50 protein-coding genes and 1 riboswitch (2 of these 51 running past the window's edge) are annotated in these 57,196 nt (G+C 72.0%); of the genes, 16 read left to right on the forward strand and 34 right to left on the reverse strand.

Annotated elements, in window-relative coordinates; translation table 11 throughout:
- The 8 genes from ACIB24_RS01090 to ACIB24_RS01125 all read right to left on the reverse strand — a co-directional run.
- Positions 1–246 carry the 5' end (the start) of a hypothetical protein gene (locus ACIB24_RS01090; protein ID WP_398273904.1) on the reverse strand. 633 nt of this gene lie to the left of the window's left edge, so only the first 246 of its 879 coding nucleotides appear in the window; it begins with the start codon at positions 244–246; its stop codon lies beyond the left edge, outside the window.
- Between the two features lie 91 nt (positions 247–337).
- Positions 338–1,525, reverse strand: a complete 1,188-nt coding sequence (locus ACIB24_RS01095; protein WP_398273907.1) for a cytidylyltransferase domain-containing protein — start codon at positions 1,523–1,525, stop codon at positions 338–340.
- Positions 1,522–2,526, reverse strand: coding sequence for a hypothetical protein (locus ACIB24_RS01100; protein WP_398273910.1), 1,005 nt, complete (start codon positions 2,524–2,526; stop codon positions 1,522–1,524). Before ACIB24_RS01100 ends, ACIB24_RS01095 begins: the two co-directional genes overlap by 4 nt.
- Positions 2,527–2,539: 13 nt before the next feature.
- The gene (locus tag ACIB24_RS01105; RefSeq protein WP_398273913.1) at positions 2,540–3,412 is read right to left on the reverse strand and encodes an N-acetylneuraminate synthase family protein; all 873 of its coding nucleotides are present in this window, start codon (positions 3,410–3,412) and stop codon (positions 2,540–2,542) included.
- A 141-nt stretch (positions 3,413–3,553) separates the two neighbouring features.
- Entirely contained in the window at positions 3,554–4,789 is a 1,236-nt protein-coding gene (locus ACIB24_RS01110; protein WP_398273916.1) for a DUF6716 putative glycosyltransferase, read from the reverse strand.
- Positions 4,786–6,933, reverse strand: a complete 2,148-nt coding sequence (locus ACIB24_RS01115; RefSeq protein WP_398273919.1) for an acyltransferase family protein — start codon at positions 6,931–6,933, stop codon at positions 4,786–4,788. The genes ACIB24_RS01110 and ACIB24_RS01115 overlap by 4 nt, the downstream gene beginning before the upstream one ends.
- Entirely contained in the window at positions 6,930–8,924 is a 1,995-nt protein-coding gene (locus ACIB24_RS01120; RefSeq protein ID WP_398273922.1) for a glycosyltransferase, read from the reverse strand. The genes ACIB24_RS01115 and ACIB24_RS01120 overlap by 4 nt, the downstream gene beginning before the upstream one ends.
- On the reverse strand, positions 8,921–10,195 hold the full coding sequence (locus tag ACIB24_RS01125) for a DUF6716 putative glycosyltransferase (protein ID WP_398273924.1): 1,275 nt from the start codon (positions 10,193–10,195) through the stop codon (positions 8,921–8,923). The genes ACIB24_RS01120 and ACIB24_RS01125 overlap by 4 nt, the downstream gene beginning before the upstream one ends.
- Positions 10,196–10,308: 113 nt before the next feature.
- Here ACIB24_RS01125 and ACIB24_RS01130 point away from each other — a divergent pair, with 113 nt between their 5' ends.
- A complete protein-coding gene (locus ACIB24_RS01130; protein WP_398273927.1) occupies positions 10,309–12,834 on the forward strand; it encodes a DEAD/DEAH box helicase in 2,526 nt (841 codons plus the stop codon).
- 81 nt (positions 12,835–12,915) lie between these two features.
- Here the strand turns inward: ACIB24_RS01130 and ACIB24_RS01135 are convergent, their stop codons facing one another.
- The 3 genes from ACIB24_RS01135 to ACIB24_RS01145 all read right to left on the reverse strand — a co-directional run bounded on the left by ACIB24_RS01135 (position 12,916) and on the right by ACIB24_RS01145 (position 15,169).
- Entirely contained in the window at positions 12,916–13,653 is a 738-nt protein-coding gene (locus ACIB24_RS01135; RefSeq protein WP_398273929.1) for a hypothetical protein, read from the reverse strand.
- 9 nt (positions 13,654–13,662) lie between these two features.
- Entirely contained in the window at positions 13,663–14,166 is a 504-nt protein-coding gene (locus tag ACIB24_RS01140; protein WP_398273932.1) for a 1-acyl-sn-glycerol-3-phosphate acyltransferase, read from the reverse strand.
- Positions 14,167–14,284: 118 nt separating this feature from the next.
- On the reverse strand, positions 14,285–15,169 hold the full coding sequence (locus ACIB24_RS01145; RefSeq protein WP_398273934.1) for a sulfurtransferase: 885 nt from the start codon (positions 15,167–15,169) through the stop codon (positions 14,285–14,287).
- Between the two features lie 203 nt (positions 15,170–15,372).
- Positions 15,373–15,486: riboswitch (SAM riboswitch) on the forward strand.
- Between the two features lie 44 nt (positions 15,487–15,530).
- Here ACIB24_RS01145 and ACIB24_RS01150 point away from each other — a divergent pair.
- Complete coding sequence (locus tag ACIB24_RS01150) at positions 15,531–16,208, forward strand: hypothetical protein (protein ID WP_398273936.1); 678 nt, start codon at positions 15,531–15,533, stop codon at positions 16,206–16,208.
- 46 nt (positions 16,209–16,254) lie between these two features.
- On the opposite strand, the gene ACIB24_RS01155 is transcribed toward ACIB24_RS01150, so the two are convergent.
- The 3 genes from ACIB24_RS01155 to ACIB24_RS01165 all read right to left on the reverse strand — a co-directional run bounded on the left by ACIB24_RS01155 (position 16,255) and on the right by ACIB24_RS01165 (position 20,618).
- Positions 16,255–17,151 carry a transglutaminase family protein gene (locus tag ACIB24_RS01155; RefSeq protein WP_398273938.1) on the reverse strand — a complete coding sequence of 299 codons (897 nt, stop codon included), beginning with the start codon at positions 17,149–17,151 and terminating at the stop codon, positions 16,255–16,257.
- Entirely contained in the window at positions 17,148–19,766 is a 2,619-nt protein-coding gene (locus ACIB24_RS01160; RefSeq protein WP_398273941.1) for a circularly permuted type 2 ATP-grasp protein, read from the reverse strand. The genes ACIB24_RS01155 and ACIB24_RS01160 overlap by 4 nt, the downstream gene beginning before the upstream one ends.
- Before the next feature lie 87 nt (positions 19,767–19,853).
- Positions 19,854–20,618, reverse strand: a complete 765-nt coding sequence (locus ACIB24_RS01165; RefSeq protein ID WP_398273944.1) for an alpha/beta hydrolase — start codon at positions 20,616–20,618, stop codon at positions 19,854–19,856.
- An 89-nt stretch (positions 20,619–20,707) separates the two neighbouring features.
- Between ACIB24_RS01165 and ACIB24_RS01170 the strand changes: the two genes are divergently transcribed.
- The 4 genes from ACIB24_RS01170 to ACIB24_RS01185 are packed head-to-tail and all read left to right on the forward strand — an operon-like array spanning position 20,708 to position 25,345.
- On the forward strand, positions 20,708–22,366 hold the full coding sequence (locus tag ACIB24_RS01170) for an FAD-dependent oxidoreductase (protein WP_398273947.1): 1,659 nt from the start codon (positions 20,708–20,710) through the stop codon (positions 22,364–22,366).
- A gap of 34 nt (positions 22,367–22,400) precedes the next feature.
- Complete coding sequence (locus tag ACIB24_RS01175) at positions 22,401–23,855, forward strand: ATP-binding protein (protein ID WP_398273950.1); 1,455 nt, start codon at positions 22,401–22,403, stop codon at positions 23,853–23,855.
- A gap of 57 nt (positions 23,856–23,912) precedes the next feature.
- Positions 23,913–24,491 carry a PadR family transcriptional regulator gene (locus ACIB24_RS01180; protein ID WP_398273953.1) on the forward strand — a complete coding sequence of 193 codons (579 nt, stop codon included), beginning with the start codon at positions 23,913–23,915 and terminating at the stop codon, positions 24,489–24,491.
- Positions 24,488–25,345, forward strand: a complete 858-nt coding sequence (locus ACIB24_RS01185; RefSeq protein WP_398273956.1) for an alpha/beta fold hydrolase — start codon at positions 24,488–24,490, stop codon at positions 25,343–25,345. Before ACIB24_RS01180 ends, ACIB24_RS01185 begins: the two co-directional genes overlap by 4 nt.
- Here the strand turns inward: ACIB24_RS01185 and ACIB24_RS01190 are convergent.
- The 4 genes from ACIB24_RS01190 to ACIB24_RS01205 all read right to left on the reverse strand — a co-directional run bounded on the left by ACIB24_RS01190 (position 25,325) and on the right by ACIB24_RS01205 (position 30,475).
- Entirely contained in the window at positions 25,325–25,570 is a 246-nt protein-coding gene (locus ACIB24_RS01190) for a DUF6191 domain-containing protein (protein WP_398273959.1), read from the reverse strand. The genes ACIB24_RS01185 and ACIB24_RS01190 overlap by 21 nt on opposite strands.
- 60 nt (positions 25,571–25,630) lie before the next feature.
- Positions 25,631–25,888, reverse strand: coding sequence for a hypothetical protein (locus ACIB24_RS01195; protein ID WP_398273962.1), 258 nt, complete (start codon positions 25,886–25,888; stop codon positions 25,631–25,633).
- Positions 25,889–26,088: 200 nt separating this feature from the next.
- Complete coding sequence (locus tag ACIB24_RS01200) at positions 26,089–29,139, reverse strand: BTAD domain-containing putative transcriptional regulator (RefSeq protein ID WP_398273965.1); 3,051 nt, start codon at positions 29,137–29,139, stop codon at positions 26,089–26,091.
- A 238-nt stretch (positions 29,140–29,377) separates the two neighbouring features.
- Positions 29,378–30,475 (reverse strand): mechanosensitive ion channel family protein, encoded by a 1,098-nt coding sequence (locus tag ACIB24_RS01205; protein ID WP_398273968.1) that lies wholly within the window; start codon positions 30,473–30,475, stop codon positions 29,378–29,380.
- A 270-nt stretch (positions 30,476–30,745) separates the two neighbouring features.
- On the opposite strand from ACIB24_RS01205, the gene ACIB24_RS01210 reads away from it, so the two are divergent.
- Positions 30,746–32,698, forward strand: coding sequence for a hypothetical protein (locus tag ACIB24_RS01210; RefSeq protein WP_398273970.1), 1,953 nt, complete (start codon positions 30,746–30,748; stop codon positions 32,696–32,698).
- Here the strand turns inward: ACIB24_RS01210 and ACIB24_RS01215 are convergent.
- Complete coding sequence (locus ACIB24_RS01215) at positions 32,688–34,163, reverse strand: glycerophosphodiester phosphodiesterase (RefSeq protein ID WP_398273973.1); 1,476 nt, start codon at positions 34,161–34,163, stop codon at positions 32,688–32,690. The two genes, ACIB24_RS01210 and ACIB24_RS01215, sit on opposite strands and share 11 nt — an antisense overlap.
- Positions 34,164–34,250: 87 nt before the next feature.
- On the opposite strand from ACIB24_RS01215, the gene ACIB24_RS01220 reads away from it, so the two are divergent.
- From ACIB24_RS01220 to ACIB24_RS01240, 5 genes are read left to right on the forward strand one after another with little or no spacing between them, the layout of a single operon-like run.
- Positions 34,251–35,219, forward strand: a complete 969-nt coding sequence (locus tag ACIB24_RS01220; RefSeq protein ID WP_398273976.1) for an NADPH:quinone oxidoreductase family protein — start codon at positions 34,251–34,253, stop codon at positions 35,217–35,219.
- Between the two features lie 31 nt (positions 35,220–35,250).
- On the forward strand, positions 35,251–35,739 hold the full coding sequence (locus ACIB24_RS01225) for a sigma-70 family RNA polymerase sigma factor (protein ID WP_398273979.1): 489 nt from the start codon (positions 35,251–35,253) through the stop codon (positions 35,737–35,739).
- The gene (locus ACIB24_RS01230) at positions 35,736–36,758 is read left to right on the forward strand and encodes a hypothetical protein (RefSeq protein WP_398273982.1); all 1,023 of its coding nucleotides are present in this window, start codon (positions 35,736–35,738) and stop codon (positions 36,756–36,758) included. The genes ACIB24_RS01225 and ACIB24_RS01230 overlap by 4 nt, the downstream gene beginning before the upstream one ends.
- Positions 36,759–36,797: 39 nt before the next feature.
- A complete protein-coding gene (locus ACIB24_RS01235) occupies positions 36,798–37,013 on the forward strand; it encodes a hypothetical protein (protein WP_398273984.1) in 216 nt (71 codons plus the stop codon).
- On the forward strand, positions 37,006–37,344 hold the full coding sequence (locus tag ACIB24_RS01240; protein WP_398273986.1) for a type II toxin-antitoxin system PemK/MazF family toxin: 339 nt from the start codon (positions 37,006–37,008) through the stop codon (positions 37,342–37,344). The genes ACIB24_RS01235 and ACIB24_RS01240 overlap by 8 nt, the downstream gene beginning before the upstream one ends.
- 7 nt (positions 37,345–37,351) lie before the next feature.
- Here the strand turns inward: ACIB24_RS01240 and ACIB24_RS01245 are convergent, their stop codons facing one another.
- Genes ACIB24_RS01245 through ACIB24_RS01265 form a run of 5 tightly spaced genes read right to left on the reverse strand, consistent with a single transcriptional unit; the run spans position 37,352 to position 41,946 of the window.
- Positions 37,352–38,017, reverse strand: a complete 666-nt coding sequence (locus tag ACIB24_RS01245; protein WP_398273989.1) for a histidine phosphatase family protein — start codon at positions 38,015–38,017, stop codon at positions 37,352–37,354.
- Positions 38,017–39,090: a phosphotransferase family protein gene (locus tag ACIB24_RS01250; RefSeq protein WP_398273992.1), complete on the reverse strand. Its 1,074-nt coding sequence runs from the start codon at positions 39,088–39,090 to the stop codon at positions 38,017–38,019. Before ACIB24_RS01250 ends, ACIB24_RS01245 begins: the two co-directional genes overlap by 1 nt.
- Before the next feature lie 11 nt (positions 39,091–39,101).
- Positions 39,102–39,872 carry an SDR family oxidoreductase gene (locus tag ACIB24_RS01255; RefSeq protein WP_398273995.1) on the reverse strand — a complete coding sequence of 257 codons (771 nt, stop codon included), beginning with the start codon at positions 39,870–39,872 and terminating at the stop codon, positions 39,102–39,104.
- Positions 39,869–40,720, reverse strand: coding sequence for an SDR family oxidoreductase (locus tag ACIB24_RS01260; protein WP_398273999.1), 852 nt, complete (start codon positions 40,718–40,720; stop codon positions 39,869–39,871). Before ACIB24_RS01260 ends, ACIB24_RS01255 begins: the two co-directional genes overlap by 4 nt.
- Positions 40,717–41,946: an acyl-CoA dehydrogenase family protein gene (locus ACIB24_RS01265; protein WP_398274001.1), complete on the reverse strand. Its 1,230-nt coding sequence runs from the start codon at positions 41,944–41,946 to the stop codon at positions 40,717–40,719. Before ACIB24_RS01265 ends, ACIB24_RS01260 begins: the two co-directional genes overlap by 4 nt.
- Before the next feature lie 57 nt (positions 41,947–42,003).
- Here ACIB24_RS01265 and ACIB24_RS01270 point away from each other — a divergent pair, with 57 nt between their 5' ends.
- A complete protein-coding gene (locus ACIB24_RS01270; RefSeq protein ID WP_398274004.1) occupies positions 42,004–42,582 on the forward strand; it encodes a TetR/AcrR family transcriptional regulator in 579 nt (192 codons plus the stop codon).
- Here the strand turns inward: ACIB24_RS01270 and serA are convergent.
- The gene (serA, locus tag ACIB24_RS01275; protein WP_398274007.1) at positions 42,579–43,805 is read right to left on the reverse strand and encodes a phosphoglycerate dehydrogenase; all 1,227 of its coding nucleotides are present in this window, start codon (positions 43,803–43,805) and stop codon (positions 42,579–42,581) included. The genes ACIB24_RS01270 and serA overlap by 4 nt on opposite strands.
- A complete protein-coding gene (locus tag ACIB24_RS01280) occupies positions 43,802–44,332 on the reverse strand; it encodes a YbhB/YbcL family Raf kinase inhibitor-like protein (protein ID WP_398274010.1) in 531 nt (176 codons plus the stop codon). The genes serA and ACIB24_RS01280 overlap by 4 nt, the downstream gene beginning before the upstream one ends.
- Positions 44,333–44,514: 182 nt before the next feature.
- On the opposite strand from ACIB24_RS01280, the gene ACIB24_RS01285 reads away from it, so the two are divergent.
- Complete coding sequence (locus tag ACIB24_RS01285) at positions 44,515–45,081, forward strand: hypothetical protein (RefSeq protein WP_398274013.1); 567 nt, start codon at positions 44,515–44,517, stop codon at positions 45,079–45,081.
- 4 nt (positions 45,082–45,085) lie between these two features.
- Here ACIB24_RS01285 and ACIB24_RS01290 read toward each other — a convergent pair whose 3' ends face one another.
- The 5 genes from ACIB24_RS01290 to ACIB24_RS01310 are packed head-to-tail and all read right to left on the reverse strand — an operon-like array spanning position 45,086 to position 49,814.
- A complete protein-coding gene (locus ACIB24_RS01290; protein WP_398274016.1) occupies positions 45,086–45,535 on the reverse strand; it encodes a hypothetical protein in 450 nt (149 codons plus the stop codon).
- 23 nt (positions 45,536–45,558) lie between these two features.
- The gene (locus ACIB24_RS01295) at positions 45,559–46,167 is read right to left on the reverse strand and encodes a hypothetical protein (protein WP_398274019.1); all 609 of its coding nucleotides are present in this window, start codon (positions 46,165–46,167) and stop codon (positions 45,559–45,561) included.
- A 31-nt stretch (positions 46,168–46,198) separates the two neighbouring features.
- Positions 46,199–47,494 carry an ABC transporter permease gene (locus ACIB24_RS01300; RefSeq protein ID WP_398274022.1) on the reverse strand — a complete coding sequence of 432 codons (1,296 nt, stop codon included), beginning with the start codon at positions 47,492–47,494 and terminating at the stop codon, positions 46,199–46,201.
- A complete protein-coding gene (locus ACIB24_RS01305; RefSeq protein WP_398274024.1) occupies positions 47,491–48,300 on the reverse strand; it encodes an ABC transporter ATP-binding protein in 810 nt (269 codons plus the stop codon). The genes ACIB24_RS01300 and ACIB24_RS01305 overlap by 4 nt, the downstream gene beginning before the upstream one ends.
- Positions 48,297–49,814 carry an efflux RND transporter periplasmic adaptor subunit gene (locus tag ACIB24_RS01310; RefSeq protein ID WP_398274027.1) on the reverse strand — a complete coding sequence of 506 codons (1,518 nt, stop codon included), beginning with the start codon at positions 49,812–49,814 and terminating at the stop codon, positions 48,297–48,299. Before ACIB24_RS01310 ends, ACIB24_RS01305 begins: the two co-directional genes overlap by 4 nt.
- Positions 49,815–50,017: 203 nt before the next feature.
- Here ACIB24_RS01310 and ACIB24_RS01315 point away from each other — a divergent pair, with 203 nt between their 5' ends.
- Positions 50,018–50,737 carry a response regulator transcription factor gene (locus ACIB24_RS01315; RefSeq protein WP_398274030.1) on the forward strand — a complete coding sequence of 240 codons (720 nt, stop codon included), beginning with the start codon at positions 50,018–50,020 and terminating at the stop codon, positions 50,735–50,737.
- Positions 50,738–50,799: 62 nt separating this feature from the next.
- On the forward strand, positions 50,800–52,287 hold the full coding sequence (locus tag ACIB24_RS01320) for a sensor histidine kinase (RefSeq protein ID WP_449619053.1): 1,488 nt from the start codon (positions 50,800–50,802) through the stop codon (positions 52,285–52,287).
- Here ACIB24_RS01320 and ACIB24_RS01325 read toward each other — a convergent pair.
- The 3 genes from ACIB24_RS01325 to ACIB24_RS01335 form a co-directional block, all read right to left on the reverse strand.
- Positions 52,271–53,290, reverse strand: coding sequence for an SMP-30/gluconolactonase/LRE family protein (locus ACIB24_RS01325; protein ID WP_398274036.1), 1,020 nt, complete (start codon positions 53,288–53,290; stop codon positions 52,271–52,273). The genes ACIB24_RS01320 and ACIB24_RS01325 overlap by 17 nt on opposite strands.
- 4 nt (positions 53,291–53,294) lie before the next feature.
- Positions 53,295–55,214 (reverse strand): histidine kinase N-terminal 7TM domain-containing protein, encoded by a 1,920-nt coding sequence (locus tag ACIB24_RS01330; protein WP_398274039.1) that lies wholly within the window; start codon positions 55,212–55,214, stop codon positions 53,295–53,297.
- 96 nt (positions 55,215–55,310) lie between these two features.
- On the reverse strand, positions 55,311–57,196 hold the 3' portion of the coding sequence (locus ACIB24_RS01335; protein ID WP_398274042.1) for a putative bifunctional diguanylate cyclase/phosphodiesterase. The gene runs 1,144 nt beyond the window's last position; 1,886 of the gene's 3,030 nt are visible here — the last part of the coding sequence; its start codon lies off the right edge, out of view; its stop codon occupies positions 55,311–55,313.

Consider the following 57,196-nt stretch of genomic DNA (forward strand, 5'->3'; position numbering starts at 1 on the left):
CGCGCCGGGCGTCAGCGTCGCCACGGGTTCCAGGTGGACGCCGTCCGCGGACCGGGCGATCACGTTCCGGTCCGTGACGGTCCCGTCGGGCGCGCGCTCCCGCTCGCGGTAGGCGATGACGAGCGAGCCGTCGTCGTCCGGGTGGACGGCGGGTGCCCCCGCCCAGTTCTGCGGCCCGGGCTGCGGGGCGGGGACGACGGTCACGGCGTCGACGCCGCGCGGGAGGGGGAACGGCTTCGTCACCACGCGCCCAGCCTCGCGGTTTTTCATGATCACCGCCAGGGTGCGGCAATCATCGGTTCCAGTCGCAGTCGGCGCACTGTCGCGGTGATCTTGATCAGGCCTCGCGGCGCCCGGCGCCCGTCACGGCCAGGTCGCACAGCTCGCGGACCGCGCCGTCCCCACCACGGCGCGACAGGACGAGCCGCGCGACACCCAGCACCTTCGGGTGGGCGTCGGCGACCGCGACCGGCCAGCCGACCAGGTCCAGGCAGCCGAGGTCGTTCACGTCGTTGCCCACGTAGGCGACCCGCGCGGGGTCGAGGTTCTCGGCGGCCAGCCACTCCTTGAGCGCCTGCGCCTTGTCGGCGATGCCCTGCAGCACCGGCACTTTCAGCTTGGTCGCCCGCGCCGCCACGACCGGGTTCTCCTCGGTGGAGAGGATCAGCAGCCGCAGACCGGCCTCCCGGGCCAGCTTGACGCCCATCCCGTCGGACCGGGAGACCCGCACGGTCTCGGTGCCGGTCTGGTCGACGTAGGCGCTGTCGTCGGTGTGCACGCCGTCGAAGTCGGTGACCACGGCGTCGACGTCGAGCGCCGCGGGCCGGTCGATCACCGAGGCCAGCGCCCGCGCGACGGCCAGGTCGGCGGGGGTGTCGATCTCCAGGGCGTGCAGCTCGGGCACCAGCTGCGCGTGCAGGCGGCCGACGAACCGGCGGCCGTGCGCGCGCAGGTTGGCCACCCGCATCACGTAGAAGGCGCCCGTCTCGCGGAACTCGGGGTCGCGGTCCTGCCGCCGCTGCCGAGCGGCCGACGAGTCGTGGTTGACGCCGACGACGCTCTGCGTCCCGTCGGGGCGCCACAGGAAGGCGTGGTTGTCGATCGCCGAGAAGGCGGTGTCGGCGCGGCCCGAGGCCACGGTCGCGATCGCCTCGTCGAGGGCCGCGGAGTCGATGAACGGGCTGGTGCACTGCACCAGGACGACGATCTCGGGGGCCAGCGCGGGTGGGAGCTGGTCGATGGCGTGCAGCACCGCCGACTCCGAGGTGGCCTGCGAGCCGGACAGTTCCGCGGGCCGCTCCAGCGGGCGGGCCCCGGCGCGACGCCCGGCCTCGAGGATACGGGGATGGTCGGAGCTGACCACGACGTCGTCGATCCGGGCCGTGGCCAGGCAGGCCTCGACGGCCCGGGCGACCAGCGACCGGCCGCCGACCGGTTCGAGGTTCTTCAGGGGCACGCCGACCGACCCACCGCGGGCCGGGACCACCGCGAGCACGCGACCCGAGCTGAACGCCTGGGCGGTCACGAGGCCACCGCACTCAGACGCCCTAGACGCCGCCAGGGAGCGGCGGGACCCGACGAGACCTCGGGCACCAGGCGCTGCCTCGTGACGTCGGAAACGCCCGCCTGCCACCAGGTCTCGGGCACCGCGTACTCGCTGACCCGGGCCTGCGGGGCGAGCATCCGCAACGTGCTGGCCGCGGTGGTCGGCAGGGTGACGACCTGCTGGCCGAGGGCCATCCCCCGGAGGCTGACCTCGACCGGCACCGCACCGGACCGGACGTCGACGCCGGCGGCCCGCAGCGGCCGCAGCGTCCGCTCGTCCTCACGGCGGTGCGCCCGGTAGGTGACGGGGCCGGTCGGGGAGTTCGCGGCGATCGAGCGCACCCACTCCAGGTACGGCTCGGCGTGGATCAGGCCGTTGGCGACCATTGAGCTGCCCAGCACCACGGGCCCCGGACCGGCGGCCGGGACGTCGGAGGGCTGCGAGCGCAGCCAGCCGAACGAGTGCCGGTGCACCTGCACCCCGACCCGGCGGGCGGCGTCCACCAGCTCCGGTGGCACGTCCAACGCGGTCACCACGTCGAGCCGGCCGGCCCGGGCCAGGTGCTTCAACCGGGCCAGGGTCACCCGGGCCAGGGCCGAACGCAGGGCCGAGGCCGGGGCGTGGGGCCGGACCAGCGGGACGTCCCGGCGCGAAAGGGCCTGCAGCATGCGCAGTGTGGCACGACCGTCGTCCAGCAGCACCACCCGGTGCGGCGGGCGACCGGCCAGCAGCTGCTGCACGCGGCCCGAGAAGACGTCGCCGACGGCGAGCGTGCGCGCCCCCCGGGCGGGCGCCGCGACCGCGGGCCGCACGGTGCTCCCGGCGGGCAGGCCGAGCCGGGTCAGTTCGGCGACCGTGACCGCCAACGGCTCCAGCCCGGCCCGCGGCACGACGTCGAGGGACTCGCCCAGCAGCCCCTCGGCGTGCGCCTCGAGGGCACCGAGGAGCTGGAACGGCGACTCGACCCAGGCCTCAACCATTCTCAACCGACTCTCAGCCGACCCGGCGCAGGCGGGCCCGCGGCGCGAGCTCACCCTCGAAGACGCGCTTCACGCCGTCGCCCATCGCGGTCTGCAGGATGCGGATGTCGCGCACCAGGTGACGGAAGCCCTCGGGCTCCAGCGACGCGGCGTGGTCCGAACCCCACATCGTGCGGTCGAGCGTCACGTGGCGCTCGACCGCGACGGCCCCGAGAGCCACTGCGGCCAGGCTGATCTGGAGACCGCGCTCGTGACCCGAGTAGCCGACCGGCACGCCGTACCGCTCGCTCAGCGTCTCGATCGTGCGCAGGTTCGCCTCCTCCGGGGGCAGCGGGTACGTCGACGTGGCGTGCAGGACGACCAGCTTGTCGGTGCCGAGGATCTCGACGGCCGCGTCGATCTCCTCCAGGGTCGACATACCCGTGGAGAGGATGACCGGCTTCCCGGTCTCGCGCAGGGCCCGCAGCAGCTCGACGTCGGTGACGCTGGCCGACGCGACCTTGTGCGTGACGACGTCGAACTTCTCGAGGAACTCGACCGACGGCACGTCCCACGGGGACGCGAACCACTGGACGCCGTGCTTGGCGCAGTGCAGGTCGATCTCGGCGTACTGCTCGTCCTCGAACTCGACCTTGTACTTGTAGTCGAGGTAGGTCATGCGGCCCCAGGGGGTGTCCCGCATGACGTTGCGCTGGTCCTTCGGGACGGCGATCTCGGGCGTGCGCTTCTGGAACTTGACGGCGTCGGCGCCGGCGTCGGCCGCGATCTCGATGAGCTTCTTCGCGAGCTCGACGTCCCCGTTGTGGTTGATGCCGATCTCAGCGATGACGTACACCGGGTCACCGGTGCCGACGCTCTTCTCGCCGATCTGGACGGAGGCGCTCACGTGGTTCTCCTTCTGCTTCGCGGACGGGGATCCATCCCCGTCTCGACAGACGAAACCGAGCGCAGACGGCCGGGGCGCGAGAACGATGTGAACGAAGGGAAACAAGTGGGCGTCTTTGCGCGGAGCCCGCTCAGCGGACGGTCAGCGCTGGCGTGCCTCGCGGGCCCGGCGCCGAGCTCGGGCCAGGCTGCTGCCGAGGGGCGTGAGCCTGAGCCGGTCGAGCTGCCGTCGGACACCGCGTCGATGGCGGCGCGCGGGTAGCCGGCCGGCGAGCGGCGGCAGCGCGCCGGCCCTGGCCTGCTCCACGAGTTCAAGCAGGTCGGCAACCCACGTGGAGTCGCCGTCGGGGTGAAAGTAGTTGTCCACCAGCCAGGCTGGGTCGGGAAGGGTGAACTCGCCCGCCTCGAGGCTCTTGAGGCTGGCCAGGCATCCGCTGCCGACGAATACCTCGTTGATCATTTCTTCGCTGATCCCGAACTCGTCCACCAGCAGCAGAGGGACACCCATGGCCACAGCCTCCAACGCCGCCGTCGAACTGACGGTGACGAGCGCTGCGGCGGATCGGAGGTGAACAGCCATGGAACCGGCGGCGAACGAGAGTTCATCGCCGCCGAACTCACCGGCCCCGACCAGTTCCCGCCACAGTTCCCCGTAGTGATAGGCCTCGTAGTGCGTGTGGAACTCACCGGCGACGCCTCGGGTCTTCACGATCACCTGAAGGTCCGGACGCGCCACCGCCAGCCGGGCCAGCGAGCGGAGGACGGCCAGCCGGTCCTCGCGCAGCAGGGGCACCTTTCCCTGCGTCGCGAAGACCACGGCGCCACCGGCGGACTCGGCCGCCCTCGCCGTGCCGTCCGGGCCGGGCAGAAAGGGGAGCCGGGCCAAGCCGACCCGCGCCTGCGCCCCGACCTGCCGGCGTTTGGCGTCGTAGTCCCGCACCTCCCGGTGGCTGTGCACGACCATCAGGTCGATGGCGCTGCGGAAGTTCCACGCCTTGCGGCGAGCCGGCACGGCGATGCCCGGGATCCCGGCCAGGATCACGGGCCGGTGCCGGGCCCGGGCGAGTTCGGTCTGCAGGGCCAGCGCCGTGGGCCCGGCGCAGGCGAGAAGCACGGCGTCCGGACGCTCCCGGTCGACCCGGCGGCGCAGCGCCGCGGGGCTGAGCACGGGCGGCCGGGAGCCGGCGAACGTCGTCCCGCTCAGCGCCGATTCGATCTGACTCAGCGAGGGACGGATGGGTGACTGGGGAATCGCCACCTCGTAGACGCCTCCGGGCGGGAGATTCCCGGCCAGCTGTTCCAGGAGCGAGGCCGCCCACTTCAGGTAGGAGTCCGACTCGGCGACGGCGAGAACCCGCAGCGGCGCAGAGGAAGTCATCGAAGGTCACCGAGCCTGTCGTAGGCGGCCAGCAGGTAGGGCGCGAGCGTGCCGGCGAACGTGTTCGTCATGTGATGGCCGTCCCGGTAGACGAAGACTCCGCCTACGGCCGGGCTGCAGTAGCCGTTGGTGCAGAACAGCCGATTCAGGTTGATCACCGCGACATCACGACCGACCACGCTCTCCTTCGTCCTGGTGGCGGCCTCGGCAGCCGCCGTCACCTCCGGGTCGCCCAGCACCGCCTGCGCCTCCGGCCGGCCACAGGTGTTCACGTTCTGGCGATTCCGCACCGCTCGTTCCGCGCAGGTGACGACGTCCGGGCGCGGCCGGGGCACGTCCCGCAGGACGACGATCCGCTGGACGGAGTCGGGTAGGGAACGCCACGCGGCCAGGTAACCGGACACCGCCGTCTGTTGCCAGGTCCTGCCGGGCGCGGGCACGAACTGGTTCATGGAACTGGCCGAGACGAACACCTCGTGCACCTGCGGATTGACCCGGAACCACCCGTGGAGCGCCACGTTCCACGCTCTGCAGCTCGCAGCCTGGCCGGCGGGCATTCGACGGACGGCCTCGATCAGCGGGCACGACCCCTTCTGGATCACCACGAGCCGCCAGGAGCGCCTATGTGCGGCCGGTTCCAGCGCTCCGAGCCAGGCCATCGAGTGCGAGTCACCCACCACGGCAACGGTCCTCGTCGCCGCACTCGCCGACGCCCCGAAAGCACAGACCCGCAGTGCCGCCCGGCCGATGTCCTGCAGGCACGCCTTCGGTTTGTCCTCGAAGGCGGCGACCGGGGAGGGCACCGGGTTCGTGTCGTCGCCGGCGCCCGCGCACTGCGGCCGGGACGGGTCGAGCGCGGGGGCGCCGTAGCAGCCGGGCAGGTTCTCCTGCAGCGCCGCGGCCTGCGCGCTCGCTCTTGCCTCGACCCGGGCGGCGTGCCCTTGACCCGCCAGGCAGGCGGCGGCCAGCACCGCCATCCCGGTGAACCCGGCGGTGAGGGTGAACAGGTGGCCGCGGCGGGTCCGGACCGTCAGCCGCCGCACCGGCGCCTCGATCAGGTACGTCGACGCCGTGGCCAGGACCACCGAACCCATGAGCAGCACCCATCGCGGAACCCCGTTGGGCGCGGTCGTTCCCGCCTCCCGGCCGAAGAGGACGACCAGCGGCCAGTGCCACAGGTAGAGCGCGTAGGAGATGTTCCCCAGGAACTGCACAAGACGGCTGCGCAGGACGGCGGACGGCGAGAGCGGGCCGCCAGGTGTCCCGGCCGCGATCACCGCGGCCGCGCCCCCGACCGGGATCAGCGCGAGGTAGCCGGGAAATCGCATCGACTCCGTCAACCACAGGCCGCCCCCGAGGACGGCGGCCAAGCCCGCCCACAGCACCGTGACGGCCACCCGCCGCGGCAGGCGGCCCGCTCCGAGACTCAGTGCGAGCAGCCCACCGGCCGCGAACTCCCAGGCCCGCGTGAAGGTGTCGAAGTACTGCGCCGGTCCGGTGGCGCTCACCGAGTGGGTGAACGAGACGAGCCCGATCACCGCCGCCACGGCGACGGGGGCTCCTCGGCGCGGCAGCCGGCGGGCGAGGAGCCCGGTCGCGAGCAGGAGCAGCAGCGGCCAGGCGATGTAGAACTGCTCCTCCACCGACAGCGACCAGTAGTGCTGCGCGGCGGTCGGCGGGTCGTCGGCGGCGAAGTAGTCGACGGAACCGGCCGCCAGTGACCAGTTCTCGACGTACAGTGCCGAGGCCAGCACCTCCTGCAGCGCCCGGTTCCAGAGGCTGATCGGCTCGATCAGGATCGTGCCCACCACGCAGGTGGCCAGCACGGTCAGCGCGGCGGGCAACAGCCGCTTCATCCGCCGGGCGTAGAAGGCGACCAGGCCCACCCGCCCGGTGCGCTCCAACTCGCGGGCGAGGTGCCCGGTGATCAGGAACCCGGAGATCACGAAGAACACGTCCACGCCGGCGAATCCGCCGCGCACGACGCCGGGCCAGAGGTGGAACGTGACAACGAGCAGCGCGGCGACGGCCCGCAGCGCCTGGACGCCGGGCAGGAAGCCGGGGCCTGCCGGGGCCTGGACCGTCCCAGGACCCGGACCTGGTTCGGGACCGGCGGAACGGCGGGCGAGGGTCGCGGTGCTCACGCGTTCTCGGGCACCAGGGACGCGACGTCGGCGAGTTCGATCCGCGGCAGGACGGTGAGCTTCCCGCCCACCGTCGCGTCGCGCAGGGTGACGCCGCGCGTGCTCAGTTCCTCCGCGTAGCGGGCGTACCCGTGCTGACCGGGGCCACCCGCGGCCCAGGTTCGCACGAGCTGCCCCTCGTCCGTCGTCCGCGAGGTGTGCGACTCGGCGGCGTAGAAGTACGACCCGCTGGCACTGGAGTAGTCCGAGTCGCAGCCGACGAGGACGAGGTCCCGCGAGCCGAGGTGCAGCGCGATCGGCACCCCGGCCGTCAGCACACCCGTGTTCGCGTCGGTGAGCGGCGCCAGGAGGTCCAGCCCGACCTCGCCCCGGCGTCCGACCGGGACCTTGAACGGCTTCTCGAACAGGAAGTAGGAGACGTCGTACCCGGACAGTTCGGGTGTGGCCTCGACGAGGTCCTTGAAGTAGTAGCTCGTCCACAGCCGCGGCCGGTGCTCGTGGGCGGTGAGGACGGTCAGGAACTCGGCGGGGAACGCCGGGCGGGTGGTGTGCCAGCCGCCGTAGAACATGTGCGAGGCGAGAACCAGGTGATCGGGCCGGATCTCGTCGAAGCGGTCGTGGTGCACGAACCAGTTGAAGGCGAACTTCTCGAAGCCCTCGAAAGGGGTCAGGTCTGTGACCTGGAGGGAAGGCCCGTTGCCGATCAGCACGGCCGGTCGGCCGGCCGCCGTCCCCGCGAGATCGGCCAGGTCCGGCCCGCACTCGGCGTGGAAGCTGTTGATCCGCGATCGGGTGATCCCACCCAGGTAGAGCTGGTTCCACAGTGCGAACGACGCCCGGCCGGCGGGCTGGACCTTGGCGAGGCGTTCGCGCTCGTCCGAGCGGACCAGGTTCTGGTCGGAGAACACGTACCAGGGCTTCGGACCGGTCATGTGCAGGAGCGCGACGTCCGGCAGGACGTCGGGGAAGTGCTTGTCGACCAGCGCCCGGTTGGCGTTGTAGTTGACCGGGACGAAGTCGACCTCACGGTGGGCGAGGTAGAGGTTCCAGAACTTCTGATCCGCGAAGTTGTCGAGCATGAGGTCTACCGGCTCGTGCATCCGCGGCAGCAGCTCCAGCGCCGCGGACAGCGCGGCCGCGCCCAGCTCATGGCGTGGGAACGAGAGCATCCCGCTGTTGATCACCGGACGGCCGGTGACTCCGGCCACCATGCCGAACGGCAGGAGACCGTGGTCGGGCACGGCGCAGATCGCGTCGCCTCGCCACAGCCGGGACAGGTCGCCCAGCACGACGGTGTCGGCGTCGAGCAGGATCACCCGTTCGTACTCGTCGAGCGCCAGGCACTCGATGGAGAGGTAGCCGAGCAGGCCGACCCGCCGGTGGTTCAGGGAGTCACCGATCTGGCCCACGTCGTACCGCCGTGTGGACCGCGCCTCGAACCGGACCTGCGGGTGGATGCGCCGCAGCCGCCCCCGGCTCAGCTCGGAGAGGCTCTCGTCGTGGAAGACGACCACGTCGTTGGTCATCCCGGGATACTGACGCTGCAGACTGAGGACCAGGGCCTCGACCCCGGGGGCGTACTTGTCATTGGTCACCGTCACGAAAGCGACCCCGGGCGGCGGCATCTCACTCCGGTAGAGCTTCTCGACCTGGAGCCGGACGATGCCGTGCTCACGGATGGACTCCACCTCGGGCGCTCGCAACTCGAGAGTGATCCGCGCCAGCTTGATGTGGCGGAGGTACTCCCCCGGCGACGCCGACTCGGCCTCCAGACGCGCCGCCCGACCACCCTCCGGGTCCGTGAAGAGCGGGTCATCCGCCAGCTCGACGGCCCATCGGTGGTCGTCGAAGGCGAGGCGCCGGGGCGGGGCGGTACGGGCGGCCTGCCTCCTGACCGCGGCCCGGGCCCGGGCGGGCAGGAACGGCAGGACCGGCCGGAGCACGGCGCGAGCGAGCGAACGCGCCCGCGCGCGGGTCGACGTCCCGCTCACCGGCCCTCCTGGGAGACGTTGCGACCGAGGCGGTCCAGGAGCCGGCGCGAGGGAAGGAGGGCCTGCCCGAGCAGGCGGCCCCGACGTCGAAGCCCGGTGAAGCGCGGCCGTGGCATCGCCGCCTCGATCCGTTCCTGCTCCCGCCGCCAGTCGAACAACTCGTACTGCGACGCGAAGAAGGTCGACCGGCGGACCTTCTCCCCCGGCCGCTCGTCGCCCGACTCCAGCAGCTCGATCACGCGGGCGGCCAGCCGCAGCACCGGGCTCACGTCGTCCACGGCGACGAAGTAGTCGTCCACCCAGTCCGGTTCCGGCTTGCCGAGATCATCGGCGGAGATCTGGTCGAACGTCCGCAGCAGCCCTGAGCCGAGGAAGATGTGGTTGCCCAGCGGCTCCCGGACGCCGAGGTCGGAGACGAAGGCCGTGCGCACGCCGGCCCCGACGGCCTCCAGCGCCGCCGTCGAGGAGACGGTCAGCATCAGGTCGAGGGTCGCCAGCCGCTCCACGATGGGCGTGTAGTCGATCGAGAAGTTGGCCGGCAGCTCCACCCCCTCGAGCAGAACCTCCGGGTGGAACCTCATCCGGTGGATGGTCTCCTCGCCCGGGCGGGTGCGGGGCTTCAGCACGACGGTACGGTCCGGGTGGGCCCGCGCGTAGTCGACCAGCCGCTGGTAGATGTACAGCCGGTCGCGGCGGGCCGAGGGCATGGTGGGCTGGTCCGCGTACAGCACGGTGCCGATCGGGCCGTCGTCCGGCACGTGGTGGGCGCTGCCCGCCAGCAGCGGCAGCCCGGACAGCACCAGGTTGTCCGTGGGGATGCCGAGCCGGGCGGCCACGGCTGAGAACGTCCGCTCGTCCGAGCGCGAGTTCACCGCGATGACGTCGGTGGCGCACCGGTCCAGGTAACCGGCGGTGACCTCCCGCAGCACGACCCCGACCCAACCGGAGACGGTGATCGGGCCGCGCTCGCCGGTACGCAGGCTCCACTCGTGCAACTCGTGGCAGAACCGGGACACGAAAGAGCCCTGCACCGACAGGACGACGACGTCCACCCGCTTGGCCTGGGCGAGAAGCTGATCCCAGGTCAGGGACTCGACCCCGGAGGCGCCGCCGTAGTCGAGCAGCTGCTGCTCGGAGAAGCCCGACGGCACGTCGGAGGGGATGACCGTGCGGCAGCTGAAGCCCTGCTGCTCCAAGGCCCCCCGAACGCCGGCCGCCCACTTCAGCTGGGAATCGAAGGCGGCGACGAGCAGCGCGGAGCGGACGGTCATTGCGGCGATGGTTCCGGTCCGTCCCCGCGCACAGATGGCCGCCAGGTGAACGCGACCTGTACCGGCACCGAATTCACCCGGCGTCCTCGCCGTAGGGCAGCATGGGATGCACCATGTCCCTCCACGACCGCCTGCCCGCACCCGGGGCCACCCCGGACCCCGACGAGGTCTACGAGAGCTTCGTCGGGTGGGTGCGTGAGCAGGGCCTGGAGCCCTACCCGGCCCAGGAGGAGGCGCTGATCGAGCTGGTCACCGGCTCGAACGTCATCCTGGCCACGCCCACCGGGTCGGGGAAGAGCCTCGTCGCGGCGGGGGCGCACTTCGCCGCGCTGGCCGACGGGCGGCGGACCTTCTACACCGCACCCATCAAGGCGCTGGTCTCGGAGAAGTTCTTCGCCCTGGTCGAGAGCTTCGGCGCCGAGCGGGTCGGCATGCTGACCGGTGACGCCGCGGTGAACCCGGACGCGCCGATCATCTGCTGCACGGCCGAGGTGCTGGCCAACCAGGCCCTGCGGCAGGGGCCGACGGCCGACATCGGCCAGGTCGTGATGGACGAGTTCCACTTCTACGCCGAACCCGACCGTGGCTGGGCCTGGCAGGTGCCGCTGCTGGAGCTGCCGCAGGCGCAGTTCCTGCTGATGTCGGCGACCCTCGGCGACGTGAGCCGGTTCGTCGACGACCTCACGAAACGCACGGGCCGGACGACGACGCTCATCTCGTCCACGGATCGTCCGGTGCCGCTGTACTTCTCGTACGCGACGACGCCGATGCACGACACCCTGACCGAGTTGTTGGAGACCAACCGCGCGCCGATCTACGTCGTGCACTTCACCCAGGCCGCGGCGATGGAACGGGCCCAGGCCCTGACGAGCGTCAACGTCGCCAGCCGCGGGCAGCGCGACCGGATCGCCGAGGCGATCGGCGACTTCCGGTTCAACGCCGGGTTCGGCAAGGTGCTCTCGAAGCTGTTGCGCCACGGGGTCGGCGTGCACCACGCCGGCATGCTCCCCCGCTACCGGCGCCTCGTCGAGACGCTCGCCCAGGCCGGGCTGCTCACGGTCATCTGCGGCACCGACACGCTCGGCGTGGGCATCAACGTGCCGATCCGCACGGTGGTGCTCAGCGGGCTGACGAAGTTCGACGGCACCCGGCAGCGGCACCTGAAGGTACGTGAGTTCCTGCAGGTCGCCGGCCGCGCGGGCCGGGCCGGCTACGACACCGCCGGCACCGTCGTCGTCCAGGCCCCCGACCACGAGGTCGAGAACGAGCGCCTGCTGGCCCGGGCCGGGGACGACGAGAAGAAGAAGAAACGCATCGTCCGGAAGAAGCCGCCGGAGGGTTCGGTCTCGTGGACCCGCCAGACCTTCGAACGGCTCTCGACGTCGCCGCCCGAGCCGTTGAGCTCGTCCTTCGCCGTCACCCACTCGATGGTGCTGAACCTGCTGGCCCGCCCGGGTGACACCTTCGAGACGTTGAAGAACCTGATCGAGACCTCGCACGAGGAGCCGGCCGCCAAGGAACGGCACCTGGCCCGGGCCGAGGAGATCTGGGACGCGCTGCTGACGGCCGGGGTGATCGAGGTGCTCCCCGAGCCGGACGAGACCGGCCGCACCGTGCGCCTGACCGTCGACCTCCAGGAGAACTTCGCCCTCAACCAGCCGCTGTCGCCGTTCGCGCTGGCCGCCTTCGAGGTGCTCGATCCGGAGTCGGAAACCTATGCGCTGGATGTGGTCTCGGTCGTCGAGGCGACCATCGAGAACCCGCGGCCCGTGCTCAGTTCGCAGCAGTTCAAGGCCCGGGGCGAGGCCGTTGCGGAGATGAAGGCCGAGGGCATCGAGTACGAGGAGCGGATGGAACTGCTCGAGGAGGTGACCCACCCGCAACCGCTGCGGGACCTGATCGAGGGCACCTTCGAGATCTACCGCCAGGGGCACCCCTGGGTGGCCGACTTCGAGCCGACGCCGAAGTCGGTCGTCCGGGACATGTACGAGCGGGCCATGACGTTCGCCGAGTACGTGTCGTTCTACGGCCTGGCCCGCTCGGAAGGCCTTCTGCTGCGCTACCTCTCGGACGTCGTCAAGGCACTGCGACAGACCGTGCCCGAGTCGGCCCGCACCGACGAACTGAACGACCTGACGGAGTGGCTCGGGGAACTCGTGCGCCAGACCGACTCCAGCCTGATCGACGAGTGGGAGTCGCTGCGCTCCCCCGGCCCCGAGGCGATCGCGGCGTCACCGACGCACCTCACCGGGCCGCCCCCGGTCACGCAGAACCTCCGCGCGTTCACCGTTCTCGTCCGCAACGCCCTGTTCCGCCGGGTCGAGCTGGCCGCCCGGGAGAGGTACGACGAGCTCGGCGCGCTCGACGTGGAGGCCGGTTGGGGTGCCGACGCCTGGGCGGACGCGATGGACGGCTACTGGGACGAGCACGACGAGCTGCCCACCGGCCCCGACGCCCGCGGCCCGAAACTGTTCCTGCTCGAACGGGGTTCGAGCGCCTGGACGGTCCGGCAGATCTTCGACGACCCGGCCGGCGACCACGACTGGGGGATCAGCGCGACCGTCGACCTGGCGGCGTCCGACGAGGCCGGCGCCGCCGTCGTCACGGTCACGTCCGTCGGTCGCCTCGACGGCGTCTGACTGCTCATGCTCCCGTTATCCACCAGTAAGAGCCGTTGATGGAGCTCTTATCCGGGGTTAAGGGGAGTATGGGCCTCGCCGTTAGTAGCGACCACTGAAGTAGTGGCTGGCGTCCAGCTCCTCGATCAGACGGTCCAGGCTCTCCCCCAGAGCCAGCAGCCTGGGGTGCTCAGCGACATCCGGTCGAAGCAGAACACCGGCGAAGTCCCCCAGCCACGGCGCGAACACCTGATCGTAGTCCTCGACAAATTGCTCGAAACCGATGATGCGAGAGGGATTTTCGCCAAAGATCATTAACCCACCCACGGCCCGCTGTTCGTCCTTCCAGAGCATGAGCTCGGTCCCGAAGCCGGGGCCATCGCTCGACAACTGGGTCGCGACATCCTCGAGCTGTCTCACCAGCGTCGATGCCTTGGCGTCGTCAGGGTGTCGCAGATAGGCCCGCTCGCGGGTGATGACCTCGCGCCAGCCCAGGTAGCTGGCCAGTCGGTAGAGCGTGGTGAGCACGGCAAGTTCACCGCGACGACCACTGGTGCGCAGGTAGATGTCGAAGTTGCGATGGCGGATGTTGCCGAGGCGGCGGGTCAGTTCGACGGCCGCGGCGAGCAGGGGACGCCTGTACTGGTCGAACAGCTCGACGTCCGCCTGCTGTCTGACGAGTTCATTCCGAGCCAGTTCCAGCTCGCTGCGCAACTTCTCGAGGTCCGCATCGACTCGTACCTGACGCCGACTGTTCAGTTCGGAGCGGATGCCGCTGCCCACCGCGACCACCAGCCCGAGCCCTCCGGTGACCAGGGCAGCAGTGACGTCACCGTCCATTGCCGCAGCCTATCCATCCAGCTCGTCGCGCAGACGCGGTTCGGTGCGGTGCCGGGGTTTCAGGCCCCGCTTGTCGGCGTAGAACTCCCGCAGCACGTCCATGTCGGCCTTCACGTCGCCGGTCATGGTCACGCTCGGCCCCGTGCCCGTCGTCCGCGACGGCCCGTCGACGAAGCCGAGCGTCACCGGCAGCCCGGTCTCCAGCGCCAGCCGGTAGAACCCGGACTTCCAGTACTCACCCTTGCTGCGCGTGCCCTCGGCCGCCACGACCACCGTGAAATCCTCGCGCCCACCGGCCATCTCCGCGAGCTGCCCGACCATCCCACCCGGGTGCGACCGGTCCACCGGCACGCAGCCGAGCCCGCGCATCACGTAGCCGAACGGCCAGCGGAAGAACTCCTTCTTGACCAGGATGTGCGGCGGCACCCGGTCGTGCCAGAGCAGCATCAGGGCCAGCACGAAGTCCCAGTTCGAGGTGTGCGGGGCCCCGATGAAGATGCCGTTGCGGGGCACCGTCCCCACCTTGGTGAACCGCGACAAACGGAAAGCGGCCCGGGCAAGGGCGGCACGAATCCTCATCGCACCGACCCTAGCCGGGCCGCCTCACTGAGCCAGACGGGTGAACGTGACGTCAGCCTCGCTCGCTGCCCTTCACGATCGGCACTCGCACGCTGTTGCCCCACTCGGTCCACGAGCCGTCGTAGTTGCGGACGTTCGAGAAGCCCAGCAGGTGGGTGAGCACGAACCACGTGTGGCTGGAGCGCTCACCGATGCGGCAGTAGGCGATCACGTCGTCGTCGGCCTTCAGGCCCTGCTCCTGCAGGTAGATGGCCTCCAGGTCGGCGCGGCCCTTGAACCGGCCGTCCTCGGCCGCGGCCCGCGCCCACGGGACCGACGCCGCACCCGGAATGTGACCGCCGCGCAGCACACCCTCCTGCGGGTAGTCGGCCATGTGGGTCGTCTCGCCCGAGTACTCGGAGGGGGAGCGGACGTCGACCAGCGGCTTGCCGAGGTGCTCCAGCACCTCGGACTTGAAGGCGCGGATGGTCGAGTCGTCGCGCTCGACGACCGGGTAGTCGGCCGCCGGCAGCGACGGCACCTCGGTCGACAACTCGCGGTCCTCGGCGATCCAGGCCGCGCGGCCGCCGTCCAGCAGGCGCACGTCCGGGTGGCCGAACAGCGAGAACACCCAGAGGGCGTAGGCGGCCCACCAGTTGTTCCGGTCGCCGTAGATGACAACCGTCGAGTCGCGCGAGATGCCCTTCTCGGAGAGAAGTTTCGCGAACTGCTCACCGTCCAGGTAGTCGCGGGTGGTCTGGTCGTTGAGCTCCGTGTGCCAGTCGACCTTCACCGCGCCGGGGATGTGGCCGCTGTCGTACAGCAGCACGTCCTCGTCGGACTCGACGACCACGAGGCCGGGGGTGCCGAGGTTCTTGGCGAGCCAGTCGGTGGTGACGAGCCGCTCGGGGTGCGCGTACTCGGCGAGCTTCGGGTCGTCGTCGTGGGGCAGGGCCATCGGATCTCCTTGATCGATAAGTCGGAAGCCGGGCGCGACCAGGGACACGACCGCTGCGGCAACTCTCATGCCGTGGTCAGGACCGTAGACCGCCCGATGCCGCAGACCGTAACCACGGCGTCATCCGCCCGTCAATGTGGAGTGATCCAGTCGACTAATCGCCGGTCTTGTCCGGTCCGTGAGACGCCCGTATCATCGACGGCGGTCATGAGAACCAGCGCCAAGCCCCGGCTCGCTGGTCGGCAACCCTCCTCCGCGGTGGGGTGCTCCGGGTGAGGACCGGGCCGTGCTCGAGGTGAGCGCGGCAAGCGCGGACTCCCTGCGGGTCCCTGACCGACGAAGGACGCCCGCCATGCCCTGCGTGACGCCCCTGAGACTGGCCGTCGCCCTCGACGGCTGTCCCGAGGCGGACCTGCCGGCGCTGGTGGAGGCGGCTGAGCGGGCCCGCCTCGACTTCGTCACGCTTCCCGCGAGCGCGACGGACCTCGGGCTCAGGGCCAAGGTGGGCCTGCTGATCACCCGCGCGGACGACGTCCGCCGACTCGAGCTCGAACCCGCCCCGGGGGCGGGTGGTCCGGGCACCGAGGTGCGGGCCTGCGTCGTCGGGGACGACCCCGCCGAGGCGGTCGCCGAGGCGGACATCGCCTTCACCGTCGTCGCCACGCCGGAGCAGACGCCCCCCGCGGTGTCGGCCCTGCGCGAGCTGCGGGCCGGGTCGCCGCGGCCCACGGAGAAGCTTCTGGTGTTCGCCGACCTGCGCCTGGGCCTCGGCACCGACCTGCACCTGGGCACCGCCGACGACGGCCTCCCGCTGCTGTCCGGGCCCGCCGCCGGCCTGGCCTCCCGCCTGCAGGGCTGGCAGCGCACGGGGCTCGACGGTTTCCGCGTCCGGGCCGACGGCCTCGACGAGCTCGAGGTTCTGACCCGCGCGGTCATCCCGGCTCTGCTGGAGAACGACGCCTTCCGCCGCGGCTACGAGTCCAAGACCCTGCGCGGCGTCCTCGGCCTGCCGCCGGCCCGCGTCGAGGCCACCGCCTGAATCGCGCCCCGAATCCCACACGAACGTGTCGGATTCCGAGCGCGATCTAGAGGCGTTCGACGTCCACCGCGACGCTGAGCGTGCTGTTGGCCGACTCCGTGAAGATCACGCCCTTCAGCGGCGGCACGTCCGTGTACTCCCGGCCCCACGCGGTCACCACGTAGGCCGAGTCGACGACCCCGTCGTTGGTCGGGTCCAGGTCGACCCAGCCGATGCCCGGCACCAGCACCGAGACCCAGGCGTGCGAGGCGTCGGCGCCCTGCAGCTTCGGCTGGCCGGGCGGCGGCGTGGTCTCGACGTACCCGCTGACGTAGCGCGCGGGCAGGCCGGCCCAGCGGATGGCGGCGACCGCGATGTGCGCGAAGTCCTGGCAGACGCCCTCCCGGCGGGCCAGCACCTCCGACAGTGACGACGTCACGGTGGTCACCCCGGAGCGGTACCGGAACCCCGCGTAGATGCCGTGCACCAGCGCGTGCAGCGCCTCCCCGAGGGGCCGGCCGGGGGTGAACCACGAGCGGGCGAGGGTGGCCACGGGCTCGATGGCCAAGCGGGGCGACTCCAGCCGGTAGTGCGCGGCCAGCATCGGGGCGTCCGGAACGTCCGCGAACGGCTCGTACGGCCCGACCTCGTCCCAGCGCACGTCGTCCAGCGTGGCCAGCTCGAACCGTGGCCGGTCGACGACCACGCGGCTCTCGGCGGTCACCACGAGCTTCCGGTGCGGCGTGTGCACCTCGAAGTACGAGGCGTGGTTGCCGAAGAAATCCGGCTGCCCGTTCGCCACCAGCCCGGCGGGGGCCACCGTCACCTCGGCGGACAGCGCCTGCTGGCCCGGGGCGTCGCGCGGGGTCAGGTAGGCCCAGCCGTAGGAGGAGGTGACGTCGTCCTCGTACTCGTACGTCGTCACGTGCCGCACACGGTAGGTCCGCGCGGTGGTCTCGCTCATCGCGTCTCCCGGCCGTCCACGGCCAGCGGTCGCGGCGGCAGCACGCGGGCGAAGTAGGTGCGCGCGACCGCGTAGCCGAGGTCGGACAGGACGCCGGACAGCTCCTCGAGCCGGGCCAGCAGCGCCGTCCGGTCGTCGGCCGCCTCCCCGACGACGACGCCCCCGGCCACCAGCGCCCGCGCGGCGTCCAGCTCGGGCAGGTCGCGGGAGCCGGCCAGCCCGGCCTCGAGCCCGGCCAGGTCGGCATCCAGGGCGTCGAGCTGGTGGGCCAGGCCACGCGGGTTGTCGGGGTCGACCAGCAGCAGGTCGAGCACGGCCTGGGCCCGCGGCCGGCCCGGCACCCGGCGGCGCATCGTGATCACCGACTCGGCGGCGATCAGCACCGACTCCAGCACCAGTTCCTCGCCGTCCAGCGGTTCGGCGCCCCCCAGCTGCGGGTCCAGCGCGTGCCGCAGCAGCTGCACCAGCTGCAGCGAGCGCTCGATCCGGCGCCCGGCGTCCATCACGAACCAGCCTCCGTCGCGGACCATGCTCTCCGCGGCCAGCCCCGACAGGGCCAGCAGCCCCTCCAACACGCGGGAGGTGGCCGGCTGCAGGTACAGCTCGGGTTCCTCGCGCTGGGCCAGTTCGTGCAGCGCCCGCTCCATGCCCGACAGCACCAGGAACGTGTCCGTGGACAGCAGCTCCCGGACGCCGTACGCGGCCTCGATCGTGTGCCGCACCCCGTGCGCGAGCGACCCGGGCAGGAAGGTGTCGACGGCCAGGCGCAGCAGCTCGGGGCCCGGTTCCTCGAGGCGCTCGGCCGCACCCTCGCCGAGGAACCCGGGGAAGGTGGTGGTGACGCCGGTCAGCGCCCGCAGCATCCGGGTCATCGATCCGTGCCCGACGCTGCCCGGGGCGTGCGCGTGGTCGGCGGCCAGGTCGGAGGCGACCCGCAGCAACCGGGCCGCGTCCTCCGCCCGCTCGGCGTACCGGCCGAGCCAGAACAGGTCCTCGGCGACGCGGGCCGGAACCGCCGCGGTCGCGGCGGCGGCCACCGGGACGTCGTCCAGCACCTCGAGCTCGGGGGCTCCGGGCTGCTGCACCAGGGGTGCGGGCACGACCGCCAGGTCGGCCAGGTCGACGTCGGAGTCGGCCAGCACCCAGACGTCCTTGGCCGACGCCCCGCTCTGGTTGGAGATGTCGTAGCTGGCCACCTCGGCGCCCACGCGGCCGAGCCCCCCGTTCATCAGCGTGTACCCGTCGGGCCCGGCCACGGCGAAGGCCCGCAGCACCAGACGGCGCGGTTCGAGCCCGGCGGCGGTGGCCACCGGGGTGCTGCTCATCTCCAGCCGCTCCTGGGCGGACCAGTTGTGCGGTTCGGCCTCGATCCGCGCCCGCAACGCGGCCAGCTGCCGGCTCGACAGCTCCCAGCCGAACCGGTTCGCGCGGCCCACTCCGCGCGCGATCGGCCGGACGACGAGCTCGCCCAGGTTGGCCAGCACGTGCCGGCGGGACGCGTCGTGGCCGCACCACCAGGTGGGCACGCTGGGCAGTTTCAGCGGTTCGTCGAGCAGGACCTCGGCCAGCCGGGGCAGGAACGGGACGAGGCCGCCGTTCTCGAGAACGCCCGCGCCGGGCGGGTTCACGATGCTCACGTTGCCCGCCCGAGCGGCCTGCAGCAGCCCCGGGACGCCGAGCCGCGAGTCGCCGCGCAGCTCCAGCGGGTCGCAGAACCAGCCGTCGACCCTTCTCAGGACGACGTCGACGCGCTCGGGACGGCCGAGCGAGCGGAACCAGACCTGCTCGTCGCGGACCTGGAGGTCCCGACCCTCGACCAGCGGGAAGCCGAGGAGGCTGGACAGGAAGGCGTGCTCGAACGACGTCTCGCTCGGCGCCCCCGGGGTCAGGATGACCACCCGCGGCATCTCGCCCGGCCGGGGCGCGACGGCCTGCAACGCCGAGCGCAGGGTGTGGAAGAACGAGCGCAGCCGGCGGAGTTGGGTGTCCCGGTACAACGCCGGCATCACCCGCGAGACGATCCGCCGGTTCTGCATCGCGTAGCCGGACCCGGACGGCGCCTGGGCCCGGTCGCCCAGGGCGTACCAGCCCTCGGGGCGGCGCACGAGGTCGGTGGCGGCGAGGATCAGCTGGTGGTCGCCCGGCAGCAGGATGCCGTCGCACTGGCGCAGGAACCCGCTGTGCCCGTAGACGACCTCGGGCGGCAGCAGGCCCTCGCGGATCAGCCGCCGCTCGCCGTAGACGTCGGCGAGGACCGCGTCGAGCAGGGCGCCGCGCTGGGCCAGGCCGGCCGCCAGCTCGTCCCACTCGGGGCCCGACACGATCGTGGGCAACGGGTCGAGCCGCCACCCGCCGAACACGGTCTCGTCGCCCGGCGCGTAGGTGACCCCGTCGTCCTGCAGCAGCCGCCGGACCTGACCGATGCGGGCCTGCAGCCCGGAGGTGCCGAGCAGGTCGACCGCGGCCGCCAGGTCGCGCCAGCCGCTGCGTACGTCGCCGTCGGGGTCGAGGAGTTCGTCGGCCCCGCGCAGCTCGGGGTGGGCGTAGCGGCGGGTCCGGTACCCCTCGAGCACGCTCCCGTCGTCGGGGTGCTGCTCCAGCGGTGCGGCGGTCACCCGGGTGATTGTCCTGGTTGGCGTCCGTGATTGCGAAGGAGGTCCGTCACACCCGCCCCTCAATCGTGATCATGGACGAGTTCGTGATCACGAGGAGAGGAAGGACAGCGTCCGGCGCCAGACCTGGGGGTACGAGAACAGGTCGTTGTGCTGGGCCCCGTCGACCAGCATGAGCTCCGTGCGCAGGCCGGGGCGCCGCTCGAACTGCGCGGCCAGGTCCCGGGCCATCCAGGTGGGGGTGAGCCGGTCGTCCGTGCCGCTGACCAGCAGGACGTCGCAGCGCACCCGGGCCGCGCGGCCCACCCCGGCGAACGGCCCGAGCCGGCGCAGGGGCGTGCCCTGCAGGCGGAGCGGGGACAGCACGTACCCGGACACCCCGCTCATCGGCGACAGCAGCACGAGCCGGCCCGGGGACCGGCGGGTGGCCAGCTCCAGGGCCACCGCGCTGCCCAACGACCAGCCCACGACGTCGACGTTCCCCGCGCCCACCAGCGACTCGGCGTGGTCGAAGGCGGCGTGCGCGGCCCGGTAGCAGCCGCCCTCCCCCGGCGTCCCGGGCGACAACCCGTACCCGACGTAGTCGACGCACACCACCGTCGCCCTGTCGTCGCCGAGCACCCGTCGGACCGGGCCGGTGTCGGCCATCACCATGGCGTTGCCGTACAGGAACACGGTGGCCCGGTGGCCCGGACCGGGCCGCGTGACCAGGGCGACCTCCTCACCCGAGGCGGCGGTCGCCGTCCGGACCAGCTCCTCCCCCGGGGCGAGCCCCGGGTCGGTGACCTCGCGGGCCGCGCCCGGGAACACCAGCCCGGTGGTACGCAGGCCTGCGTCGACCAGGGCGTCGAACACTGCCGGGCCTCCCGGTGGTGGGGGTGGAATGTCGGGGACCATACTCGACTTGTCGATCAGAGACGCTGCCGCTATCTCGGAGGCTCCGCTTGGGCAAGCCCATCCTGCTGACCGTGGACGACGACCCGTCGGTGTCCCGCGCCGTGGCGCGTGACCTGCGGCGCCGCTACGGCGACGACTACCGGGTGGTGCGTGCCGACTCGGCCGACGCCGCACTGGAGGCACTGCGCGAGGTCCGGCTGCGGGGCGACCGGGTCGCCGTGCTGCTGGCCGACTACCGGATGCCCGGGATGACCGGCATCGAGTTCCTGGAGCAGGCGATGGACCTGTTCCCGCAGGCCCGCCGCGCCCTGCTCACCGCCTACGCCGACACGGACGCGGCGATCGAGGCGATCAACCTCGTCGACGTCGACCACTACCTGCTCAAGCCGTGGGAACCGCCGGAGGAGAAGCTCTACCCGGTGCTCGACAGCCTGATCGAGATGTGGAAGGCCACCGGCGAGCGGGAGATCACCGAGACCCGGATCATCGGGCACCGCTGGTCACCGCAGTCGTACGAGATCCGCGACTTCCTGGCCCGCAGCGGGGTGCCCTACCGGTGGTACACCTCCGAGGACGCCGAGGGTCAGGCGCTGCTGAAGGCCGCGGGGCTCGACGAGGACGCCGTGCCGGTCGTGCTGACCGAGTCCGGTGAGCCCCTGGTGCAGCCGACCATCGCGGATGTCGCCGCCCAGGTGGGCCTCTCGACCGAACCGACGGGCGACTTCTACGACCTCGTGATCGTCGGCGGGGGCCCCGCGGGGCTGGGCGCGGCGGTGTACGGGGCGTCGGAGGGCCTGCGCACGGTGCTGGTCGAACGGCTGGCCACGGGTGGTCAGGCCGGCCAGAGCTCGCGGATCGAGAACTATCTCGGGTTCCCGGAGGGGGTCAGCGGCAGCCAGCTGACCGACCGGGCCCGGCGGCAGGCCAGCCGGTTCGGCGCCGAGCTCCTGACCGCCCGCAAGGTGGTCGGGCTGGAGGCGACCGGCCCGCAACGCAAGGTGCACCTGGACGACGGCACGTGCATCTCCGCGCACGCGGTCCTGCTCTCGACCGGGGTCTCGTACCGGCACCTCGACGCCGCGGGCGCCGACGACTTCGTCGGCCGGGGCGTCTACTACGGCTCGGCGGCCACCGAGGCCAGCGCCTGCGAGGGCGAGCACGTGGTGATCGTCGGCGGGGCCAACTCGGCCGGCCAGGCCGCGGTGTTCTTCTCGCGCTACGCCGCGAAGGTGACGATCGCCGTGCGCGGTCCGAACCTCGAACGGACCATGAGCCACTACCTGATCCAGCAGATCGAGGCCATCGACAACATCGAGGTGCGCACGTGCACCGAGGTGGCCGAGTGCGCCGGCTCCGACCACCTGGACCGGATCGTGCTGCGGCACAACCCGACCGGCGAGACGGAGACGGTCACCTGCGCCCACCTGTTCATCTTCATCGGCGCCGCCCCGCGCACCGACTGGCTGCCCGAGGAATTGACCCGGGACGGTTCCGGTTTCGTGAAGACGGGCACCGACCTGCTGGACGCCGGGGCGCGGCCCAAGGGGTGGGAGCCCGAACGCGACCCGTGGCCGCTGGAGTCGAGCATCCCCGGGGTGTTCGTGGCCGGCGACGTGCGGGCCACGTCGGTGAAGCGGGTGGCCTCGGCGGTGGGTGAGGGCGCGATGGCCGTGACCCTGGTGCACCAATACCTGGCCTTGACGTGAAGTTGGTCGAGTCGACGGACGAAGTGATGACGCGATGACGGTTATCGAGAACCAGACGGAACGGAAGCTCACCCCCGACGAGCTGCGCACGCTGTTCCTGTTCGAGGCACTGAACCCCGAGCAGCTGGACTGGCTGGCCGAGCACGGGACGGTGGAGACGCACGCCGCGGGCTCGCCGGTGTACCGCGAGGGCGAGCCGGCCACGTGCTTCTTCGTGCTGCTCGCGGGCACGCTGAGCATGCACCGGGACGTCGACGGCACCGACGTCGAGCTCAACCGCAGCGACTACCGGGGGTCGTACTCGGGGGCGACGCGGGCCTGGCTGACGTCGTCCACCGAGGAGACCTACGTCGGCTCGATGACGGCGGTCACCGAGTGCGACTTCCTGGTGTTCGACGCGCCGGAGATCGGCGACAAGCTGCGCGAGTGGTTCCCGATGGCCATCCACCTGCTGGAGGGCCTCTACCTCGGGCTGCGCAACTCCGAGTCCCTGGTCGGGCAGCGGCAGCGGCTGACCGCGCTCGGCCGGTTGACGGCGGGTCTCACGCACGAGCTGAACAACCCGGCCGCCGCGGCCGTCCGCGCCACCGCGACGCTGCGCGAGCGGTGGGCGGGGATGCGCCACAAGCTGGCCGGGCTGGCGTCGGGCAAGCTCGACCCCGAGGTGTTGATGTGCCTGTCCGGCCTTCAGGAGGAGGCCATCGAGAAGGCCGCCAAGGCGCCGGATCTCACGCCGCTGCAGGCCTCGGACCTCGAGGACGAGATCACGGACTGGTTCGACGACCGCGGCATCACCAACGGCTGGCAGATGGCGTCGGTCTACGCGGCCGGCAGCCTGGGCGCCGAGTGGCTGGACGACGTGGCGTCGAAGGTGCCGGAGAGGCACCTGGAGTCGGGCCTGCGCTGGATCGCCTACTCGCTGGAGAGCGAGCAGCTGATGGGCGAGATCGAGGACTCGACGACCCGCATCTCGCAGCTGGTCGAGGCGGCCAAGCAGTACTCGCAGCTCGACCGGGCCGAGAACCAGCTCGCCGACCTGCACATCGGGCTGAAGAGCACGCTGACCATGCTGGGCACGAAGCTGTCGGGCCTCACGCTGGAGAAGGACTTCGACCGCTCGCTGCCCCGGGTGCCGATCTTCGCGGCGGAGCTGAACCAGGTCTGGACGAACATCATCGACAACGCCGTCCAGGCCATGCACGGCGACGGCACGCTGTCGCTGCGCACCTACCCCGACGGTGAGTACGCCTGCGTCGAGATCGGCAACACCGGCCCGCAGATCCCACCGGATATCCAGAAGAAGATCTTCGAGCCGTTCTTCACCACGAAACCGGTCGGCGAGGGCACCGGGCTCGGCCTGGACATCTCCTACCGGATCGTCACCCAGCGGCACCGGGGCGACATCCGGGTGGCCTCGACGCCGGAGAAGACCACGTTCACCGTCTGCCTCCCGCTGGGCGACGAGCGAGAGCCGGCTCCCGCCGAATAGTTGACATCAACTAATTGACCTCGGATAGTTGTTCCTAACTATTCGAGGAGGTGCGGCGTGGCCAAGCGGCCCGTGAACAATCTGCTGGGGCTCGCCGTGCTGGCGTACCTGACCCGGCGGCCGATGCACCCCTACGAGCTGTCGAAGACGTTGCGGGACAACGGCGACGCCCGGTCGATCAAGTTCACCCACGGCTCGCTCTACATGGTCTTCGGGCAGTTGCAGAAGGCCGGGCTGATCGAGCCGGTCGAGACGAACCGTGCGGGCGCGCGGCCCGAACGCACGCTCTACGCACTGACGCCCGCGGGTGGCGATGAGCTGCGCGACTGGCTGCGCGACCTGCTGGGCCGACCCGAGCACGAGTACCCGCACTTCGTCGCCGCGCTCTCCCTGGTCGGGGCCCTCACCCCCGACGAGGTGGTCCCGCTGCTACGGGCGCGGCGCTCCGCGCTGGAGGGGCAGCGGGACGACGCCCGCGGGGTCCGCGAGGCGGCGCTGGCCGCGGGCGTGCACCCGTTGTTCCTCGTCGAGGAAGACTACCGGGAGACTCTGCTGAACGCCGAGATCGGTTTCGTGGAGCGCTTTCTGGGGCAGATCGAGGGCGGCTGGGCCGCCGACTGGGGAGGCACGTCATGACCACGTACGCACAGGCGCCGGACGGTGTCCGCCTCGGCTACCGCACGCTCGGCTCGGGGCCGGGCCTCGTCATCGTGCACGGCGCGATGTCCACCGGGGCCAACCACTCCCAGCTGGCCGAGGGGCTGGCGTCCCGGTTCACCGTCCACCTCCTCGACCGGCGCGGCCGGGGACTGAGCCCGGCCGCCGGAGCCGAGTGGTCGGTCGAGGACGACGTCGCCGACCTGCGCGCGGTTCTGGCCGCGACGGGCGCCCGCCGGGTGTTCGGCATCAGCATCGGAGCCATCGTCGCGCTGCGTACCGCGCTCGTGGCCCCGGAGGTGGAGCGGCTGGCGATCTTCGAACCGCCGCTGTTCGGGGAAAGCGCCCACCCGACGGCCCTTCTGGAGAAGCTGGACGCCGCCCTGGCCGCCGAGGACCGGCCCCGGGCCCTGGTCATCGGCATGCAGGGCGCCGAGCTCGGGCCGTCGTTCCTCAACAAGGCGCCGACGGGCCTGCTGGTGCCGATGGTGAAGCTCGGCCTGCGCCAGGAGCGGCGTACTCTCGCGAAGCAGGGTCCCGGACCCTACGTCCCGATGGCCGAACTCGCCCCGACGCTGCACCACGACTTCCGCATCGTCGCCGAGACCAGCGGCCGCACAGCCGAACTCGCCGGGCTCCCTCAGCCGACGCTGCTCCTGGGGGCCCAGCGCAGCCCCGCCTACATGCGGGCCGCGCTCGACGACCTGGAGCGCACCCTCCCGCACGCGGAGCGCGTCACCCTGCCCGACGTCGCGCACGAGGTGACGTACAACGACGACCTCCGGGGGAAGCCGCAGTTGGTCGTCGAACCGCTACGAGGCTTCTTCGCCTGAGGGCGGTTCGGGCCGCGGCCGTCTGACCACCGCCCGGCCCGATTCGAGGTCGATGCGCAACGGCGGGGCACCGTCCTCGGAGGGGGCCACCTTCACCTTCTGGTGGTCCTGCTGCTCGACGGTGTGCTTGCGGGTCGGCTGGAAGACCTCGAACGCCTCGCCGAACGCGCCGCCGCCGAGGGCGGATTCGGTCCGCCCTCCGCGCATCCACCTCAACAGGCCCATGGTCGCCTCCCGGTCACCGAGGCCCAACGCGCGGACGGCGGCCCGCGTTCCGGTCGCGGGTCAGCCCACCGCGATTCCCGGGTCGAGCGCCGAGATCCCGCGGATCGACCCGAACTGCGTCCGGGCCCCCCGAGCACGTTCCGCAGCCAGCCGGTCCGGTGACAGTCCACCGGCGGGTAACGCGCGCTCGGCATCCGAGATGAGTCGCCCGGTCAGTCGGTACTCCAGGGCGATGCCCCGCTCGACCCGCCAGGCCGCGGAGGCCCCGAGGAGCCGGGCGGAGGTCAGGGCGTCCCCCCCGGGCCAGGTGCGCGGCACCGAGCAGGCCCACGTTGCCGGGCAATGTGATCAGTTGCCCGTACGTGAGCGACAGGCCAACGTGGCGTAGATGGCGGCCGGACTGGGGCCCAAGTAGCGAAACCCCCATGAGGGGCCCGTTTCCCGTGTCGTGCCCACCCGCCAACGGTAGTCGCCGCTCGTCCCTCCGCGTATGGACGAGCCTCACAGGCAGGCCGTGGCTACGGTCTCGTCGCCCCGTCAAGCGCTTCGGCGAGCGCGGGGTCGAGGGCCCGCAGCCCGCGTACGGACCCGAACGGCGTGCGCGCGCCCCGAGCTCGCTCGATCACGAGCCGCTGCTGCGCGGCACCCGCGGCACCCGCGGCGGCGAGGCGGGCCTCGACGTCGGCGACCAGACGCTCCAGGAGCCGGTGCTCCACGGCGATGCTCCGGTCGGCGCGCCACGTGGCGACGGCGCCGCGCAGACGCGCCGCGGTGACCGGGTCACCCAACGCCAGGCGGGTGGCGGCCAGCAGGTCGAGACACTCCGGAAGGACCAGGAGGAGCCCGCAACCGACCGCCAGCCGGATGGCCTCGCTGAGGTGCCCCACGGCCGCCGCCGGCCTGCCGGCCACCAGGTCGCCGGCCGCGACGGTGGCCAGCGCGTCGATCAGGATCGGATCCCCCTCCACCGTCCGGGCGACGTCCAGTGCCTCGTCGAGTTGAACCGCGGCCTGGTCGACGTCACCCCGCTCGAGCGCGACCCGCGCACAGTTGATCAGCGCGTACATGTGGCTCTCGACATCACCGGCCGCGACCGCCTCGGGCAGCACGGCGCGCCAGAACTGCAGGGCCTCGTCGGTGCGCCCGACCAGGTCGAGCAGCTCCCCGCACTCATTCCGGTTCGCACGCTCGACGTCGGGGCGATCCAGCCCGTGCAGCTCGTCGTGCGCCGCGAACATCAGGGCGAGCCCGGCCTCTCGGTCACCGGAGAACCGGGCCGCCTGGGCACGGCACCGGAGGGCCCGGAAACGGAGGTAGTCGTCATCCGCGCCCTCGACGACCTGTCCCGCGCCGGCGTACAGCTCGTAGGCGGCCCGCGCGTCACCGGCCGCGATGCGCAGGTTACCCAACGCGATCAGGAGCCGTCCCTGGGTGGCCGCCGGGAGCTGCGCTTCCTGGGCCGCCTGCACCCACTGGTCCGCCTCCCCGACGCGGCCCGTCGTGTACCAGTGGTCCACCAGGGCGGCCACCAGCCGGCCGAGGAGTTCCTGGTGTCCCTGCTCGCGGGAGAAGGCCAGCGCCGCAGCGAGGTTCGCAGCGTCGGCGGTCAACAACCGGTTGGGCGTCGGGTCCCTGAACCGCAGACCGAAGACCGTCGGGCCCAACTCCTCCGCCAGCTCCGTGTAGAACCGGGCGTGCCGCTCGCGGGTCCGGCGCAGGCGCTCGGGCGTGACGGCCAGCAGCGTCGCGGCGTACTGCCGGACGGTCTCCAGCATCGTCATCCGGCCCGAGCCGTCGGCCACCAGCAGGCTGCGTTCGAGGAGCCGGTGCAGCGCGTCGAGCACCGAGGCATCCGCCCCCGGCGGGTCTGAAGCTTCTCTGGCACAGATGGTCTCGGCCGCCGCGAGGGTCCACCCGCCCGCGAACACGGACAGCTCCTCGAAGACCCGCAGCTCCATCGGGTCGAGCATCCGCACGCTCCACTCGATGGTGGCCCGCATGCTGCCGTGCCGCTCGGCCATACCCGGGGAGCCGGTGTCCAGCAGCGCCAGGACCTGGTCGAGTCGGGCCAGGATGTCGGCAGGCGGCAGCATCCGCACCCGGGCCGCGGCCAGTTCCAAGGCCAGGGGCAGCCCGTCGAGCCGGCGGCAGAGTTCACTGACGGCGGTTGCGTTCTCGGGCCGCACGTCGAATTCGGGCAGCACGAGTTGAGCGCGGTCCCGGAAGAGGCGTACCGCATCGCTCTCCAGGGCGACCGAGGGATCGCTCGTGCCCTCCGACGGGACGGGCAGCGGCCCGAGGTGCACGATTCGCTCGCCCCGCAGCCCCATCGCCTGCCGGCTGGTGACCAGCACCGTCAATGTCGGAACCCGTTCCAGCAGGTGCGATACCGCGACGGCGACCCGGTCGATCTGCTCGAGGTTGTCCAGCACCAGCAGGTCACACCCTGCGAGCGCCCGAGCAGCGGCGTCCAGCGCCGGTTCACCGACCCAGTCGGGTTCGGTGCCCATCACCCGGCACACCTCGGGCACCACGTCCTCGACCCGGGTCAGGGTGACGAGCGGAACCGGCCCCGCGACCGTCGTCGCCGACCCGTCCCGCGTGATCCGGTCGACGAGTTCCCTGATCAGCCGGGTCTTCCCAGCTCCCCCGGCGCCCAGGACGCTGACCAGGCGCACGTCGTCCCGGCGCAGCAGCGCCACGACGTGCGCGAGCTCCGCACCACGACCGACGAAACGATCGGCGGGCGGCGCCGCACCACCGGGCCGGACGGCGAGCGCGACCTGGGTCCCGGCCGGCGGCGGGAGCTCCTGCCGCAGCACTCGCTCGTAGTGCGCCCGCAGAGCCGGGCCGGGGTCGACGCCCAGTTCATCGCGGAGCCGAGCCTGGGCGGCCACGAACGCCGTGAGGGCGTCGGCCTGCCGGCCCGCGCCGTACAGCGCCGACATCAACTGGACGACGAACCGCTCGTCGAACGGGAACTCGCCGACCAGCTGCTCGAGTTCGGGGACGAGCGTGGTGAACCGCCCCAGGGCCAGCTCGGCGTCGACCCGGTCGGCCCGGGCCGCCTGACGCAGCGACAGCAGGCCGGCGATCCGCGCGTCGGCGAGGCCGACGAGGTCGGGAAGCGGCTCGCCGCGCCACAGCGCGAGACCGGCGCGCAGCGTCTCGGCGGCGGCCCGCACCTCGCCCGAGGCCAACTGGGCGTGGCCGCGGGCCGCCAGCGCCTCGAAGCACAGCACGTCGACGGCGTCCTCGGGGAGGTCGAGCCGGTAAGCACCCTCGGCCGACCGCAGCGGCGAGGGCGCCTCCCCCGGGGTCAGGGCGCGTTTCAACCGGGAGACGTACACCTGCACGGTGTTGGCCGCCGTGGCCGGCGGGGCGGCCCTCCACAGGGTGTCGATCAGCTGGCCGGGCTGGACCGGATGCCCCACCTGGAGGGCGAGCAGGGTGAGCACCGCGCGCTGACGAGGACCACCGAGCGAGATGGGTTCATCGCCGAGCGTCACCACGGTGGGCCCGAGGAGCGAGACCCGCACCCGCGGCACCCCGTCCGGCCCTCCACCCACGCTCCCGACGGTAACCGCCGCTCATCACCAACAGGTGCCGCAAGGGCCGAGAAGTGCGCCTCACCAGGGCGTTCAGCGAGCGTTAAGCGCTTTGTCGGCGCCCCTGAGCATCGTTTCCGTCGAGGGGACGTTCGGAGGTCCGCCTCCCGTCGCACCCCGATCCCCGCCGCGCGCGACCACGGGGCGCGCGCCGCGGAGCGGGGTGACGGCCACCGGTGGCGGGCCTCCGAGCGAGGGATCAGGAACGCGCCCCAGCCCGGCTCACGTCGTCCAGCCGGCGCTGCGCGCCCGGCACGAGCTGCGCGGGTTGCGTACGCAACCGGTGCACGGGCAGGGCGTGCGGGTGATGCTCCTGCAACCAGCCCAGCAGTGCCTCCCGGAGGTCGCAGCGCAGGTCCCATGCGCTCGGCCCGTCGTAGGCGGACGCGAGAACCCTTACCACCATGGTGCTCTCGGTGGTGTCGACGACCTGCAGCACCCAGTCCTTGCCGTCCCACAGCGGCGACGCCTCGATCACGGAGCGGGTGAACTCCCGCAGCTCCGTCAGCGGGGTCGCGTAATCGAGGTGCAGGACGACGGCGCCGAGGATCCGGGACTGGGTGCGGGTCCAGTTCTGGAACGGGGTGGTGGTGAAGTAGCCGGTCGGCAGGACCAGCCGCCGCTCGTCCCAGAGGTGCAGCACGACGTAGGTGAGCGTGATCTCCTCGACCCGCCCCCACTCCCCCTCGACGACCACCACGTCGTCGATGCGCACCGCGTCCGTGAACGCCAGCTGCAGTCCCGCGAACACGTTGCCGAGCGTCGTCTGGGCGGCCAGCCCGGCCACCACGCCCGCCAGTCCGGCCGAGGCCAGCAGGCTCGTGCCGAACGTACGCAGACCGGGGAACGACATCAGCACGGCACAGACCGCCACGAGGACGACGGTCGCGGCCAGGATGCGCCGCAGCAGCGTGACCTGGGTACGGGCCCGGCGCCGGCGGCGGTTGTCCTCCATGTCGACGCGCAGCCGCGCGAAGATCACTGCTTCCCCGGCGTGCAGCCCGCGAACCAGCAGCCAGGCAGTACTGGCGACCACCGCCGTGCCGGCCAGGCGCGACCAGCCGCCCGCGACCGGTACGGACTGGGCGGCGATCAGAACGGCCAGCAGGAACACGGTGCAGATCCAGGCCCGGCGGCAGAACCGGTCGACCAGGGTGAGGAACTCCAGCCGGTGACGGCGTCCCAGCTGAGCGGTGGCGACGGCGACCAACCAGGCGAGGGCGGCCCCGGCCAGCCCGGAGCCGCAGGTGACGAACAGGGTGCCGGCGACGCTGTCGCCGGGCGAGAGGTCGGGCACGGATTCCTCCCGGAAGGACCTCGGGTGGGTGACACCGTGACGCGTCGATGCGTGGTGCGCGAAAGCAGCGAGTCTGGTGCCGTACCGCGCCCTCCGCCACCCGATCATCGGCTCGCTGCTGCGTCCGGGCGACGTTCGCGCCCGATTCTCGGGACACGGAATCGGTGACAGGAGCGACGGCTAGGACGCGGGACCGACTACGCTCCACCATCACACCGGCGTCGGCCCACGGGGGTGGACGGCGCCTGCTCGCTGTCAGAAGGGGTGGCGATGAGCGACCGGCCCGTGCCCGCGAACGCGGAGACGCGGCCCATTCCCCTGCTCACCGGCCGTGCGCGCTCCGGGCCGGACGCACCCGACGAGCCCGAACTCGTGCTCACCGACGACGAGCGTCCCGAGGAAGCGGCCCCCGAAGCCCTGCTCACCGACGACGTCGAGGTTGCCGCCGACGGCGACGGCGAAGACGACGGGCCGGTCGACGGGCCGGTCACGGAGCCGCAGGGGGGCGAGCCCGGCGAGATCGAATCCGCCGATGAGACCGACCCCGAAACGCCCGACGACACCGAAGCGGCCGTCGAGGCCGAAGCGACCGTCGAGGTTCGAGCCGAAGCGCCCGACGAGCCCGAAGCCGATGCGCCCGAGCCGGCCGATACCGCCGGGCCGGCCGATACCGCCGAGCCGGCCGGCCCCGACGACGAGGGAGCGAGGACCAGCCCACCCACAGGTCCGATCGCGCGCCCCGCGGTCGCGGCCCCCGAGACGACGCCCGTCCCCGTCGTCCGCCCCGAAACCCCGGCTCGCATCGAACCCCCGGCCCGCCCCGAAACCCCCGGCGGGCCTGAACCTCTTGCCGGTCCTCCGGCCCGCCCGGCGGACCCCCCGGCGGCCTTCACCACCGTGACGGGCCACCCGCCGGCAGCGGCCCCGTCCGGCCGCTTCGCGCCGCCGACGGCCTCCGCCCCGCTGGTGCCGCCCACGGCACCGCCCGACCCGCCGACGATGCCCAACCCGCAGCCTCGGCCCCCGTTCGTGCCGTCGCTGCAGCCGCCCGTCGTCCAGCCGCTGCGGCCCCCGGCCCCGGAGGCCGAGGATGCGCGGCCGGGCTGGCGCAACCCGGGCCTGCTGGGCTCGACGGCCGCCGGGCTGGCGGTCGTGCTGGCCGCCGTGGCCGCGGCCCTCACGCTGGGCGGTGGCACCGGCGGGAACCCCGTCCAGGCCGCGGTCACCGTCACCGCGAGCGGGGCCGGCGACCCCCGTTCGGGCGGCGGGGTCGTGGTGGACGCCGGGAAGGGCCTGATCCTGACCAGCGCGTGGGTCGCCGCTCCGCGCGCAATCGGGATGGGCGTCACGGCAGGCGTTTTCGAGAAGGACCTACCACCGGCGCCGAAGTCCGTGACGGTCACGCTGCCGGGCGGCGGCCAGGTCGCCGCGCAGGTGGTGGCCGCCGACGGCTACCTCAACGTGGCCGTGCTCAAGGCGGAGGGGGTGGGCGGCTCGAGCGCCACCCTGGGGGCGGCCCCGTCGGCCGGCGAGGGGGTCACGGTGGTGGGCGCCGACGATGAGGGCCACCGCTCCACGAGCCAGGTCACGCTCGGCCGGGCCCTGAACGACCCGCGACTCGGCTCCGGGACGGGTGTCCTCGCCGTAGAGGGGGCCGCCACGACGACGGACGGCCCGGCCTCGGCCGGCGGGCAGCTGGTCGGGATGCTGAGCACCGCCTCCGGGGCCGCCGTGGTGCGGCCGATCGCTTGGGCGCAACCGCTGATCGATGCCGCGGTGGCGGGCACCGACTACCTCAGTCCCTACGCGGCGGCCACCCCGAAGGGCGCCGAGGTGACCGGGGCCCGGTACGTCGAGCCGGGCATCGAGTCCGGCAGCGCCGTCACCCCGGGCTGCTCCAACGGCCGCCAGCAGGACGGCCGGCTGTCGCTCGGGCTGGAGTACGACTCGTTCGGCAAGCGGGGTCTCGACGTGGCCACCGGGGCGGGTCTGCACACCGACGTGCTCGCCGAACTGTGGACCACGGGCGCCTCGCCGAAGCTGGTCGCGAGGGCCGACACCGCGGGCGAGTACCCGGTGTCGTTGCCCGGTTCCGGTTGTCTGACTCTGACGTTCACGCCCCTGTCCGGAGCGGCGCTCGACCCCGGCGCGTACGCGCTGCGGGTCGGTGTCGGCGGCAACCTGACCCTGGTCTACGACACCGGCGTGCGGATCACGGAGTAGCGCCGGCCGCCCGGGCGTACCAGGCGCGGTAGGCGGCCGGAGTGTCGGTCAGCACGCCGTCGACGCCGGCCTCGCGCGCCTGGGCCCACAGTTCCGGCTTGTTCAGCGTCCACACCACGACCTTGAGACCGGCGCTGTGCAGGTCGCCCAGGTACGTCTCCGTGAGCCGGTTGTGCCGGACGCCGACACCCCACAGGTGCTCCTTCACAGCGGCTTTCGCGGTCAGCTCGGCGTCACGCACGAACTGCAGGTAACGCAGGCCGTCGACCCCGCTCGACTTCGCGGCCCGGCGGACGGCGGCCAACCGGTCGGGCTGGAACGAGGTCACGACGGTGCGCCCGGTCATCCCGGTGCGGCGCAGCACGCCGAGGAACGTCGACAACTGCGCGGGGGTCTGGTCGACCTTGAGCTCGATGTACAGCTCGACGCCCGGTATCGCGGCCAGCTTCTTCACGGTGTCGTCGAAGGCGGGTATGCCGTAGCGCTTTCCGTCCTTCGACTCGCCCTTCGGGGTCTGGCAGGACTTCAGGGTCCGCCAGCTGGTGAGGGCGACGGCGTACTGCTGAGCGCAGACCATCCGGCCCGAGACCGACGCCGCGTCGTAGAGGATCGGAACGTTGTCGAGCGTCCAACGCAGGTCCGCCTCGACGACGTCCCCGCGTCGGGCGGCGTCGAGCATGGCCGCCTGGGTCTGCAGCGGGAACTGCTCACGGCCGCCCGCATGGGCCAGCGGCGTGGCCAGGCTGGCCGGCGCCACGACGGTCGAGGCGCTGGGGGAGGCCCCGGGGCGGGCACCGGGCGAGTGGGTGGTGACGACGTCGTTCCCGCCCCCCACCGTCATCGCGAGCACGCCGGCCAGGCCGATCGCGAGCAGGGCGGCCACCGCGACCAGCACGCCGACCGGGACGGCCAGCCGGCGCTGCGGGGTGAACGCCCGGATGCCGCGCGGCCCGGTCGGGTCCGGGTCGGGCCGGGCGTCGGGCCGGGCCTCGGGTCGGGCTTCCGGCTCGGCCTCGAGCCCGGAGTCGGGGCGGTTCGACCGGGCCTCGGCCGCCGTCAGGATCTCGGCCTCGACCCGTGGCAACGGCGTGGTCTCCTCGGCCTGGACCACCGGGTCGGGACGGGCCTCCAGCTGCGGCGTGATCCGGGCCGGGGCCGTCTGCAGGACGTGCCCCCAGGTGGCCAGCGCCCAGCCGGCGGCCCGCGGTTCCAGGCCCGCCTCGTCGAGGCGGTCGCCGAGATCGATGGCCGGGACGTCGTCCAGCACCCCCTGGGGGATGCCCGCCTCGGCGGCCGCGACCAGCGCGGACACGGCGTCCTCGTGCTCCGGTGCCGCGTCGCCGAGCTGCTCCGCGAGCGCCTCGCGCAGCCCTTCGGCACCCAACCGGGGCGGCCCGTCGTCCGCGTGCACGACCTCACGCAGCGCCTGCGCGACCGCCGGGTCGCCCCATGCCGTAGCAGTCATCGACCCGGCTCCCCACGCTGGGACGGTGCTCGGCCGGACATGTGCCGCAGGGTAACCGAGGATGCCGTACGTGGCAGGATGCCCGTCATGCGCGCAGCCCGGATCACCACCCTGGACGGACCCGAGGCCATCGAGATCGGCGAGGTGGACGACGTCGTCCCGGAGCCGGCGCAGGTGCTGATCGAGGTGCGAGCGGCCGGGGTGGCCTTCCCCGACGTCCTGCTCACCCGCGGCGAGTACCAGTACAAGCCGCCGCTGCCGTTCGTGCCTGGGGCCGAGGTGGCGGGGGTCGTCGTCTCCGCCCCGGCCGGGTCGCAGTTCTCACCGGGGCAGCGGGTCGCGGCGTTCCCGATGTTCGGCGGGTTCGCCGAGCGGGTCGCGTGCGTGCCGGAGCTGGTCTTCCCGCTGCCCGACCAGGTGTCGTTCGCCGAGGGCGCGGCCCTGCCGCTGAACTACCTGACCGTGCAGTTCGCCCTGGTCCGGCGGGCCCGGCTCGCCGCGGGGCAGACCGTGCTGGTGCACGGGGCCGCGGGCGGCATCGGGACGGCGGCGATCCAGCTGGCCACGGCGCTCGGCGCGCAGGTCATCGCCGTGGTGTCGACCCTGGAGAAGGGCGACGTCGCGCAGAAGGCGGGCGCCCGGCACGTGGTGCTGGCCGACAACTTCCTGGCCGCCGTGAAGGACTTGACCGGCGGCGCCGGCGTGGACGTCGTCGTCGACCCGGTGGGCGGCGACCGGTTCACCGACTCCCTGCGCGCCCTGGGGCCGGAGGGGCAGCTGCTGGTGATCGGGTTCACCGGTGGGGAGATCCCGACCGTCAAGGTGAACCGGCTGCTGCTGAACAACACCTCAGTGGTCGGGGTCGGCTGGGGCGCGTTCACGCTGCCGCGGTTGTCGCTGGCCCGGGAGCAGTGGGACTTCCTGCTGCCGCACATCGCCTCCGGGGCGCTCGTGCCGCCGGTGGGTGCCACCTACCCGTTGTCCGACCTGACGTCGGCGCTGCGCGACATCGACGAGCGCCGGGCGACCGGCAAGATCGTCCTGACGCTGGAGTAAAGCAGCGCGCCGTGCTGCGCGTCTGAAGGGCATGGTGGACGACGGGGGCCGGGTCTTCGAGGACTGGTACGCCTCGAGCTACGGCCGGGTGCACCGGGCGGTGTCCCTGGCGATCGGTGATGCCGACCTGGCCGAGGAGGCGACCGCCGAGGCGTTCGCGCGGGCCCTGGTGCACTGGCGGTCGGTCCGGAAGGCCGACCGGCCCGACGCCTGGGTGTACCGGGTGGCCCTGAACGAGGTGCGCTCGCGGTGGCGCAGGTCGCGGACCGAGGCACGCTGGCTGGCCCGACAGCGCCTGGGCACCGTGCCCGCTCCCACCGAGCCGTCGTCCGAGTTGTGGCGGGCCGTGACGCAACTCGCGCCGCGTGCCCGCACGGCGATCGCCCTGCGCTACGTCGCCGATCTGTCCGAGGCCGAGATCGCCGCCGCCATGGGCATCACCCGCGGCACCGTGGCCGCGACCCTGCACAAGGCACGTGCCCGGCTGGCCGAACTGCTGACCATGGAGGAGTCGTCATGATCGACGAGGCCCTGCTGCACGAGCTGGCTGAATACTCCACCCTGCGCGGGCCGCGCCCGCTGCCCGAGATCTCGGCACGGGCCAGGCTTCTCCGCCGGCGTCGGCGCACGGCCTCGACCGGGTTCGGCGTACTGGCTGTCTGCATCGCGACCGGAGTTGCCGTCCCAATGCTGAGTGGAGGGGACACGGGCGTACAGGTCGTGGACCCAGCCCGCGGCGCCGAACCCGACTGCACCGCCGGAACCGGTGACAACCCGTCTCCGGCCCAGATCCCGGATGTCCTGTACGTGCCCGACGAGTCGCTGACCGGGCCACGCACGGGGGCGATCCTGTTCCGCCGGGACCGGCCGAACTGCGGCGTAGGGCTCGAAGCTGTCTGGTACACGACCCGGAAGAAGGTCGTCGACAAGACGTTGAGCATCCAGGGTCCTGACCGACCCGACTACTACGGACGGGCCGACAGTCCGGAGTTCGCCGGGGGTACAGGTGTCTCGCACGTCGAGGTAGAGGGCTCGCCGGGCACCCTTCACTATGACGAGTCGTCCCGGTTCGGTCGGCTGTTCTGGGTAAGACCCGATGGCACGCGATGGATGGCCGAGGGCAGAAACATGAGCGCGACCGAGCTCGTGACCTCGGCCGGGGCCGTACGACTCAGCGCGGAGCGGATCGACGGCGGCCAACGCCCTGGCGGGATGACACCGGCACCGAGGCTCGGCGGTCCGGCCTGGTCGACGAGCTTTCCGTGGACGTTCATGGAGTTCGGTGGCACCGGCGAGGAGTCACGCCTGCAGTTGACCTTCGAGCAATATGGCGATCGACCCATGGGGCCCGCGGGAAGGGGCGTCGAGATCGATGGCCGACCTGGTTGGCTCAGCTCGGACGATGGCCGGACGACCCTGGTCTGGAAGGTTGCCGACGGCGTCGTGGGGCAGCTCACCGGGAGGATCACCAAGGCTCAGGCTCTGGCAATCGCCCGCTCGACGATCAAGGTCACCCCCGATGACTCGCGCCTCCAATAGAGGTATACCGAATGGAATACTTTCTCGTATACTCGTCGTGTGGACACGACGATCAAGGTCAGCACCGAGACCCGTGACCGGATCAAGGCCATCGGCGCTCAGCGGAACCAGAGTGCCGAGAAGGTGATTCTCTCCGCTCTCGACGAACTCGATCGGGCGATGTTCTGGGACGCCTACGACGCTGCCGTCGCCGAGGACGGACCGCCGACGATCGAGCCGGGCTGGGAAGCGACGGCCTCCGACCTGAATGACTGAGTCACCGCTGCGAGGCGAGGTCTGGGACGTCGACTTGGGCTATCCCGTCGGCCATGAGGCCGCCTTCGTCAGACCGGCCCTTGTCGTCAGCGCCGACCGGTTCAATTCGCACGAGCTCGTGAGTGTCTGTCCGATCACCCGAACCCGTAAGAGCTATCCGACGCGGGTGCCACTGCACCCTGGAGTGTCCGGACTGGACGAGACCAGCTACGTCCAGGTGGAACACGTACGGACCATTTCCACGGCAAGGCTCGTCGGTCGCCGAGGGCGCGTGACAGCCGACGACCTCCGCTCGACCGCGCGGATCCTGCGCTTCCTCTTCGAGTTGTGAGAACCGCTCAGCGGTAGGTGAGCAGGTCGGGGTGCCCGGCCAGGTGCGCGTGCTCGTTGAAGGTCAACAGGCTGGTGCCGGACCGCCCGCGCACGACCGTCGTGATGCCCGTGTTCACGCTGACCCGGTTCAGGGCCACAAAGGTCTCGGGGCCGGCGCCGAGCAGGTGCGCGGCGATGGCGGCGATCACCCCGCCCGAGGTCACTACGAGCGCCGGGTCGCCGGCCAGCGCCTCGTCGAGGGCGTCAAGGGCGCCCTGCTGGAACTCCTTGAAGGACAGACCCTTCGACCACCGCTCGTCGGAGGTGGACCAGGCCCGCAGGGCGGCGTCGAGGGCGGCCTGAACGCCCGCGCTGTTGCCCATCGCGGCCGCCACGCCGGTCTTCAGGGCCCCGAACCGGCCCGCCGCCCCGCGCAGGAGCTCGGCGTGGTCGTACTCGTCCCACCCGCCGTGCCGGACGGAACGCACCTCGAAACCGGCCGCCGACACCAACTCGGCGGCGGTCTTCTGCTGCCGTTGCAGGCTGCCGGCCACGACCACCTCCGGGTTCACCCGGTCGCGCAACGCCGCGCCCACGAGAGCGGCCTGGCGGTGCCCGTTCTCGCTCAGGACGTCGTAGTTGGCCGACCCGAACGACGCCTGCCCGTGCCGGACCAGCAACAGCGCCGGCATCAGCCCGCCTCACGCATGATCTTGTGGCACCGGCGGATCAGGTAGCCGCACATCAACCAATAGTTCCGGAAGGCCGGGTTGGTCGACTGCTTGTGGTGGTAGCGGTAGTAGATCTGTTGGATGATCACCGCGAGCCGGAACAGCCCGAACACTTCGTAGAACGTGAAATCCGATGCCTGGAGGCCGGTCCGGCTCGCGTAGGCCTCGAGCATCTGGCGCCGGGTGAGCATGCCGGGCAGGTTCGACGGCTGGCGGCGGATGCGCCGCATGAGGGCGCCGTCACCGGCCTCCACCCAGTAGGCGAGGGAGCCGCCGAGATCCATCAGCGGGTCGCCCAGAGTGGCCATCTCCCAGTCCAGGACGCCGACGGGCCGGGTCAGGTCGGCGTCGTCCAGGACCAGGTTGTCGAGCCGGAAGTCGTTGTGGATCAGGCAGTACCCGACGTCCTCGGGCATCCGCTCGGCCAGCCAGCGCATGACCTTCTCGCCCCGGGGCACGTTCCAGGTGCGGGCCGCGCGGTAGCGCTCGCTCCAGCCCGTGACCTGGCGCTTCACGTAGCCCGGTCCCTTGCCGAGCGCGGCGAGCCCGGCGGCCTCGACGTCCACGGAGTGCAACCGAACCAGGACGTCGATCATCGCCTCGCACAGGGCCCGCGCCTGGTCCGGCGAGAGGTGTTGGGAACCGGTCAGGTTCGCCCGCAAAATGGTCCCGGCGATGCGGTCCATCACGTAGAAGTCGGCGCCCAGCACCGACTCGTCCTGGCACAACGCGACCACGTGGGGCACGAGCGGGAACTGGCCGGCCACCTGTTGCTGGACCCGGAACTCACGGGCCATGTCGTGCGCCGACCCGGCCTTGGTGCCGGCCGGCGGACGGCGCAGGATCAGGTCCCGGCCGGGGTAGCTCAGCAGGTACGTCAGGTTCGAGGCGCCACCCACGAACTGCCGGACGGTCGGCGGCACGGCGAAGTCCGCCAGGTCCGGCACCTGCCGGGTCAACCAGGTGTGGACCGCCTCGACGTCGAACGCGTCGTCCTCGCGGACCGCCTTCGCGTTGGTCGGAACCTCGCTCATCGCGGGTGGTCTCAGGCCATCCGGGCGACCACGGGCAGCGGCAGGACCCGCATCAGCAGGCCCATCGGCACCCACGGCCAGGCCGGCACCTTGGCACTCGCCTTCTCCTTCTCGATCGCCGCGACCATCGCCGCGACGCCCTTCTCGGTGCTGACGATCAGCGGCGTGTTCTTGACCTTCTCGTTCATCTCCGAGCGGATGTAGCCCGGGTAGATGGTGCTCACCACGATGTCGGTACCGAGCAGGTCGGCGCGCGCCCCCTCGGCCAGGGTGGCGACCCCGGCCTTCGTGGCCGCGTACGTGGTGAGGTTGCGCGGCATGCCCCGCATCGCGCTCATCGACGAGATGGCCACCAGGTGGCCGGAACCGCGGGCCCGGAAGGTCTCCAGCGCGGCCTCGAACTGGGCGAGGGCCCCGATGAAGTTGGTCTGCGCGGTCTGCAGGTTGGCGTCGAAGCGGCCGGAGCCGAGTGGCTGGCCCTTGCCGAGGCCGGCGTTCACGATCACCCGGTCCAGACCGCCGTGCTCCTCGAACTCCACGGCGAAGGACCGGAAGACCTCGAACACGGCGTCGGTGTCGGTCACGTCCAGCGCCTTCAGCGAGACCGTGATCCGCGGGTTGCGCTCCAGCAGCTCGGCCCGCAGCTTCTCCAGCCGGTCCGTGCGGCGCGCACAGAGGGCGAGATTGCGCCCCCGGCGTGCGAACTCGCGAGCCATCTGCTCACCGAGGCCCGAGCTGGCCCCGGTGATCAGGATGTTGCGACGGGTGGGCCGTGCGCTCACACCTTCTCCTTGACCGGGGTGTCGAACTTCCGCCGGGTCTTGCTCCACTGCCGCACGACGACCTTCTCGACCAGCGACGGCGAGACACGCTTCACGAGACTGAGGACGCGACCGTCGCGCTCGGTGAGGATGAGGAACCGCTCGGCCTGCACTGCGGCGAACACCTTGTCGGCGATCTGCGCCGGGGTCACCTTCGAGTTGTCGATCAGCTTGTTGGCCGTGGCGATGGCGGCCGGGTCGGCACTGCGCATGCTCGCCCCCAGGTTCGTCTTCACGAAGGCCGGGCAGAGCACGGAAACCCCGATGCCGTAGGGCTTCAGCTCGTAGCGCAGGGTCTGCGACAGCGCGATCACGGCGGCCTTGGTGGTGTTGTACGAGGCCATGGCCGGCAGCTGGGCGATGCCCGCCAGCGACGCGGTGTTCACGATGTACCCGGACCCCTGGGCCTTGAAGAGCGGGATGAACGTGCGGCAGCCGCGCACGACGCTCTTCAGGTTCAGCTCGAGGATCCAGTCCCAGTCGTCCAGGGACGTCGTCTCCATCCGGCCACCGGCAGCGACCCCGGCGTTGTTGACCAGCAGGTCGAGACCGCCCCAGGTGTCCTCGCACCACTGCCGGGCCCGCAGCCAGTCGCTGTCGTCACGCACGTCGAGGCGGCGCACGGTGACCGAGCCGGACCGGCCGAGTTCCTGCTCCAGCGCGCTCATCGCGGCGTCGTCGATGTCGGTGGCCAGCACCCGCCAACCCTCGGAGGCGAACCGCGTGACCATGGCCTTGCCCAGGCCGGAGGCCCCTCCGGTGACGAGCACCCGTCGCCCGGTGGTCTGTGCGGGAATTTCCTCGGTCATCGGTTTTCCTCCAGGTACTTGCGCAGCTCCAGCCGGGCGACCACGCCGAGGTGCACCTCGTCGGGGCCGTCCGCCAGGCGCAGCGAACGGGCGTTGGCGAAGGCCGCGGCGAGCGGGAAGTCGTCGCTCATGCCGGCGCCACCGTGCAGCTGCATCGCCATGTCGACCACCTCCTGCGCCATCGCCGGGACGGCCGCCTTGATCTGCGAGACGGCGCTCAGTGCACCCTGCAGGCCCTCGGTGTCGAGCAGCCAGGCCGCGTGCAGGACCAACAGTCTGGCCTGATTGATCGCGATCCGCGCTTTGGCGAGCCGTTCGCGGTTGCCGCCCAGGTTGGCCAGGGGCTTACCGAAGGCCGTGCGCTGCACCGAGCGCCGGGCGGCCAGGTCGTAGGCCGTCTCGGCCAGGCCGATCAGCCGCATGCAGTGGTGGATGCGGCCCGGCCCGAGCCGGCCCTGGCCGATCTCGAACCCCCGCCCGGGACCGGCGATCACGGCCGAGAGCGGCAGCCGGACGTCGGTGAAGGAGACCTCGCCGTGCCCGTACGGCTCGTCGTGGAAGCCGAAGACCGGCAGCAGCCGCTCGACCTTCACGCCGGGGTGGTCCTTGGGCACGAGGACCATCGAGTGCTGCGCATAGCGGTGCGCGGTCGGGTCGGTCAGACCCATGAAGATGATGAAACGGCAGTTTGGGTGACCGATCCCGGTGGTCCACCACTTGCGCCCGTTGACGACGATCTCGTCGCCCTCGACCGTGGCGGTGGCCTCCATGTTGGTGGCGTCGGAGGAGGCCACGTCGGGTTCGGTCATGCAGAACGCCGAGCGGATCTCCCCGCGCAGCAACGGTTTCAGCCACTGCTCCTGCTGCTGCGGGCTGCCGTACTTGACCAGCACCTCGGCGTTGCCGGTGTCGGGGGCGTTGCAGTTGAAGATCTCGGGGGCGATGAACGAGCGGCCCATCTGCTCGGCCAGTGGCGCGTACTCGCTGTTCGACAGCCCCGGGACGTCGCCGTACTCCTGCCCGCCCTCGGGCAGGAACAGGTTCCAGAGACCCTCGGAACGGGCCTCGGCCTTCAACTTCTCGATCACCGGCAGGACCACCCACGGGTCGGCCAGCGAGCGCAGCTCACGGTGGTACTCACGCTCGATCGGCTCGATCCGCTCGGCCATGAACGTGGCCAGCCGCTCGCCGTACTCGCGTCCTCGCGCAGTCGGTGCGAAGTCCATGGGGTGAACGTACCGCGCTGTCGAGCATTGCTCAACAGGGGCGGCTAGGGTGCTGCCATGAGCACCGACACCCGGCGCCGCCTGACGGCCGAGGACCGTCGCCGCCAGCTGATCGGCGTCGGGCTGCGGCTGCTCACCACCACGCCCGTGCACGAGCTCTCGGTGGACGACGTGGCGGCCGAGGTGGGTATCTCCCGCAGCCTGCTGTTCCACTACTTCCCGACCAAGACCGACTACTTCCGGGCCGTCGTGCGGGCCGCGGGCGACCGGTTCGTGGCCGCCTGCAGCCCGGACCCGGCGCTCCCCCGTGAGCAGCAGCTGGCCGCCACGGTCGACGGGCTGATCGACTTCGTCGAGCGCCGCCGGGAGAACTACCTGGCCTTCGTCCTCGGCGCGGCCGCCGACCCGGTGCTCCAGGAGGGCACGGACGAGGTCCGGGACAAGCTGGTCGCGGCGATCATGGCCGCGCTGGAGCTGCCCGAGTCGGCCCTCGCCGGACTGCAGGTGCGCGGCTGGCTGGCCTACGCCCAGGAGCTCGTCGTCCGCTGGGCCACCCACCACGAGGTGTCGCGCGAGGAACTGCGCGACCTCCTCGTGGACGGGCTGCACAAGTTGCTGGGCCCACGTCGGGGCTAGCCGGGCAGCACCCGCAGCCGGATCGTGTCCGGCAGGTCGAGCAGCGCCTTCTCCGCCTGCGGCGTGAGACCCGTGGCCACGTCGGTGATCACGTACCCGACGTCGCCCTTGGTACTCAGGTACTGGCCGTCGATGTTGACCTTCTCGGCCGCGAACACGGCGTTGATGGCAGCCAGCACGCCGGGGGTGTTCCGGTGGATCAGCACCAGCCGGGTGGCCCCGGCCCGGTCCTGCAGGCCGAGGTGCGGCAGGTTCACCGACAGGGCCGTGCCGCCGTGGGTCAGGTAGTCGCGCAGCTTGCCGGCCACGAACCGGCCGATGTCCTGCTGCGCCTCCTCCGTCGACCCCCCGATGTGCGGGGTGAGGATGACGTTCGGCATCCCCCGCAGCGGCGAGACGAACTGGTCACCGCGGCCTTTCGGCTCCTCCGGGAATACGTCGATGGCCGCGCCGGACAGGTGCCCGCTGTCCAGGTGGGCCCGCAGCGCCTCCTGGTCGACGACGAAACCCCGCGACAGGTTGAGGAAGATCGCGCCCGGCTTCATCCGCGCGAACTCCTCCTCGCCGAAGAAGCCGCTGTTGCCGGGCCGGCCGTCGACGTGCAGCGTGACGACGTCGGCCTCCTCCAGCAGCTCGTCGAGCGAGCCGGTCGCGCGGGCGTTGCCCAGCGGCAGCTTGTCGGCCGTGTCGTAGAAGAGCACGCTCATGCCCAGGTTCTCGGCCAGCACCGACAGCTGCGTGCCGATGTTGCCGTAGCCGACGATGCCGAGCGTCCGGCCCCGGACCTCGTGCAGCCCGGCGGCCGTCTTGTCCCAGACGCCCGCGTGCATGCCGCGGTCCTTCTCCGTGAGACGCCGCGTCAGAGCGATGATCTCGGCCAGGGCCAGCTCGACGACGCTGCGCGTGTTGGAGAACGGCGCGTTGAACACGGCGACGCCCCGCGAGGCCGCCGAGATCAGGTCGATCTGGTTCGTGCCGATGCAGAAGGCACCGATGCCCTGCAGCTCGGGCAGCGCCTCGAGCACGCGGTCGGTCACCTCGGTCTTCGACCGGATGCCCAGCAGCGCCACCCCGGCGGCCTGCTCGATCAGCTCGTCCTCGTCCAGGGCGGTCTCGATCGAGGTCACCTCGCAGCCGACGGCCTCGAGCGCGGCGACGGCGTCCGGGTGGATGTTCTCCAGCAGCAGGACCCGGGTCGGGCCGACCTGCGGACGGGCGATCACAGCTGGTAGGTGGGCACGATCTGCGCCCGGGCCAGGGTGTGGAAGGCGAGGTTGAACGACACCACGGCGGGGGTCGCGTTCTCGTCCACGTCCAGCTGCTCCACATCGATGGCGTGGACCACGAAGAAGTACCGGTGCACCCGGTCGCCGGGCGGCGGGGCCGAGCCCATGTACGCCTTCGAGCCGGCGTCGTTGCGGACCATGAAGGCCCCCTCGGGCAGCTCGCCGCCGCCCTCCACGCCCGCGCCCTGGGCGAGGGACGTCGTCCCGGCGCCCAGGCCGACCACGACCCAGTGCCAGAAGCCCGAGGGGGTCGGCGCGTCCGGGTCGAAACACGTCACCACGAAACCCTTGGTCTCCGCGGGGAAACCGGACCACGCCAGCTGCGGCGACGTGTTCCCGCCGGCGGCCACGAAGGCCTCGGCGATGCGCTCGCCGTCCGTAATGTCCGAACTGGTCACCGAGAAGGTGCCGGCGGCCGGGAGCAGCGGGTAGGGGTCGGGGGTGACGGGGCGGTCCAGAGCCACGGATGAACTCCTCGTAGGCGTTGCCGCGCAGGCTCGCGCGGCCGATGCAAATCTATCCTCCCTGCGCCCGCAAACGAATTCGGGCACAGGCACCCCCCAGCCTCGGGCTCCCGCCCTATGGGGCCTCTGTGAGTGCCGGTCGGAGCCCGCAAGTCCGGCCCGGACCACCCGATCCAACGATCATGACCGCTATCAGCAGCACCTCCGGCTCGGCCGGACTCCAGGCCCTGCACTCGCTGCAGGGCAGTGGCCGCCCCCCGGGCGGCCAGGACGGCGGGCCGCTCGGCGCCGCCGCCGAAGCCCTCGGCCTCTCCCAGGACGACCTGATGCAGGAGATGTCCTCGGGCCAGAGCCTGAGCGACATCGCCAACGCGCAGGGCGTCTCCCAGGACGACCTCGCCTCGGCCATCAAGTCGTCACTTCCGCAGGAGGTCCAGGCCTCCGGTGACGTCGACTCGATCGTCTCCTCGATCATGACCCAGCAGGGTCCGCCACCCCCGCCCGGCGGCGGGCGGGGGTTCGGTCAACCGGACACCGGCATCTCCGGCGTCTTCGGCGACTCCCTGACCAGTTCTCAGCAGGACATGCTCGACAGCTTGAGCAGCCTGCTGGGCACCGACTCGGACAGCCTGCTCAGCCAGTTGCAGAGCGGGACCAGCCTGACCGACCTGCTCAGCACGAGCGGGGCCACCACCGACCAGCTGGCCTCGATCCTCGAGAACGGCCTGCTGGTCGACACCCGGGCCTGACGGGTCACGATGCCGACGGCGCCCCCGACGGGCGACCCGTCGGCATCGTGATGCCGCAGGCCTTGAGCGCCGCCTGCGCCGCGTCGCTGCTCAGGATCTTCTGGAACTCGCTGTTCCCGCGCCCGCCCCCGTTGGGCGCGCCGCTCGGCGGGGTACCGCCCGGGCTGAAGCTCGGCATCCCGCTGGGCCGGGTACCGCCGCTGAAGCTGGGCATCCCGCTCTGGGTCGGCAGGGTGATGCCGGCCGCGCTCAGGCACGCCTGGATCTTCTGGAAGTCCTGGCCGCCGAAACCCCCTCCGGCACCGGGGGCTCCGGTCGCCGAGGCGCTCGGGACGGCGGTCGACGCACCGCCGGACGACCCGCCGCCGCAGGCGGCCAACGACAGCATGAGGACGACGGGCGCGGCGACGCCCAGCGACAGGCGGGCCTTGCTGCGGGTCAGGGTCTGGTTCATCGTGGTTGCGCTCCTCAGCGTCTTCACTTCGTCGCGGTGACGGCGGTCGCCTTCACCGTTCCGTCGTCCCCCGTCGTGCCGACCACCGAAACGGTCGTTCCCTGGACGAGTTTCGACAGGCTCGCGGGCATCGTGACCGTCGTGTCGTCGGTCATCGCCACCTTCACGTACTTGCCCCCGAAGTTCTTCACGGTCAGCGACTTCCCGGAGACCTTCGTCAGCGTGCCGACCACGGCGGGGGTGCTCGATGTACTCGAACCGCCCGTCGATGTCCCGGCCCCGGTCCCACCGCCCGTCCCCGTGACGGCCGCCCCGCCCGGGAAACCCTCTCCCCCACCGGGGAATCCACCCGATGGGAAGCCCTCGACGCCGGCGCGGTTCGCGAAGTTGGCCCCGCCCGGGAGCGCCGAGCTGCCGGAGTCGCCGTAGTGCTTCTGCACCAGCACCCCGCCCGCGAAGGCGCCGACCAGCACGATGCCGGCGGCCAGGGCCAGGGTGAGTTTGCCCGGGCGCCGCTTGGCCTCCTCGGCGAGCAACTCCTCGTCGAGCGGGTCGATCGGCTCCACCTCGTGGTAGGTCGGCTGGACCGGCCGGCCGTGGTCGACCTCGTGCACCTCGTACTGCTGAGTCACGTCGTTCCTCGATTCGTGTTGCACCAGAGCCTCACTCGTAACGAAGGGCGTCGATCGGCCGCAGCGCGGCGGCCCGACTGGCCGGGTAGAGACCGAAGAAGAGACCCACGGCGACCGAGACCCCGAAGGCCAGGAACACCGAGTAGGGCGCGACGACCGGTTGGACTCCGACGATCTCGAAGCGGCTGCCGACCAGCCCCACGATCACGCCCATCACGCCGCCGAAGAGCGACAGCAGCACGGCCTCGATCACGAACTGGCCGACGATGTCGGAGCGACGGGCCCCGATGGCCTTACGGATGCCGATCTCCCGGGTCCGCTCGGTGACCGTCACGAGCATGATGTTCATGACGCCGATCCCGCCGACCAGCAGCGAGATCGCGGCTACCGAGGCGAGCAGCACGGTGAACGTCTGGTTGCTGCTGGTGGCCGCCTCGAGGAACGACGTCGCGCTGCTCACCGAGTAGTCCCGGTCGGACGAGGTGACCTTGTGCCGGGCGTCGAGGATGCCCTCGACCTCGCTGGTGGCCGCCTCAACCCCGTCGGCCGAAGAGGCCTTCACCGAGATGCTGTCGATGGAGCCGTAGCCCGTGAGCGTGTCCTGCACCGAGGTCAGCGGGGCGATCACCCGGTCGTCGCCGTCCGTCGGTCCGGTGCTGCCCTTGTCGGTCAGCAACCCCAGCACCGTGAAGTCGATCCCGTTGAGCTGGATCGTCTTGCCCACGGCCGAGCGCCCGTTGCCGCCGACCAGGTCCTCGGCCACACTGCTGCCCAGCAGGACCACGCGCCGGTGCTCGGTGTAGTCGGCGTCCGTGAACGCCGAGCCGGTGGCCATGGTGTCGTTGTTGATGGCCAGGTAGCTGGGTGTGGTGCCGGTGAAGGTCGAGACGCTGTGCGTGGCCCCTTCGTAGGTCGCGGTCACCGACTGCGCGCTGACCGTCGGGGCGACCGCGGCCACGTGCGGCGCCTCGATCTTGTCGATGAGCGCAGCCGCGTCGTCGACCGTCAGTTCGGCGACCCGCGTCTGGGTGCCGGAGTCGGTGGAGGTGGACGAGCCGCCCCCGCCGCCCGGGAACGCGAACCCTCCACCGCCGAAACCGCCCGCCCGGCCGCCGGTCCCGCCCTGGCTGGCCCGGACGGTCAGCGTGTTCGAGCCGAGGCTGCTGATCTGGTCCTGCACCGCGGCCGACGAACCGGTGCCGACCGCGATCAGGATGATCACCGCGGCCACGCCGATCAGGATGCCGAGCGTGGTCAGGGCCGAGCGCAGCTTGTTGGCCGTGACCCCACGGAACGCGAAACCCGCGGTGCGGCCGAGGTTTCTCACTGGGCACCCGCCTGCGCCGGTCCGATCCCCGACTGCGCGTGCCGGGCCCGACCGGCCCCGGCCTCGGCCTGGGTCTCCAGAAGCGCCCGGGTCCGGTCGTCGCTGAGCACCAGACCGTCGCGCAGCCGGATCACCCGGGCGGCTCGCGCCGCCACGTCGTCCTCGTGGGTGATGATCACCAGGGTGCGACCCGAGGCGTGCAGGTCGTCGAACAGGTTGAGCATGTCTTCGGTGCTGCGGCTGTCGAGCGCGCCCGTGGGCTCGTCGGCCAGCAGCAGGACGGGGTCGGTGACGATCGCCCGGGCGACCGCGACCCGCTGCTGCTGACCGCCGGACAGCTGCGAGGGGACGTGCCCCAGCCGCTCGCCCAGGCCGACCCGTTCCAGGGCCGCCACGGCCCGCTGCCGCCGGTGGGGGTTCTTGACCCCGGCGTAGGCCAGCGGCAGTTCGACGTTGGCCAGAGCCGTCGTCCGCGGGATGAGGTTGAACGACTGGAAGATGAAGCCCAGCTTGCGGTTCCGGATCAGCGACTGCTGGCCTTCGGACAGCCTGCGGGTGTCGACGCCGTCCAGCAGGTAGCGACCGGTGGTCGGCACGTCGAGACAGCCGATGATGTTCATCATCGTCGACTTGCCCGACCCCGAGTGGCCCATGATGGCCACGTAGTCGCCGCGTTCGACGACCACGTCGACCCCGTCGAGCGCCCGGACCTGGGTGTCGCCCTCGCCGTAGTGCTTGGTGACGGCGCGCAGGTCGATGGCTGGGCGGGTCGTCCTCGGCCCCGGCGTCGGCGACTCGGCGGTCAACGGCCGATCCCGCCGGCGAGACCGCCGCCCGCCCCGCCGAAGCCTGGCACCCCGGCGCTGGTTGCGGTGCTGGAGGTGGAGGTGATCTGCACCGTGTCCCCGGCGGCCAGCCCGCTGGTGATCTGCGTCTGCGTGCTGCCGACCAGGCCGGTCTCGACCTGCTGCGTCGACGTCGCGCCGTTCTTGACCACCGTGACCGTGTGCCGGGTGCCACTGGTCGTGATCGCGCTGGTCTGCAGCAGCAGGGCGTTCTCGACGGAGCCGGTGGTGATGCTGGCGGTCGCCGAGGAGCCGATCCGCGCGGTGGCCGGCGGGTCGGTCAGCGTGACCGTGACCGAGTACTGCACGACGTTGCTGCTCGTCGTCCCCTCCGGCGAGACGAGGGTGACCGTGCCGGCCGCCGTCTCGTCCGAGGCCGACAGCGTGACGTTCACGTCCTGCCCGACCTTCACCGAGCCGATGTCGGCCTCGGCGATGTCGGCGGTCATCTGCAGGCTCTTCGTGTCGGCCATGGTGATGAACGCGGAGCCGGACGACGAGGAGCTGGACGAGCTGGACGACGTCGAGCCCGTTCCCGTACCGGTGCCGGTCCCCGACCCGGTCCCGGAGCTCGAGGACGAGCTGGAACTCGTCGCACCGCTGCTCGTCGAACTCGTACCGGCGCTCACCGTGTCACCCACGGCGCCGCTGACCGAGAGGATCGTGCCGGAGAACGGGGCGATGATCTTCGTCTCCTCCAGGGCGTCCTCGGCGTCGGAGACCGAGGCCTCCGCGTCTGACACCTGCACCTGGGCGCTGGCCACTTGCGAGTCGTTGGAGGCCGAGCTGCTGCCCGACCGGGCCTTGGCCAGGTTGCTCCGGGCCGTGGCCACCTGGGCCTGCGCCGTCGTGATGCCCTGCTTGTCCTTGGCGATGGTCGAGTCCCGCTCGGCCTCGGCGGCCAGCAGTTGGGACTCGGTGCCGGTGCCGGCGTCGACCGCGTCCTGGGCCTCGGAGACCTTGGCGTTCTGGGTCTTCGTGTCGTTCGTCAGCTGCTTCTTGGCGGCGCTCACTCCGGCCTGGGCCGAGCTGAGCGACAGCTTCGCGGCCTTGATCGCGTCGGCCGTGCCCGCGTCGGAGGAGTTGTCGACCGCCTCGTCGTAGGAGGCCTGGGCCGCCTTCAGCGACGCTTTGGCCGAGGCCAGCGACCGCTCGGCGGAAGCGGTGTCGATGCTGGCGAGCTTGTCCCCCTTGGAGACCTTGTCGCCCACCTCGACGTTCACGTCCTGGACGGTCCCGGCGGCCCCGAACGCGAGGCTGGCCGACTGGCCGCTGGCCAGGTTGCCGGAACCCGAGACGGTGGCGGTCAGGGACCCCTGGGTCACGGTGGCGGTGCGGGTGCCGGTCGTGGTGGTCGGGGCGGCGGCACCGATCGCGGTGTAGGCACCGACGACGACCATGGCCAGGACGACGGCCAGGCCGACGTTCAGCCACCCGCCCCGGCTCAGTCCGGGCAGGCGAGGCTTCAACGACATCGAGCAGACTCCAGGGGTGAACGGCCCCGGGCCGAATGCCCGGTGCGCCGGACAGCGTGCTGAGGCGGCCTATGCCGACCCTGGAGGTGGACTGTGGACTCGCTGTGGCGCTCCCTGAACCCTGTCTGAAAGCCGTGAATTCACAGCACCTACACAGGTTCGGCGCAAGGAGCACTCAGGACCGACGATCACAGTCCTGTGCCGTGACGAACGACAGCTCCCGCCGCAAGAACGGCCTATCCGTCCGTGTCCTCCTCGTGGACGACGAGCCCTCCCTGACCGACCTGATCGGGATGGCCCTGCGTTACGAGGGCTGGGACGTCCGCACCGCCGCGAACGGTGCCGACGCCGTCTCGACCGCCCGCAAGTGGCGGCCCGACGTCGTCGTCCTCGACGTGATGCTCCCCGACGTCGAGGGCCTCCAGGTGATGAAGAGCATGCGCGAGGACAACCCGGACCTCCCGGTCCTGTTCCTCACCGCCCGGGACAGCGTGCAGGACCGGGTCGCGGGCATCACGGCCGGCGGTGACGACTACGTCACCAAGCCGTTCAGCCTCGAGGAGGTCGTGGCCCGGCTGCGCGGCCTGGTCCGGCGCAGCGCCCACGCCAACCGCAACGAGGCCACCCTGGTGGTCGGCGACCTCTCCCTGGACGAGGACAGCCACGAGGTCTCGCGCGGTGGTACCCCGGTCAAGCTGACCGCCACCGAGTTCGAGCTCCTCCGCTACCTGATGCGCAACCCCCGCCGGGTGCTGAGCAAGGCCCAGATCCTGGACCGGGTGTGGAACTACGACTTCGGCGGTCAGGTGAACGTGGTCGAGCTGTACGTCTCGTACCTGCGCAAGAAGATCGACGCCGGGCGGATCCCGATGATCCACACGGTGCGGGGCGCGGGCTACGTACTCAAGCCGGCCGAGGCGTGAGGTCTGGTTCCTTCCTCCACGGGCGGACCCTGCGGACCCGTCTGCTGGTCATCACGATCGCGATGCTGACGGCGGTCTGCGCCGTGATCGGGCTGGTCAGCGTCCTGGCCATGCAGCGGTTCCTCGAGGACCGGCTCGACGCCCAGCTGACGTCGGCGGTCAAGCGCTCTGGGGCGAACACGGCCCAGTCCCAGCGCTCGGCCGACCCGGTCACGCCGCCGGCCTATCTGCGGATGCCCGGCCCGGGACCGGACTTCCTCTTCATGGGGCAGCAGCAGGGCACCCTGGGCGTGGTGATCGACACCGCGGGGACGGTGCAGCGGGCCGGGGTGCTCGTGGACAACTCGACCCAGGCCCTCACCGCGGCCCAACGGGCCCTCCTGCGCACCGTCCCGGCCGACAAGCGCCCGTACACCGTCGACCTGGGCGGCTCCCTCGGGCGGTACCGGGTCGTCGCCGAGCGGGTGCCGGGCTTCGGCATCCGGATGACCGGCCTCCCCCTCAAGCCGGTGCACGACGCCGTCATCCGCCTGGTCCTGGTGATCACCGTGGTCAGCGCCCTCGGGCTGCTGATCGCCGCCGCGGCGACGGTGCTGATCATTCGGCTCACGCTGCGGCCCCTGCGCCGGGTCGCGGCCACCGCCGCCCAGGTCGCGGAGCTGCCGCTCGACCGGGGCGAGGTCGCGCTGGACGCCCGCGTCCCCGACCGCGACACCGACGCGCGGACCGAGGTCGGCCAGGTGGGCGCCGCCCTGAACCGGATGCTCGAGCACGTGGCCGGCGCACTCAGCGCCCGGCAGGCCAGCGAGGCCCGGGTCCGCCGGTTCGTCGCCGACGCCAGTCACGAACTGCGCACCCCGCTGGCCGCCATCCGCGGCTACGCCGAGCTGACCCGTCGCTCGCGCGCCGAGACCCCGCCCGACGTCGCGCACGCGCTGGCCCGGGTCGAGTCGGAGTCGATCCGGATGACCGGTCTGGTCGACGACCTCCTCCTGCTGGCCCGGCTGGACGACGGTCGCCCGCTCGAGCGGGAACCGGTCGACCTCTCGGCCCTGGTCGTGGACGCCGTGGGCGACGCGCACGCCGCCGGGCCCGACCACGTCTGGCGGCTCGCCCTGCCCGGCGCGCCGGTGCTCGTGGTCGGTGACGAGGCCCGGCTGCACCAGGTGCTCGTCAACCTGCTGGCCAACGCCCGGGTGCACACCCCGGCCGCCACCAGGGTCACGGTCGGGCTCGACCACGCGGACGACGGGCGGGCCCGGCTGCGGGTCACGGACGACGGTCCGGGCATCCCGGAGTCGTTGCAGGGCGAGGTCTTCGAGCGCTTCGCCCGCGGGGACAGTTCACGGGCCCGCAGCACCGGCAGCACCGGGCTGGGCCTGTCGATCGTGGCCGCGGTGGTCGCCGCGCACGGCGGCGAGATCTCGGTGACCAGCGAACCGGGGCGGACCGAGTTCTGCGTGCTGCTCGAGGCTTTCGACGGCGGGCCGGACGACGAACCGGTGCCCGACCTGCCCGACCTGCCCGAGATGGTCAGCGAGGCAGTCTGAACGAGGCGATCGTCGTCCCGGTCAGGCTGCCCAGCCAGACCGTGCCGTTCCACTCGCGCACCCCGGTCGACATGCCGAAGCCGGGCCGACTGGCCTGCAGGTCGTGCACGACGCGGCCGTCGGCGGGGTCGAAGGCCATCACCCAGGCGATCGGTTTGGCCTGCGGCTGAAGGAATTCCGGGGTGGCCCAGGCCAGCTTCCGGACCCACGGCGGGGCCGGGGCGAGCGCGTCCACGAGCCGCTCGCGGGCGCCCGCCATGCCGATCCAGATGAGCCCGTCGGTGCCGGTGGAGATGTTGTCCGGGAAGCCGGGCAGATTGTCGAGGACGACCTCCTGGATACCGGCGCTCGGCCCGGTGAGCCAGACCTTGCTGATCCGGTAGGACCCGGTCTCGGCGAAGAACACGGCCGAGCCGTCGGGGGCCAGCGCGACCCCGTTCGCGAACTCGAGGTGCGCGGCGACGAGCGCCACCCCGTCGCCGGAGGCCTCCCGGCACAGCAGCCGGCCCGTCCCGGAGTGCTCGAAGATCTCGGCCCGCCAGTCGGTCAGGCCGTGGTGGTCGGAGGAGTCGGTGAACCAGACCCGGCCGTCGCCGGCCACCGCCGCGTTGTTGCAGAGGGTCAACGGCTTCTGCGCGACCTCCGCGGTGAGCACCACCACCGCCCCGTCGCGCGGGTCGACGGCCAGCAGCCCGCGCTCGGCGTCGCAGACCAGCAGGCGACCGTCGGGCAGCCATTCCAGGCCGAGCGGCCGGCCGCCGGTCTTGGCGACGACCTCGACCCTCGGCGACCCGTCGTCCGCGAACGAGATGCGGCGCACCGCGCCGTCGGCCGTGCCCGTCCAGACCGACCCGTCGCCGCCGACGAGCACGTCCTCCGGGCCCTCGCCCCCGACGTCCACCAGCCGCAGTTCCGGCAGCGGGACCCGGGACTCCTTCTGTCGCGCCCGTTCCGTCGCTCGCGCGGGATGCCACGACACCGGGGCGATCTTCGCTCTGCTCACGTTCCTACCCTGACACCACCAACGCCAGGAGCGCCACGTCGTCGCGCGCCGGACCGAACCGGGCCAGCGACCCGAGCACCGACTCCACGGCGGCGTCGGCCAGCGTGGCGGTCCCGTCCCCGGCGGCCTCGGCCAGCGCGCAGGCCAGCCGGTCCTCCCCGAAAAGCGCATCCCCGGAGCGGGTCTCGGTCACGCCGTCGGTGTAGGCGAGCAGCAGGTCGCCGACCGCGAGGTCGAGCGTCACCTCGTCCAGCCGGACCCGGGTCTGCATCCCGAGCACCGTGCCGGGCCGGCCGACGCTGGTGACCGAACCGTCGGGACGGCGCACCAGCGGCGGCGGGTGACCGCCCAGCGCCAGGTGCACCCGCACGTTCCCGGTGACGGTCGGCGGGTCGACCTGACCGTAGACGGCGGTGCAGAACCGTTCCGGGTCCTCGGCCGAGACCAGGGCCCGGTTGAGCTGCTCCAGCACGTCGCGCGGACCCCAGCCCTGAGCGCTCAGGGTGCGCACCGTGTGCCGGGCGGTCGACGTGACCACGGCCGCGTGCGGCCCCTTCCCGGAGACGTCGCCGAGCACGAAGGCCCAGCGCCCGTCGTCCGTGGGGTGCACGTCGTAGAAGTCGCCGCTGACCTCACCGCCGGGCGCGGGCCGGTAGCGCGCCGCCAGCCGCAGCCCGGCGACCTCGGGCAGGGACGCCGGCATCAGGCTCTGCCGCAGCACTCCTGACAACCGGGTCTGCTCCGCGAGCAGGACCCGCAGCCGGCGCTCGATCCGCTTCCGCTCGGTCACGTCCCGCAGGACCACGGTGCAGGCCACCTCCCGCCCCAGGGTGTCGGTGACGGTGGACAGCGACGCGGAGAGTTCGCGGGTCTCGGGCGCGGCGCCGACCGCGGCGGTCCCGGTCGGCGGCGTCGTGGTCGTCGTCCCTCGTTCCTGACGCCGCGTCCGGGCCCTGCGCGGAGTCGGCACCGGTTCGGGCAACTGCGGCAGCCGGGCGTCGAGCAGGGCCGCGTCGACCGACAACTCGACCTGGAGGTCGGGTTCGCGCTCCGCATCGGCCAGCGCCGGGGCCAGGCCCGGCAGGTAGTCGACCGCCCGGCGGCCGACGAGGGCCGCGCGCGGAGTGCCGAGCAGTCTCGAGCAGGCCGGGTTGGCATCGGCGATGCGGCCGTAGGCGTCGAGGACCATGACCGCGTCGGCCATCTGCTCCACCACCACTCCGCGCGCCACCGGAACGACGTCGAGGAGCTGGAGCCGGAAGAAGCCCCAGACCAGCACGACCCCGGTGATCGCGAACAGCGCCGGGGTGGGGTCGACCGTGGGCCGGTCGCCCAGCTCCGCGTTCCACAGGAAGTTGGCGACCATCGGCAGCACCGACGCGGCGACCAGGACCATCGCCTGCCGCCGGTAGGGACGGGCCACCCGGAACATGGCCACGGTCAGCGCGATCACGGCCGAGAACATGACCACGTAGGTGTAGACCGCGTGGAACCAGAAGACCGGCCCGCCCGAGGACGGGTAGGGCGCCCCGAACAGGGTCTGCCCCTCGTAGACGTGGATCAGATCGTGGGTCTGCGGCAGCGCCAGGAGGGTCAGCACCGTCACGGGCTCGACGCACAGCAGCGCCAGCGTCCGCCGGCGCAACGGCGGGTGGCCGGTCCACTGCCGCACGAAGCTCCACAGCGCGGGCGGCAACGTGACGATGCCGATGAACTTCAACCCGGCCCACAGGCTCGTGGCCTGCTCGGTGCGGGAGCTGAGTTCGAGGGCGTAGAAGAGGGACCAGAGCTTGACGGCCACGAGCATGGCGATCAGCGGGCGGCTGCCGACGACGTCACGGTGCTGCCAGACGAAGGTGGCCAGGGTCAGGTACAGGACGCTCAGAGCCATGAACCCGAGCACGGCGGCGGCGTGCCAGCTCATGCTGCGCCTCCCGCCTCGGCCGGCCCGGGCACAGATGGAGCACCGACGTTGCGGACCGACGGTCCGAACGAGCCTATGCCGACCGTGTCCGGTCTGTCAGCTTCGCACGATCCGCGCCGGATCGCCCGGTCGCCCGAAATGGTGCCCCTGCGCGAGGTCGCAGCCCAGTTCACGCAACCGGCGGGCCTGCCGGCCGGACTCGACACCGTCGGCGACGACCTTCATCCGGTAGGCGTGGGCGAGCTCCACGACGGCGGACACGACGGCGTCCGCGCGGGGGTTCTCGCCGACCGCCGCCGTGAACCCGGGGGCGACCTTCACGAAGTCGGGCCGGATCTGCTGCAGGTAGGCGACGGCGGCGTATCCGGTGCCGAAACCCGTGATGCCGACGGCGATCCCGGCCGCGGTCAGCTGGCGTACGGCGGCCTCCAGACCCGGGGCCGCGGCGACCACGTCGTGCTCGGCGATCTCGAGCCGGATCCGGTCGCGGCCGATGTCACCCCGCTGCACCACGTCCACCAGCCGCCGGGTGACGCCGGGGTGCTCGAGGGAGCGGGCCGAGACGTTCAGCGACAGCCAGGGCGACTCCCCCGCCTCGCCGGTGTGCTCGCCCCAGCTGACGATCTGCCCGATCGCCTGCTCGACCAGCCAGGCGTCGATCTCGACGACCAGCCCGGTGCGCTCGGCCACCTCCCGGAAGATCTCCGGGGGCAGCATCGGGTCCTCGCGGTCGAACGTCTCGAGGTCCCGGACCCGCGCCTTGGCCTCGGCCCCGACGATCCGGCCGTGCACGAAGTCGACCACCGGCTGGTACCGGGCCATCAGCCGGCCCTCGGCGAGCGCGGCCCGCAGCCGCCGCTCCACCCGGGTGCGCACCTCGGTGGCCTCGCGCAGCGCGGCGTCGAAGACCACGAAGCGACCGCGTCCGGCGTCCTTGGCCCGGTACAGGGCGATGTCCGCCTCGCGCAGCAGCTCGTGCCCGGGCAGCGGACGGCCCTCGCTGCGGGCGATCCCGACGCTGGCGGCCACCATCAGCGTCTCGCCGGTCTCGGGCAGCTGGTAGGGGGCCTTCAACGCCTCGACCAGGCGTTCGGCCAGACGGAGCACGTCACTCTCGCCGGCCCCGCGGGGCAGCAGGACGGCGAACTCGTCGCCGCCCGGGCGGGCCAGGTACGACCCGTCGGGGACGACGGCCCCCAGCCGGCGTGCGACCTCGATCAGCAGGCGGTCGCCGACCTGGTGACCGAGTCCGTCGTTGACGGTGCGGAACCGGTCCAGGTCGAGCAGCAGCAACGTGACCGGCGGGCCGGGCCGGGTGGTCGCCTCGGCCAGCCGCTTCTCGAAGGCCGCCCGGTTGGCCAGACCGGTGACCGGGTCGGTCGCGGTCAGCCGCTCGACCGTGATCCGGTCCTGCACCTGGCGCGTGACGTCGATGGTCGCGCCGTACACCCGCCGGCCCGCGGCCGGCCCGGTCCCCTCCACCGGGCCGGCCGCGGACCAGGACTGGACGTGCCGGATCGCGCCCCCGGGGCCGATCAACCGGAACGTCTCCACCCGCTCGCCCTCACCGTCGGCGTCGGTGTCCAGACGCCGGGCCCGGGTGAGGTCCTCGGGGTGCACGAAGGAGTGCCAGAACTCCAGGCTCGGCTCCACGTCCTGCGCGGAAACCCCTATCAGGCGGTACATCTCGTCCGACCAGAGCAGTTCGCCGGTGTCCGGGCGCCACTCCCAGGTGGCCACCCCGGCGAGCTCCTGGGCGGCGCGCAGTCCCGCGACCGCGGTGCGCTGGGTGACGGCGTCCCGCTCGAAGGCCGTCACGTCGACGACCCCGCCCCACGCGCCCAGCAGCGTGCCGTCGTCCGCCCGGCGCACCTCGCTCCAGGCGTAGGCCTGACGGGTGCTGCCGTCGCGGCCGTTCAGCCGCAGTGCACCGGCCACACCGCGGCCGCTGGCGATCGCGCGCACCGCGATGTCGAAGCGCG

Origin of the sequence: Spongisporangium articulatum (genome assembly GCF_044465595.1) — a bacterium.
Lineage (GTDB): Bacteria > Actinomycetota > Actinomycetes > Actinomycetales > Kineosporiaceae > Spongisporangium > Spongisporangium articulatum.

Excerpts from the sequence above, each read along its gene's own strand:
- ACIB24_RS01100 (WP_398273910.1), bottom strand. The coding sequence starts at position 2,526 with ATGGTTGAGGCCTGGGTCGAGTCGCCGTTCCAGCTCCTCGGTGCCCTC.
- ACIB24_RS01110 (WP_398273916.1), bottom strand. The coding sequence starts at position 4,789 with ATGACTTCCTCTGCGCCGCTGCGGGTTCTCGCCGTCGCCGAGTCGGAC.
- ACIB24_RS01125 (WP_398273924.1), bottom strand. The coding sequence starts at position 10,195 with ATGACCGTCCGCTCCGCGCTGCTCGTCGCCGCCTTCGATTCCCAGCTG.
- ACIB24_RS01130 (WP_398273927.1), top strand. The coding sequence starts at position 10,309 with ATGTCCCTCCACGACCGCCTGCCCGCACCCGGGGCCACCCCGGACCCC.
- ACIB24_RS01135 (WP_398273929.1), bottom strand. The coding sequence starts at position 13,653 with ATGGACGGTGACGTCACTGCTGCCCTGGTCACCGGAGGGCTCGGGCTG.
- ACIB24_RS01145 (WP_398273934.1), bottom strand. The coding sequence starts at position 15,169 with ATGGCCCTGCCCCACGACGACGACCCGAAGCTCGCCGAGTACGCGCAC.
- ACIB24_RS01155 (WP_398273938.1), bottom strand. The coding sequence starts at position 17,151 with ATGAGCGAGACCACCGCGCGGACCTACCGTGTGCGGCACGTGACGACG.
- ACIB24_RS01175 (WP_398273950.1), top strand. The coding sequence starts at position 22,401 with ATGACGGTTATCGAGAACCAGACGGAACGGAAGCTCACCCCCGACGAG.
- ACIB24_RS01185 (WP_398273956.1), top strand. The coding sequence starts at position 24,488 with ATGACCACGTACGCACAGGCGCCGGACGGTGTCCGCCTCGGCTACCGC.
- ACIB24_RS01190 (WP_398273959.1), bottom strand. The coding sequence starts at position 25,570 with ATGGGCCTGTTGAGGTGGATGCGCGGAGGGCGGACCGAATCCGCCCTC.
- ACIB24_RS01210 (WP_398273970.1), top strand. The coding sequence starts at position 30,746 with ATGAGCGACCGGCCCGTGCCCGCGAACGCGGAGACGCGGCCCATTCCC.
- ACIB24_RS01215 (WP_398273973.1), bottom strand. The coding sequence starts at position 34,163 with ATGACTGCTACGGCATGGGGCGACCCGGCGGTCGCGCAGGCGCTGCGT.
- ACIB24_RS01220 (WP_398273976.1), top strand. The coding sequence starts at position 34,251 with ATGCGCGCAGCCCGGATCACCACCCTGGACGGACCCGAGGCCATCGAG.
- ACIB24_RS01225 (WP_398273979.1), top strand. The coding sequence starts at position 35,251 with ATGGTGGACGACGGGGGCCGGGTCTTCGAGGACTGGTACGCCTCGAGC.
- ACIB24_RS01230 (WP_398273982.1), top strand. The coding sequence starts at position 35,736 with ATGATCGACGAGGCCCTGCTGCACGAGCTGGCTGAATACTCCACCCTG.
- ACIB24_RS01240 (WP_398273986.1), top strand. The coding sequence starts at position 37,006 with ATGACTGAGTCACCGCTGCGAGGCGAGGTCTGGGACGTCGACTTGGGC.
- ACIB24_RS01245 (WP_398273989.1), bottom strand. The coding sequence starts at position 38,017 with ATGCCGGCGCTGTTGCTGGTCCGGCACGGGCAGGCGTCGTTCGGGTCG.
- ACIB24_RS01250 (WP_398273992.1), bottom strand. The coding sequence starts at position 39,090 with ATGAGCGAGGTTCCGACCAACGCGAAGGCGGTCCGCGAGGACGACGCG.
- ACIB24_RS01260 (WP_398273999.1), bottom strand. The coding sequence starts at position 40,720 with ATGACCGAGGAAATTCCCGCACAGACCACCGGGCGACGGGTGCTCGTC.
- ACIB24_RS01265 (WP_398274001.1), bottom strand. The coding sequence starts at position 41,946 with ATGGACTTCGCACCGACTGCGCGAGGACGCGAGTACGGCGAGCGGCTG.
- ACIB24_RS01270 (WP_398274004.1), top strand. The coding sequence starts at position 42,004 with ATGAGCACCGACACCCGGCGCCGCCTGACGGCCGAGGACCGTCGCCGC.
- ACIB24_RS01285 (WP_398274013.1), top strand. The coding sequence starts at position 44,515 with ATGACCGCTATCAGCAGCACCTCCGGCTCGGCCGGACTCCAGGCCCTG.
- ACIB24_RS01290 (WP_398274016.1), bottom strand. The coding sequence starts at position 45,535 with ATGAACCAGACCCTGACCCGCAGCAAGGCCCGCCTGTCGCTGGGCGTC.
- ACIB24_RS01310 (WP_398274027.1), bottom strand. The coding sequence starts at position 49,814 with ATGTCGTTGAAGCCTCGCCTGCCCGGACTGAGCCGGGGCGGGTGGCTG.
- ACIB24_RS01320 (WP_449619053.1), top strand. The coding sequence starts at position 50,800 with ATGCTGACGGCGGTCTGCGCCGTGATCGGGCTGGTCAGCGTCCTGGCC.
- ACIB24_RS01330 (WP_398274039.1), bottom strand. The coding sequence starts at position 55,214 with ATGAGCTGGCACGCCGCCGCCGTGCTCGGGTTCATGGCTCTGAGCGTC.